Here is a 57,671-nt window from a genome sequence, read left to right as displayed (position 1 = left end):
GGTCAGTGAGGAGGAACCCACCTTGACGACGATCCTGCGGGCCTCGGTCACGGCCTGCCTTGCCCCTACCACGTGCGGATTCCCCTCGGGTGGGTTCGGGTGACCCCCGGCAATTTACGCGAACCGGGTTGGGGTGTGCACGTTGGTCCAGGTCGCGGACAGATGGGTTGAGTTTCGGGTGCGGGTCGGTGGGGGCTGGTCGCGCCCACGCGGCGGAGCCGCAAATCGACACAGCCCCGCGCCCCTTAAAAACGCAGGCCGGCCCGTGTCTTTTAGGGGCGCGGGGAACTGCGCGACCAGCCACGACGCACCTGCACCCGACGTACTTTCCGCGCCACCCTTCGCAAGAACACACCCGCTCCCCCCTCCCGATATCCCTCCACCGCACGCGCCTCACGAGGTTCGGCCATATAGAGGGAGTCAGGCAGCCCCGCCTCACCCGATCGGAAGTGGGGATAGGCCAGATACACCCGACGCCCCCGCTTCTCCACCACCGCCTCGGGGCGCTTCCTCGACTTGATGAACTCGGCCACGTCCAACAGGAGTTCGGGGCGTTCAGCAGCCACCAGGTGCAGCCGCAACCGCTCGTCGACCTTGAGTCGCAGCGCCACCTCGTCCGTCCAGTGCGCGGACATCAACGGCTTGGCCAGCTCGAACTTGTGGCGTCGGACCTGCTCACTGTCCCCCACGTACTTCGGACCGAACTGCGGGAGCAGGGTGACAAGGAACGGGCGAACCATCAACTTGTCCCGCTCCACCCCCGGCGGGACCATCTCGGCGATGAGGTTCATCAACGCGCGCGCGGAGTCGAAGCGCAGGGTGTAACTCCCGCTCTGCGTCACGTGTTTGCCGTCGTCGCGGCCCACGAGGTAGTAGCAGGTGTGGTCGGCGATGACGGAGACGCCGTCGGCCCGCAGATACGCCTCCATCGTGAACAGCGCGTCCTCGCCGGTGAACAGCGACTCGTCGAACCGCATGCCGTTCCGCTCCAACAGCGCCCGCCGGAACAGCTTCTGGGCGCTCAGGGTGAACTTGATGTTGGAGTGGAAGACGTCGGTGCGCTCCAGCGTCTCGACCCACGCGGCCTTGGGCGGGACGCGGTTGATGCCCTCGACCTTGCCGAGGACGACGTCCGTGCCGTTGCGGTCGGCCATCGCGACCATGCGCTCCAGGGCCTCGGGGGCGAGCCGGTCGTCGGCGTCGAGGAAGAAGACGTAGCGCCCGCTCGCCTTGCCGAGGCCGACGTTGCGCGGGGAGCTGGGGCCGCCGGAGTTCTCCTGACGGATCACCGTGACGTGGGTCGCGGCGCGGGCCGCGAACTCCTCCAGGTACTCCCCCGTGCCGTCCGTCGAGCCGTCGTCGACGGCGATGACCTCGATACGGGCCGGGTCCAGAGTCTGCGCCTCGACCGAGCGCAGGCACTCGACCAGGTAGGGCATCGCCTCGTACGCCCCGATGACCACGGTCACATCAGGCTGCGTCATGGGCACGCGCTCCCCTTTGTCCATTGGATCGCCATCTTCAAGACAGCCGACCGAGTGGATCGGTTGTCTTCCGTCAGCAGGGGATACGCAGAAGAGCCCGGTTTTCGAGGATCACTCCCCAAAAACCGGGCTCTTCTTGACCGAATACTGACGCGCGCAGGTCAGCCGACCGTGGGGTCGGCCGACAGGTGGGCCTCCGTCGGGCTCGCCGCGTCACCGGTCGCCGCCGCCCGCTCCTGGCCCACGTTGCGGGCCTCGGACTTCAGCGCCAGATCCTGCACGGCGGTGTTGAACTGCTCGATGGACGTGGGCTCGTCCGGGCCGAGCAGGTACTGCTTGAGTTCCTTGCGGTCCTCGGCCAGCGGGTCGGCGTCCGGGGCGTGGACCGCCGCCAGCAACTCGCCCAGTTCCACGGCCTTGTTGGACAGGATCACGGCGGCGCGCACCGCGGTGTTCTGGCGCTTGAACTCCTCGACGCCCAGCTTCGCGGAGTCCGTGACCGCGTACGGCTTGCCGCTCGCGATGAAGTCGGAGACCACGCTGGAGATGTCGGAGACCATCGCGTCGGACACGTTGAAGCAGTCGTACAGGCGCGGCTCGGCGCCCGCGATGACCCGGTGCTCGAAGGTGCCGAAGGACTTCCAGTACGCGTCGTTCCACTCGGCGCGCAGCCGAGCGATCTCCTCGTACTTGGCCAGGTCGACGACGCCGTCGCGGGTGAGCTCGGCCTCGTCGCCCTTGTCGGCGGGGCCGCCGGACAGTTCGGTGATCCGGGCCTCGATGCGGACCAGGTCGGCCTTGGCCTTGGTCTGGGCGGCCGCGTCGGCCTGGAAACGCGGGTCGGTGGCGCGCTCGGCGGCGGCCTTCTCAACCAGCGCGGTGACCTTGCGGTGCGCGGAGCCGGCCGCGGAACTGACGGTGCCGGTGAAGGGGTGCGGCTTGTACAGGACACGGACCGGCGGGTCGGCCTTGAGCAGCTTCTTCACGATGTTCTCGCCGGCCAGCAGGAGGGAGGTGTTGCCGGGGTCGTTGTCCCAGCCCTCCCAGGTCGGCGCGTAGAGCACGGTCGGGATACGGCCCTCGGGGACGCCCTGCCAGGTCTGGATGGGGGCGAGCTGCGGGCGGCCGACCTCGACGATGTCGTCGTCGCGGACACCGACGTCGGCGATGGCGTAGCGGTCGCGGCCCGCGCGGCCGGCGGTCCACACCTCGTCGTAGACCTTGCTGAACGGGTTGACGCTGGCCAGCTTGTCGCTGTCGCCGTGGCCGATGAAGACGTGCTTCATGGTGGGGACGCGCAGCAGGTGGATGTTCTTGCCGACGTTGGCCGCGTAGAGCGCGACGCGCACGGTCGACAGGTCCATGTTCATCAGGTGCACGCCGCCGGGCACGCAGATGACGGGTGCCTTGGTGGGGGCGAGGTTCTGCAGTATGACGCGCTCACGGAGCAGGACCAGGGGCCGGGTGTCCAGCTCCTCCATGGTCTCCAGCCACATGTTGACCTGGTACGCCGAGTCCTTGGAGCCGGAGAAGCAGAGCACCGTCTGCGGCTTGTACTCGCGCAGCCAGCCGTCGACGGCTTCGAGGATGACATCGGCGGTCGGCGGGATCTTCGTGCCCCGTATGTACGGCACGAGCGCGAGGACGTACAGGGCGCCCAGGAACAGGGTGACGCCGATGCCGATGAAGCCCGCGAGGCCCGCGTCCAGCTGCGCGGAGATCAGCAGGCCCACGACGGCGAACAGGTCGAGGTGGAGCATCTTCTCGGCGGAGCGCTCCAGCAGGCCGAACGGCGGGGCGTCCGGGATGTGGATGCGCGAGCCGAGGTCGACGTTGCGGGTGGCGACCGGCATCCGGCGGCGGTTGCGGATCAGCGTGACCACGGCGCCGTGCGGGGCCTGGAGGCCGTAGAAGGCGATGAAGCAGGCGATCGCGCCGTAGAAGATCAGGTTGTCGGAGAGGTTGAGGCGGGCCAGCAGCAGGATCAGCAGGAGCTGGCGGATCAGGAAGCGGATCGAGATGCCCGCCCTGACCTTGCTGAGGCGGTTGACCAGGTAGCTGGCCTGCCGGTGCAGATAGTGGTCCGCGACGTACGTCACGACGGCCGCGGCCGCGAAGGCGGGAACGCTCGGGATCAGCGCGGCCAGCATGAGGGCGGGGAATCCCAGCATCATGAGGACCGCCGCGGCCAGTTCGGCTGCGCTGCCCACCCGGGCGACGCGGATAGCGGTGGAAATCACTGATAAACCTGCTCTTGGGTTTTTTGAGTAATTTGCCGGGTCAAGGAGTCAGGTCCCTGCGAACGCCCTGAATGGGGCGAACACAGAGACCTGAATTCCCGCAAAAGCCTAATTACTGCCGATTATTACACGCCGTCCTGGACGTCCAGCACGGAGGCCAGGGCGGCCTCGAAACCGGACGCCTTGGCCGCACCGGCCGTCGGGTCCTGCTGGCGTACGTCGATGACATGGCCGGTCAGCTCGGACAGCAGCACGTCGAGGGAGGTGCGGGCCACGGCCTCGGAGGAGAGCAGGGTGCCCGACGGCTCCTGGCCGAACGCCTTGGTGCGCATCGGGGTCGCGGTGCGCTCCGGGTTGATGCAGTTCACGCGGATGCCGTCGCCGGCCCACTCGTCCGACAGGGCCTGTGTGAGGTTCACCATCGCGGCCTTGGTCGAGGAGTACAGGCTGTACTCGGCACGGCCGCGCGTGTAGCTGCTGGAGGTGTACAGCAGCAGCTGGCCCTTGGTCTCGGCGAGGTACTTGTACGCGGAACGGGCGATCTGCACCGGCGCCAGGTAGTTGACCTTCAGCGCTTCCTCGATGGTCGCGTTGTCCGTCTCGGCCAGCTTGCCGATGCGCAGCACGCCCGCGGTGTTGATGACGTAGTCGATGCGCCCGGTCTCGGCGTACGCCTTGGACAGCGCGTCGTCGACCTCCTCGGGGTTCTCGACGTGCGTGCCGGTGGTGGAGCGGCCCAGCGCGTACACCGTGGCGCCGTAGCCCTCGGCGACCTCGGCGATGTCCTTGCCGATGCCGTACGAGCCGCCGAAGACGACCAGCGTCCTGCCGGTGAGCAGCTCGCGGTAGGCGGCCTCGTCGACCTGCTCGGGGGCGGCCGTGGAGGCGAGCTGGAAGAGCTTGTCGGCGATGAAGACGTCGACGGGCTGGGTGACCTTCATGTTGTACTCGTCACCCGCGACGACGTGGATCGGCACGTCCGGCAGGTACTTGAGTACGACGCTGCAGTCGTCGGTGGCCTGGAAGTTGGGGTCCCCGGCGGCGACCTCGTAGGCGCGGCGGATCGTGGACAGCTTGAACGCCTGGGGCGTCTGGCCGCGGCGCAGCCGGGAGCGGTCCGGGATCTCGGTGATGAACTCGCCGTCGTCGCCGTGCGTGCGGGTCACGATGATGGTGTCCGCGGACGGGATGGCCACGTCGACGGCCTGGAAGCGCTCCAGCGCGACCACACAGTCGTCGATCACGCGCTGCGAGAGCAGGGGGCGCACGGCGTCGTGGAAGAGGACGTTGGCGTCCTCGCCCTCGGCCAGGCCCTCGCCGAGCGCGGCGATGGCGCGCTCGGTGGTCTCGTTGCGTGTGGAGCCGCCCTCGATGATCCGCGTGACCTTCTTGAAGCCGGCCTTGGCGACGATCTTCTCGACGTCCGGGACGTAACCGGGCGCCATCAGAACGATGATGTCGTCGATCGAGTCGGCGTTCTCGAAGGTGGTCAGGGTGTGCTCGATGACTGCCTTGCCGGCGATCTTCAGCAGCTGCTTGGGGATCGACAGACCCACCCGCTGGCCGGTACCGCCGGCCAGGATCACTGCGGTGGTGCGGGGCTTGGCTATGTGCGACACAGGTGACCTTGACCTACCTCGGGACAACGGGGGAACTCGCAAATGGTCCCACTCGCGGTTACCGCAGTGCAAGGCGAGTGACCTCCGCCGCATATGTGCGCGACACCTGTCATTCACCTTTCACTGCTGGTAACCGCGTGATGACACCTCTCAGCGGCGCCTGAGCTTCTTCAGACAGCGGTGGCCGAGAACGCGCACGAGTTCCTTCGACGACGTCTGGTGAACGGTCCGCGCCTTCGCCGGCGCGGTGTGCCTGACCGGCGCGGCGGCCACCGCCGCGAGCGCCCCGTACAGCGCCTGCGCGGCCACTTCGGGCGCGATCCGCGGCGCCCCGGACGCCTTCTCCGCGGTCTCCGGTACGGCCGAGAGCAGCGCCGTGTCCCCTACGACCCGTACGCCCGTGGCGGCGATCGTCCCGGCCATCTCGGCGCCGATCGCGCCCGCGGCCTCGATCGCCCACCGAGGCGTGGTGATCTTCACGTCCTGCGGGGTCGGGCTGCACGCATTCTTCATATGCATGACCGCGCCGTTGCGCACGAGCTTGGAATACAGCTCGTCGGGGAGCCCATTGCCGCGGAATTCCACATTGAGTTTGCGCAGCATTTCGGTCTCGGCGAGGGTCAGCGAACGGTTCGCCGCGTCCGGAACCGGCCGCAGGAGATTCGCGGGCAGTCCGAGCAGCGCCTCGAAGGTACGCAGCAGCCCGTCCCGGTCACTGTCGTCGACCACGACGACGGTCACGCGCTCGGGACCCACGGCCCGCGTCCACCGCTCCACCAGCCGGTCGTGCCGGTGGCGGCGCCAGAAGCTGGGGTTGGGCTGCTCGTAGGGCGCCTTGCGGAGCATGTGCTCCAGCCAGTTGTCGTAGCCCATGCGCAGGCCGTTCTGCACGTACTGCTGCCACTGCGAGGGCATGATCTTCGCCAGCGGGCGCAGGGTGACCAGGATGTGCACGCGCTCGCCGCCGAGCTGCTCCACGATCCGGGCGATCGTCTCGTCGTCCTCCGCGTCGGCGAAGAACTCGCTGCTGATCACCGAGGTGCGCTCGCCGGTGGAGTGCACGGCGTCGAGGAGGCGCGTCCAGTGCTTGTCGGTGGGCACGGTGTCGCCCATCATCGCGGGCCGGGCGCAGGCGGCGAGGGCCGCTTCCATCGGGTGTCTGCTGTGCGCGGGGAAGTCGACGCCGTGCGCGGGCATCGCGTCCTTCGCGGCGAACAGCGCGCCCTGGATGGCGGTGGTCCCGGTCTTGTGCGGGCCGATGTGCAACAGCCGGGTGCCGGAGGGCAGCGGTTCCTTAATACAGTCCGTCTCCATGGTTAACGGAAGGTAAGAGTTGTTCCTGAGTCAGACCTGAGAGGAGCCTGGGACACAGATGAGTCCCAGGCGCCCGTCACACAGGTTTCACAAACCTCTATACGACTTGTACGCCGGGGTCGCCCGCCTCCACCCGGAGCGAGGCGTAGGTGCTGGGCACGGCCGTCGGCTTCAACACGGTGTCCACGACCCTGACTTGGGCGTCGATGCCGTCCCGCCGGATGTCGAACAGGTGGTAGCCGCGGTGGGCGTCGATCACCTTCCAGTGCGGGTTGTCGGCCATCAGCGGGTCCCACTGGGCGTGGAAGGCGGCCTGGTCCTGGTCGCCGTTGCTGGAGATGGACGTACCGACGAACTCGGCGCCGACGACGGCGGAGTCCGGGTCGGCGAAGTCCTCTTTCAGGTCGCTGATCATCGTCAGGTGCCGGTCGCCGCTGAGCACCACGGGGTTGCGGACGCTCTTGAAGTCCTCCAGCAGGGCGTTGCGTTCGACCTGGTAGCCGTCCCAGGCGTCGTAGAACCACTGCTTGCCCGCGCCGAGCAGGATGTCCGTCTCGGCCATCATGATCTGCGAGGCGATGACGTTCCAGCGGGCGGGCGAGTGGCGCAGTCCGTGCAGCAGCCACTGCTTCTGCTCGGCGCCCATCATCGTCATCGCCGGGTCCTCGGCGCCGGCCTGCGTGGTCGCCTGGTCGCTGCGGAACTGCCGGGTGTCCAGCACGTTCAGGCGCATCAACCGGCCGAATTCCAGGCGCCGGTACATCTGGATGTGCGGCCCGTTCGGTACGGCGCTCGCGCGCACCGGCATGTGCTCGTAGTACGCCTGGAAGGCCGCCGTCAGCCGGGCGACGAACGCGTCGTGCGACTGCTTGTCGGGGTCCTGCGGGACCTCCCCCGCCCAGTCGTTGTCCACCTCGTGGTCGTCGAAGGTCACCACCCAGGGGGAGTTGGCGTGCATCGCCAGCAGGTCCGGGTCGGTGCGGTACTGCGCGTACCGGTTGCGGTACTGGACCAGGCTGTACGGCTCCCCGGTCCCCTCGTGCCGGCGCGGTCCCGCGTTCGACGGCGCCGACTCGTAGATGTAGTCGCCGACGAAGAGCACGAAGTCGGGGTCCTGGGACAGCATGTCGGCGTACGGCGTGAAGTAGCCGTTCTGCCAGTTCTGGCAGGAGGCGAGCGCGACGCGCAGCCGGCCGCCGGAGCTGTGCGGGTGGGGCGCGGTGCGGGTGCGGCCGGTGGCGGAGAGCTGGCCGCTGGTGCGGAAGCGGTACCAGTAGTCGCGGCCCGGGCGCAGTCCCCGTACATCCACATGAACGCTGTGCCCGTACTCGGGCCGGGCGGGCGCGATTCCGCGGCGCACGTGCTTTCTGAAGCGGGCGTCCTCGGCGATCTCCCACTCCACCGGGACCACCTCTTCCGGCATCCCGCCGCCGTGCAGCGGGTCCGGGGCGAGGCGCGTCCACAGCACGATGCCGTCGGGCAGCGGGTCGCCGGAGGCGATGCCGAGGCTGAACACCCCGTCGGGCAGCGGGGTTTCGGCAGCTCGGGCCGAAGTCGGCAGCCAGAGCTGGGCGGAGGCGGCGGCCCCGAGCACCGCCGCGCCGGCCGCGAGAAAACGTCGTCGATCGGGTGATACGGCTCCGGTCATCGTGAACTCCCTTGCGACGTTGGCCTCTTGGGTCACTTGGAAGCCTCACAGTGCGCGGAGTCCCGCCTGTTGAACAGTAAGTATCGCGTCCATGACAAATCGGCACACAGCAAGAGACCCGTTGCTTCGAGAGCAACGGGTCTCAGCCAGTTTGGGTTACGCCGGGCAAACGATCTTCACCCGTCCACTCAGAAGGGCTTGAACTCCTCGAATTCCTGCGTCGCCTCGTCCCGCTCGGCCTGCTTGTCCCGACGACGCTGCGTCGCGGGCCGCGGCTCGTCGAGCCGGTGGTCCTCACCACGCCGGCCCAGCATCTCGGCGCCGGCCATGACGGTCGGCTCCCAGTCGAAGACGACCGCGTTGTCCTCGGGGCCGATCGCGACGCCGTCGCCGGAGCGGGCGCCCGACTTCATCAACTCCGCCTCCACACCGAGGCGGTTGAGCCGGTCGGCGAGGTAGCCGACGGCCTCGTCGTTGCTGAAGTCGGTCTGGCGGACCCAGCGTTCGGGCTTCTCGCCGCGCACGCGGAAGAGGCCGTCCTCCTCCTGTACGACGGTGAAGCCGCTGTCGTCGACCGCCTTCGGGCGGATGACGATCCGGGTCGCCTCCTCCTTCGGCTTCGCGGCACGCGACGCGGCGACGAACTCCGCGATGGCGAAGGACAGTTCGCGAAGTCCCGTGTGGGCGACGGCCGACACCTCGAAGACGCGGTAGCCGCGCGCCTCCAGGTCGGGCCGCACCATCTCGGCCAGGTCCTTGCCGTCCGGTACGTCGATCTTGTTCAGGACGACCATCCGCGGGCGCCGGTCGAGGCCGCCGTACTGCTTCAGCTCCTCCTCGATCATGTCGAGGTCGGAGATCGGGTCGCGCTCGGACTCCAGCGTGGCGGTGTCCAGGATGTGCACGAGGACGCTGCACCGTTCGACGTGGCGCAGGAACTCCAGGCCGAGGCCCTTGCCCTGGCTGGCGCCGGGGATGAGACCGGGGACGTCGGCGATCGTGTAGACCGTTTCGCCGGCCGTCACGACGCCGAGGTTCGGGACCAGGGTGGTGAAGGGGTAGTCGGCGATCTTCGGCTTGGCCGCGCTCAGCACGGAGATCAGCGAGGACTTGCCGGCGCTCGGGTAGCCCACGAGCGCCACGTCGGCGACCGTCTTCAGTTCGAGGACGATGTCCTGGAGGTCACCGGGGACGCCGAGCAGCGCGAACCCGGGGGCCTTGCGGCGGGCCGAGGAGAGCGCCGCGTTGCCGAGGCCGCCCCGGCCGCCCTGTGCGGCGACGTACGAGGTGCCGTGGCCGACGAGGTCGGCGAGGACGTTGCCCGCGCCGTCCTGCACGACCGTGCCGTCCGGCACCGGCAGGATCAGGTCCGTGCCGTCCTTGCCGGAGCGGTTGCCGCCCTCGCCGGGCTTGCCGTTGGTGGCCTTGCGGTGCGGGGAGTGGTGGTAGTCCAGCAGCGTGGTCACGGACTGGTCGACGATGAGGATGACGTCACCGCCCCTTCCGCCGTTGCCGCCGTCCGGGCCGCCGAGCGGCTTGAACTTCTCACGGTGGACGGAGGCACAGCCGTGGCCTCCGTTACCCGCGGCGACATGCAGCTCGACGCGGTCCACGAAGGTGGTCATGGGATGTGCCTCCAGTTACGTACAGCTATGTCTCTTGGTCCAGCTATGTCTCTTGTTCAACACGCGAAAGGCGGACCCGCTTCCCGGAAGGGAAGTGAGGTCCGCCTCGCGAAAGCTTCCGATCAGCTGCCTGAATCAGTCGCCTGAATCAGTTACCTGATGCTTCAGGCGACCGGAACGATGTTCACGACCTTGCGGCCACGGTGGGTACCGAACTCCACCGCACCGGCGTTCAGCGCGAACAGCGTGTCGTCGCCGCCACGGCCGACGCCCGAACCGGGGTGGAAGTGGGTGCCACGCTGGCGGACCAGGATCTCACCCGCGTTGACGACCTGACCGCCGAAGCGCTTCACGCCGAGCCGCTGGGCATTGGAGTCGCGACCGTTCCGGGTGGACGATGCGCCCTTCTTGTGTGCCATCTCTCCTCAGTCCCTTACTTCGCAGCCGCGGGGATCTCAGTGACCTTGATCGCCGTGTACTGCTGGCGGTGGCCCTGACGACGGCGGTAACCGGTCTTGTTCTTGTACCGAAGGATGTCGATCTTGACGCCCTTGTGGTGGTCCACGACCTCGGCCTGGACCTTGATGCCGGCCAGGACCCACGGGTCGCTGGTCACAGCGTCGCCGTCGACAACGAGCAGCGTAGAGAGCTCTACGGTGTCGCCAACCTTGGCAGTGGAAATCTTGTCAACCTCAACGATGTCGCCGACAGCAACCTTGTGCTGGCGACCACCGCTGCGCACGATGGCGTACACGCGGATCTCACTCTCTTGCTCAGGGACGGCACCCCCGCAGTCCAGCCGCCCTGCAGAGCAGACGGCCTCTCCCGGCGGAACACGCCCGGGAGGAAGAGGTTTACGGGGATGTGGCGTGCCACCAGTGGACACGCCGACAGTCAAGGTTACGGGGCCGCAGCCGAACGGGTCAAACCGGGCCCCTGCGGGAGTGCGACCGATCACATGGACCGGCCGCACACCCTTGGGGTTCAGCCCTCGTCGGTGGAGGCGGTGACGGAGGACGGGTTCGTCTGCTCCGCCGCCGCGGTCTTCTTCGACGTGGTCTTGGCGGCCTTCTTGGCCGTCGTCTTCTTAGCGGCCGTCTTCTTGGCCGCGGTCTTGGTCGCCGTCGCCGTCGTCTTCTTGGCGGCGGCCTTCTTCGCCGTGGCCTTCTTGGCCGTCTTGCGCGCGGCCGCCTTCTTGGCCGGAGCCTCGACCTCAGCCTCAACCGCAGCAGCCGGCGCTTCCTCCACCACGGCCGACGGTACGACCGTGACGGCCGCCTCCTCGGACGCGGTCGGCGCGGTGGCCTTGCGCACGGCACGACGCCGCGGGCGGGCCGGAGCCGCGCTCTCGGCGGGCGCCTCGGGCTGCTCGACGGGCGCGGGTGCCTCGACGACGACCGGCGCGGCCGCCTCGGTGACCGTCACCACGGCGGCCTCCTCGGCCCCCGCAGGCGAACCGGCGGGCGCGGTCGCCTTACGGGTCGCACGGCGGCGCGTACGCCCCTTGGGCGCGGCGTCGTCGACAACAGGGGCCTCGTCGGCCACAGGCGCTTCGACAGCGACCGGAGCCTCGACCACCGGGTCCTCCACGGCGACGGGCGCGGCCTGCGCGACAGCGGCCGGCTCGGCCTCCTCACGCACCTCGTGCACCTCGCGCGGCTGCCGCGACTCACGGGACTCCGCCCTCGGCGCACCGGCCGGAGCCGACGCCCGCCGGCTCGTCCGGCGCCGCGAACGACCGCCACGGGTGGCCGCTGCCTCCGCCTCGGCGGCGCTGCTGTACAGGTCCTCGTCGGGCCGGAACTCGGTCTCGGCGAACGGCACCGGCATGGCGACCTCGGCCGCCACCTCCGCCTCGGTCTCGACCTCGTCGTCGTGCTCGTGGTCGTGCGTGTCGTGGCCGTCGTGCGTGTCGTGGACGTCCTGTCCACTCCCGTCGCCACCGCGCCCGCGCCGCTTGCGCTTGCCGCCGCCACCGACCGAGGTCGGCTGCTCCATGTGCACGATGACACCGCGGCCGTTGCAGTGGACGCAGGTCTCGGAGAAGGACTCCAACAGGCCCTGTCCGACGCGCTTACGGGTCATCTGGACCAGACCCAGCGAGGTGACCTCGGCGACCTGGTGCTTCGTACGGTCGCGTCCGAGGCATTCGAGCAGGCGCCTCAGGACCAGGTCCCGGTTGGACTCCAGGACCATGTCGATGAAGTCGATGACCACGATGCCGCCCAGGTCGCGCAGCCGCAGCTGGCGCACGATCTCCTCGGCCGCCTCCAGGTTGTTCCTGGTCACGGTCTCTTCGAGGTTGCCGCCCTGACCGGTGAACTTGCCGGTGTTGACGTCGATCACGATCATCGCTTCGGTCTTGTCGATGACCAGCGAACCGCCGCTGGGCAGCCAGACCTTGCGGTCCAGCGCCTTCATCAGCTGCTCGTCGATGCGGTACGTCGCGAAGACGTCGACCTCGGAGGTCCACCGGGAGAGCCGGTCGGCGAGGTCGGGGGCGACGTGCGAGACGTAGCCGTGGATGGTGTCCCACGCCTCGTCACCGCTGACGATGACCTTGGTGAAGTCCTCGTTGAAGATGTCGCGCACGACGCGGACGGTCATGTCCGGCTCGCCGTACAGCAGGGACGGGGCGTTCGAACCGCCGCCGCCCTTCGCCTTCTTCTGGATGTCCTCCCACTGCGCCTGCAGCCGCTCGACGTCACGGCTCAGCTCGTCCTCGCTCGCGCCCTCGGCTGCGGTGCGCACGATGACGCCCGCGTCCTCGGGGACGATCTTCTTGAGGATGGTCTTCAGCCGGGCCCGCTCGGTGTCGGGCAGCTTGCGACTGATGCCGGTCATCGAGCCCTCGGGGACGTACACGAGGTAACGCCCCGGCAGGGAGACCTGGCTGGTCAGACGCGCGCCCTTGTGCCCGATCGGGTCCTTGGTGACCTGCACGAGGACCGACTGACCGGACTTCAGGGCGGACTCGATGCGGCGCGGCCCGTTAGCCATGCCGAGCGCCTCGAAGTTGACCTCACCGGCGTACAGGACGGCGTTGCGTCCCTTGCCGATGTCGATGAACGCGGCCTCCATGGAGGGCAGCACGTTCTGGACCTTGCCCAGGTAGACGTTGCCGACGTACGAGGTCGACTGCTCCTTGTTGACGTAGTGCTCGACGAGCACGCCGTCCTCCAGGACGCCGATCTGCGTGCGCTCACCGCTCTGCCGGACGACCATCACGCGCTCGACGGCCTCGCGCCGGGCCAGGAACTCTGCCTCGGTGATGATCGGGACGCGGCGGCGGCCCTGCTCACGGCCTTCGCGGCGGCGCTGCTTCTTGGCCTCGAGACGCGTCGAGCCCTTGATGGACTGCACCTCGTCGCTCGGGTGCTCGTCCTTCTTGGCGCGCGGCTCGCGGACCTTGACGACGGTGCGCTCGGGGTCGTCGGCCGACGAGGGCGCCTCGACCTCGCCGGAGGAGTCACCGGCGCGACGACGCCGACGACGCCGGCGACGGCTGCTGCTCGACCCGGAACCGCCCTGGTCCTCGTCCGCCTCCTCGGCGTCCTCCTCGACCTGCTCGGCGGTGTCCTCGGAGTCCTGCGCGGCCTGCTCGGCGGCGTAGTCGTCGCCGTCCTCGCCCTCGTCCTCACCGGTGGCGGACTCGCCACGGCGACGACGCCGGCCACCGCGACGACGGCGGCGGCGCGAACCGGTCTCCTCGGCCTCGTCACCGTCGGCGGAGTCCTCGGCGGCCTCGTCGGCCTCCTCCGGCTCCTCCTCCACGACAACGGCCTCGACGACGACAGCGGCCTCGGGCTCCGCCTCGAAGGCGGCACCCCGGCGACGACGCCGACGACGCCCGCCGGTCTCCTCCTCGACTACCTCCACGGCCACGGGCTCGGCGACGACGATCTCTTCCTCGTCGTCGTCCTCCACGGCCTCGGCGGCAGCGGCGGCGGCCCGCTCGGGCGTCTGGAACATCGGCTCGGTGAACACGGGCGCCCGGAACACGGCCACAGCGGGCCGCGCGGGCCGACGCGGCCCGTCCTCGTCCTCGGCACCGTTCCCGTTCTTGGGCGCGGGCGCGGAGAACCCTCCGGCGGCGGTGCGCACGGCACGACGCCGACGACGCGGCCCGGAGTCCTCGACAGGCTCGGCGGCGGTGGTTGTCTCCGCGGTCTCCGCGGCGGTCTCGTCGTTCACAGGGGCCTCCTCGGCCACGGGCGTCCCGGCAGGCGCGGACACGCGGCGCGTGGCGCGACGACGGCTCCGGCGCGGAGCGGCATCCTCATCGGACCCGGCAGGCGCGGCACCTTCGGTCACTTCTTCACTCACATCGGCCGCCACGGCGCTCTCAGCAGCCTCGACGACCTCAGCGGCCTCGGCAGCCTGCGGCGCACCGGCAGGCGCGGAAGCACGACGGCTCGCACGACGCCGCGTACGCCCGGCGGGCACGGCCTCTTCCTCTACGACGGCCACGGCCTCGACGGCAGCGGGCGCCTCGGCCTCCTCCACCGGCTCGGCGGCGGGCGCGACGGTCTCGGGCGCGGTCACCCGGCGCGTGGCACGACGGCGACCGCGGCGTGGAGCGGCATCCTCGTCGGACCCGACGGGCGCGGCCTCCTCGACGGCGGCGGGCGCGGCGGCGGCAACGGCCGGCACCACGATCTCCGCGGCCTCGGGCGCCTCGCTCGCCTCCGGCGCACCGGCGGGCGCGGACACCCGCCGCGTCGCACGCCGACGCGTACGCCCGGCAGGCGCGGCCTCTTCTACGGCCTCTACGGCTTCTGCTTCTACTGCTTCTACGACAGCGGGCGCCTCGGCAGCCACTTCGGTCACCTCGGCCTCAAGGGGCTCGGCAACCGCACTGACCTCGGCGGTCTCGACGCTCTCGTCGGTCTCGCTCTTCTTGTCGGTGTCGTCGCTCACCTCGGCCGGTATGGCCGGAGCGCTGCTTTCGACCGCGCCCTCGGGGGCGGTCGGCGGTCCCGCTGGGCGAGACGCGGCGCGGCGCCTACGGCGCGGCGGCAGCGTGTCGCTCGGGGTGTTGAGTTCGGAACCCTCTGCGGGTTCGGTCGGTTCGAGCATGCGGGCGTTTCTCCCGTCAGGCTCCCGGGCGCCGCGCCTGGTCCGGCATGGATGCCGGTGACGTCCGCGGCTCGCGCGTTGCGCGGTGCCGCCGTCCGGGGCGCGGGCGCCGCACGGGAGCTCTCTGTGTCCTGTCTCGCCGGTTCCGTACGCCCAGATGCGGACGGCCTGGCGAAAGTCTTGTGGTCGGTGCGCTGCCCGACCCAGGTGGCTCCCGAGTCCGAGGGCGGCGCTACGACATCCGTCCCTACGCGGAACCTTCCCTACGCCGGCGCCTTCGCGGCGGCAGCTTCGGCGACCGTGATGTTCGCGGTCACTACTGCCTCGCGGTCGGGCGCGAGCGGGTCGGTCACCGTGCCGGTCTCTTCATCGAACAGCCCCTGCGCCAGCCTGGTCACCGCTACGGCGACCGGCGGCGCCAGGTCGGCCACGGCGCGAAGACCGGACAGGACGTCGTCGGGTCGAACGGCAGGCGTCACGTGCCGAACAACCAGCCGCAGTATCGCACAGGCCTGGTCGGTAGGCCTATCAGCCTGTGGACTGAGCGTCTCATAAGTGACTTCAAGGCTTGCTACGGCGGGGCGGGCGTCGAAGGTGCGCATGCCGTTCTTGGCCATGCGCTGGACCTCTACGCTCTCGGCCGCGTTGAACGCGGCCACCGCACGCTCCGCGTCCTCGGGCGCCACCCCGTCGAGCCGCAGCTCCCACACGGAAGCCGTGAGCCGGTCGGCGAGCCCGGAGGTCCGGGCCTCGACCGCGTCGATGATGTCGAGCCCGACGGGCATCGACTCGTCGAGCAGCTCGCGCAGCTTGTCGGGGTCACGCTCCGCGGTGAGCGCGATCTCCAGATATTCCGCCTCACTGCCCGTGCCGGTGGGTGCGGCATTGGCGTACGACACCTTCGGATGCGGCGTGAACCCCGCCGAGTACGCCATCGGCACCTCGGCACGGCGCAGCGCACGCTCGAAGGCGCGCTGGAAGTCTCGGTGGCTGGTGAACCGGAGGCGGCCGCGCTTGGTGTAGCGCAGTCGGATGCGCTGCACCGCGGGTGCGGGCGGCGGGCCTTCGGGCTGTCGCTTGCCCAGTGTCCTAGTCCTTCGTGAGAACGGTCGTACTCCTACCAAGAGTACGTGTCTCGTCGCCCATCGGTTCCCGTCGCTCCACCGGCTCCGGCTGCCGCGGCTCGCCGAAGACCATCCGCCGGAAGTCGGCACGCGCCTGCCGGGCGGACTCGCGCGCGGCGGCCAGCACCTGCCGGGTGACCCGCCCCACACCGCGCGCGGCCTCGGCGGCGGGCCGCAGCACCAGGTCCCGTACGACGTGTCCGACGGGGGTGAGAACGGTCCGGTACGCCCAGCTCACGGGCTCCACGAAGATCCACCGGAAGAGGGTCCCCAGCAACCGCCCCACGGCGAGCGAGATGTGCCCCGCGATCCGCCAGGCATGCCCGAGGGCGTCCCACACCTCCCGCCCGACGACGGCGAGCACCCGCCCGACCGGCGTGAGAACCCAGCGCCAGAGGGCGATCGCGGGCAGGACGAGCAGAATCCGGGCCGCCCAGTACAGAACGACACCGACCCCGGTACCGACCGCATTCACCAGCCACACCACCCCGCGCCCGCACCAGGCGACCGCGTGCCCGACAGGCGTGAGCACCCACGCGTACACCCACCCGGCGGGCACGACGAGCAGATACCGCCCGAGCCACGCCACGACGGCGGCCACCCCGTTGACGACCCACGCGCACGCGTGCCCGACGGGAGTGAGCACACGCGCGTACACCCACACCAGCCCGCTCCCGATTTGACGGGCAGCCCAGCCGACGGCGTGCCCGAGCGGGGTCAGCAGATACCGGTACGCCCAGACGAGGGGCACGAGGAGAAGGACGTTCGCGAGCCACCCGACCGCCTTGGCGACGGGTACGACGACGTACCGCCACAGCACGACCCACGGCCACACGAACACCGCGCGCCCCAACGGCCGCAGCACCGTGCGGTACAGGAACCGCCCACTCACCGCCAACGCGTCCCACACCAACCGCACCGGCACGACCAGCACGAGCACGACGATCCGTACGGGAACGCGGATCGCAACGGCGAGACACCCCTCGGGCGGCTGCGGCGCGGGCCGCGCGGATGGCTTCTCGAAGTTCACAGGGGCGTCCATATCTACCAAGACGCCTCAGCGCCCCGTTCGTATCCAGTACCGGGTGAACCCCTCCGGCTCGTGCCGGGTGTCGCCGTGCTCCAGCAGTTCACGCGTGAGGGTGTCGCCGAAGAGGCCGCCCTCGGCGTCAAGGGTAGAGGTCGGTACGGGTGACAGGGGCGTGGAGGAGGCGGGGCGAGGGGGCGAAGCCGCGGCGGGCGTAGGCCGGGATCGCGCGGGGCGAGGAGTGGACGGTGACGCGTTCGAGCCCGAGGTCCCGGGCGCGGGCCAGCACCGCCTCCACGAGCCGCCCGCCGACGCCGCCGTCCCGCTCGCCGGGGATCACGTAGACGCACTGCAGATCACCGCTCGCTCGCAGCAGGGCACGCGGACTCGGCACCCGCTGGACCACGGCCAGCCAGGCCATCCCGATGACTTCGCCGTCCCGCACGACGACCATGCACCGATGTGAACCGGTGTTCTCCGCCGCCCAGTCGACGAAGTGCCGTACGAACTCCTCACGGCCGGTGACGGGTTGGTGTCCGCTCTCCAGAATCCACCGCCACCGCAGCCCGGCGACGACGTCCAACTCGGTCGGTTCGGCGGGGCGGATCACGATGTCGTCCACCCGTGCATTGTGCGGGACTTCAGCGACCGTCGGCAGGGGGCGCCAGCAGCGCGTCGACGATCTCCCGCAGGGGCGCGGCCAGTTGACCGGCGGTCGCGTCACGCAACGGCTGCAGTCCTACGGCGGACCGTACGACGGCGACGCCGACGCCCAGCGCGACCAGGAGTTCCGCGCGCAGCAGCCGTTCGTCGTCCTCGACCGCCGGCCCCCCGCCGGACGCTTCGAGGATCTGGCGGGTGAACTCGGCCAGGGCCTTGCGGCGCAGGGTGTCCACGCGTTCGTCGCCGGAGTCGCGGAGCAGCATCAGTACGGGGTGTTCGCCGAACTCCGGCCAGGCACCGGCGGACAGTTGGTGACTGAGCGCCTCGGCGAGGCCGGCCCGGTCGTGCGGGAACTCCTCATTGCGGCCCAGAAAGCGCGGAGTTGAGGCAAGGGCCGCTTTGAACAGCCCTTCCTTCGAGTCGAAGTACCGCTTGATGAGCGCCAGGTTGACCCCGACGTCGGCGGCGACGTCCCGCAACGTCGTGCGGTCGTACCCGAGTCGGGTGAACCGGCTGCTCGCGGCCTCCAGGAGCGCCTGCCGGGTCGCGGCCGCGTCCCGCCGACGGGGTCCGTCACTCTCACTCGTCACCACCGGCAACCTCCCTCAACAGCCCAAGTAATCACTCGTTGACATGACTACAGGGCATGGTTACGTTAGGCAAGTAATCACCTGATGACTTAGCCCGCCCCTGCCCTTCCCTGCCGTCCACTCCCCTCCCCGTCCGAAAGGACAACGGTGTCCCAGCAAGCCCTCCTCGTCATGGACGTCCAGCGCCTCGTCGTCGACCGTTACCCCGACCCGGCGTATCTGCCCCGCCTGCGCAAGGCGATCGACACGGCCCGCGCGGACGGCGTCCCCGTGATCTACGTGACCGTCGGATTCCGCCCCGGCGCCCCGGAGATCAGCCCCCGCAACAAGATGTTCGGCAGGCTCGCGGGCTCCCCCGCGTCGGCCGCCCCCGCCCAGGCCAACGAGATCCACCCGGACGTGGCCCCGGAACCCGGCGACATCCTCGTCACCAAGCGCCGCGTCAGCGCGTTCGCCGGCAGCGACCTCGACATGGTCCTGCGGGCGAACGACATCGACCACCTGGTCCTGACGGGCATCGCGACCAGCGGCGTGGTCCTGTCGACTCTCCGCCAGGCGTCCGATCTGGACTTCACGGTCACCGTCCTGTCCGACGGCTGCCTCGACAACGACCCGGAGGTGCATCGGGTCCTCACGGAGAAGGTGTTCCCGATGCAGGCGGAGGTCACGCCGGTGGCGGACTGGGTCGCCGCGCACTGAACTCCCTATATTGATCCCCGTACTTGATGCCGGTGCTCAACGTGACCGGAGTCAACGTCGGTGCGATCCGGGGGGATTGAGCGCTCGTGCGACCAGGAAGAACACGCGGGGCGGCAGCGGTCGCCACACTCTGCGCCGTAGCCGTACTGCTTCTCGGCGGCTGCGGGACACAGGTCGCCGGCGGCACGGGCGAGGCGACGCCGACCGGGGTGATCCCCTGGACCACGATGCAACCCTCCGCGGTCACGGCGGTCCAACTCGCCGACGATCAGCGCACGTTGACCCTGACCGCACGGGTGCCCGACGGCAAGCACCCGTGTGTGCGGGCGCTCAAGGCCGTACTCAGCGCCTCCGAGCGGAACATCCTGTGGGTCCAGATCACCTACTCCTCCCCCTCGGGGGACAGGAGCTCCGGCTGCACCGGGGAACGCACGGCCTCGACGCGCCTCCCGCTGCCCAAGCCCTTGGGCAGCCAGAAACTGATCGTCGACAACTACACGCAATTCACCACCGACGGCGCCGAGTTGCCCGCGCTGCAACCCGCCGGCCACCGGCTGCACCAGCGCCTCCTACGATCAGGCACTGATCGCCGCCGACGCCCCCAAGCACACCTACCTCAACGCGGACCACTGCGACGGCAAGTGGCTGGTCCTCGACTTCTCCTGGCGTACGGGCCCGGTCTGCGGCGACACGACCGCGTCCCCGTCCGGCTGCGCGTCCCGGCTGGGCGACCGCTGGTTCTTCCGTGCGAAGCCCGCCGGTTGGGCACCGATCACGGCGAGCGCGGCCGGAGGCTGCAAGGCCGTCCAGCGCGCGGAGCCCGCCTTCCCGACGGCCTTGTGCGCCACGCTCGCCCCGCTCTCCTCTTCACTGCACCCGAGTTACCCCCCGCCGTCGGCATCGGCGACCGCACCTCGGTGATCAGCCGCGCCTTCAGCCCTGCGCAGTGGGCCTGACGACGATCTCGTTGACGTCGACATCGGCGGGTTGGTTGACGGCGTAGACGATCGCCTCGCCGATCGCCGTCGCGGGGATCGCGATGCCCATCATGTCCTCGGCGACCGCGCGCATGCCCAAGTCACTGATGCCGTCGGTCAGTTCACTGCGGGTGAAGCCGGGGCTGACCACGGTGACGCGCAGGTCGCGGCTCTCCTGCCGCAGTCCTTCGGAGATCGCGCGGACGGCGAACTTGGTGGCGCAGTAGACGGCCGCGGTGGGGTCGACCCGGTGCCCGGCGACGGAGGCGACGTTCACGATGTGCCCGGCACCCTGCTCGCGCATGACGGGCAGCACCGCGGCGATGCCGTGCAGCACCCCACGGATGTTCACGTCGATCATGCGGTTCCACTCGTCGACCTTGAGGGCCTCCAGCATCGCCAGCGGCATCACGCCCGCGTTGTTGACCAGCACGTCGACACGTCCGTACGACTCCTGCGCGGCCCCCACGAACGCCCGCACGCTCTCCAGGTCCGTCACGTCCAGCTCGCGGTGGTCGGCCGTACCCCCGTCCGCCCGGATCTCCTCGGCCACGGCGGCGAGGCGGTCGGCGCGCCGGGCGCCGAGCACCACCCGGTGCCCGGCCGCGGCCAGCAGCCGGGCCGTGGCCTCGCCGATACCGCTGCTCGCACCGGTGATCAGGACGACCTTGCCGGTACGGGAGACGGACGGGACGGAGGTGGCGGTCATGAGGAGCCCTTCGCAGAAACCGATCCGCGCGGCAGCGGTCCACCGCGCCTTCCGAGCATCGGCGGGATCGGCCCGATGAGGCAGGACGGGGCTTCCTGGGTGCGCGACTCCTAGGAAGCGAGGGGGCGCCGTAGGCTTTTGGGATGGACGGTACGGACGGTTACGCGCTCGGCGACTTCCTGCGTGCGCGGCGCTCCCGGCTGACGCCCGCGGAGGTGGGTTTTCCCAGCTCCGGGGCGCGCCGGGTCGCCGGGCTGCGGCGCGAGGAGGTCGCCGTGCTGGCCGGGGTCAGCGCCGACTACTACGCGCGGCTGGAGCAGGGCCGGGAGCGCAGCCCCTCCGGCCAGGTGGTCGACGCCATCGCCCGCGCCCTGCACCTCGACACGGACGCCCGCTGGCACGCGTACCGCCTGGCCGGCCTGGTCCCGAGGCCGGTCCCCGCCGAGCCGTCCGACGCGGTGGACCCGGCGCTGCTCCAGTTGATGCACGCGTTCCCCATGGCGGCGGCGTACATCATCAACCGGCGCCTGGAAGTCCTGGCGTCGAACGCACTGGCCGACGCACTCCTCGCGCCCCTGGGCGACCCCCGCCGTATGGTCCGCACGCTCTTCCTGGACCCGGTGGCCCGGGACCTCTTCGCCGACTGGTCACACGTCGCCCGCTGCTCGGCCGAGGCGCTGCGCCTCGCGACGGGACACGACCGGGACGACCGCGAGCTGAGCGCGCTGATCACCGAACTCCTCGACGGCAGCGAGGAGTTCGCGAGACTGTGGCAGGACCACAGCGTCAGTCGCCCCGGCCGCCAGTCCAAGACCTTCCACCACCCGGACGTGGGCCGCCTCACGCTCACGTACCAGACGTTCGACGTACAGAGCGCCCCCGGCCAGTGCCTGCTGGTAGGCACGGCCGAGCCGGACACGGAGGACGCGGAGTCCCTGGCCCGCCTGGGTTCCCTGCACACTGCGAGGCAGTGAACTCGCGTACGCCAGGCGGGAGTTGCCTGACAGGCTGGTTCAGGCGAGCCAGTCCACGTAGCGAGTGGCGGTGATGCGCGCGCCGTCCGGGGCGGTGAGCACGTCACCGGGAACGACGGCGAACATGCCCGCGGTGTCGTCGGTGACGACCGAGCCCGCGCCGCCCTTGGCGGTCAGGGTGAGCCGGCCGAGTTCGTCGAGGGGGTAGACGTCCGGGCCGCCGATGTTGAGGACGCCGTTCAGCGGACCGCCCGCGGCGACCTCGGCGACGACAGCGGCGACCTCGGCGGCGGCGATCGGCTGGATCGGCGTACGCGGCAGCCGGACGGTGTCGCCGTCGGTCGTCATGGCCAGCGTCGCGTCCATGAACTCCATGAACTGCGTGGCGCGGACGATGGAGTACGGCACCGGCCCGCTCGTGAGGAGGTTCTCCTGAAGGACCTTCGCCCGGTAGTAGTCCAGACCCGGCACCTGATCCACACCGACGATGGACAGGATGACGAAGTGCCCGACCCCGCCCTTCTCGCTCGCGGCGAGCAGGTTGTCCATCGAGGTCTGGAAGAACCCGATCGAGGCGTCGTCGAAGGTCGGTGAGTTGGTCAGATTGACGACGACGTCGGCGCCCGAGACGGCCTCCTCCAGCCCCTCACCGGTGATGATGTCCACGCCCGTGGACTGCGAGTGCGGGACGGCCTGATGCCCGGCCGCGTTGAGATTCCGCACGACCTGCGACCCGATCAGCCCGGTTCCGCCGATGACTGCGATCTTCATGGCCTACGCCTTCCGTAGATGACTGACGTCCGATATGTACCGCCGAGCGACTCGGACGGCACCCCGATCCCGAAACTCGGACACTTTCTATCCGAGATAATACCCGGACAACAAATATCCGAGTCAACAGGAGTCTGAGTAAAATAAGCGGGTGAAGATGTCCGGCGGAGTCGAGTGGGCCCTGCACTGCTGCGTTGTCCTGACCTCGACGGAGGCACCGGTACCGGCCGCACGCCTGGCCCAGTTCCACGACGTGTCGCCGACCTACCTCGCCAAGCAGCTCCAGGCGCTCTCCCGCGCCGGGCTGGTGCGCTCGGTACAGGGAAAGTCGGGCGGCTACGTCCTGACCCGCTCCCCCGCGTCCATCACGGTGCTCGACGTGGTCGAGGCGATCGACGGCCCCGACCCGGCCTTCGTCTGCACGGAGATCCGCCAGCGCGGCCCGATGGCCACCCCGCGCGAGGCGTGCACCGCCCCCTGCCCGATCTCCCGCACGATGGCCGCCGCCGAGTCGGCCCGCCGGAACGCCCTGCGCTCCGTCACGATCGCCGACCTGGCGGGTGACGTGGAGTCGGACTCCGGGGCGGGGACGCTGGCGGGCGTAGGCACATGGCTGACCTCATCGGAAACGCAGCGCGACTGACTCTCGACGCCGGCCGACCCTCTCTCCCTCGCCGGTACGCCGCCTACTTCTTCCGGCCCCTGGCCGCCTTGCCGGCACGGGAGGCCTTCGGCCTGCGCGCGGGGTTCGCCGGTCGGGGGAGGGCCGCGGCGACGTGCGGGGCCGCGAACTCCCGGTTGGTCAGGGTCTGGCGGCGGATGGACGCGGGCAGATCCGGCAGGGCCAGCAACCTGTCGCACGCTTCCACGGAGGCCGCGAACTCGCCCACCCAGTAGGCGGTGATCGAGAACTCGAAGAGGAGCCCCCATTGGTACACCCAGGGCTTGGTGAAGAGCAGATCACCCGGTTCCGCTCTGCCGATGACGTCGCCGAGCAGGGCGTGCGCGGTGCGGTACCGGCCCGCGATCCGCAGGCGGGACGCCAACTCGTAGCAGGCTTCGAGCCGTTGAGGGCGTCCGTCCCAGGCCCGCGAGAACGCGTCCATCGCCCCCGGCCAGTCGTCGGTCTTCTCCGCCCGCAGGGTCCCGGCCTCCAGGAGCGAGCAGTAGACCTCCTCGCCCCAGCCCCCCATCGCGGCGCGCCGCTCGTAGAGAGCGATCGCTTCCTCCACGTGCCCCAGGTCGCGTTCGGTGTTGGCCAGATAGAAGACCGTGCGCGGGTTGTCCGGGTCGCGCGCGAGCTCGCGCCGCAGCAGACGCGCGTCGCGCTCGAACTTGTCGCTACGGCACCCACCGTCGGCCTGGTCCTCGATGACGAGCGCGTCCAGGTTCTCCTGGGTGTCGGGCTCGTCGGTGCAGGGGTACTCGTGCGTCACACCCTCGTAGCGCCACAGCCAGTCGCCCCGCATCAGGTGCTTGAACCGGTGCTGGGTGCCAGGAGCGTCGTAGCGCAGCATGTACGAACCCGCTGTCAGCCGGGGCAGCGGGCCGTCCTGCCGCATGACGTGGTCGGCGTCGAGGGTGAGCAGGTAGTCGGCCTTGCCGCGGGCGTGCTGGATGTTCCGGGTGCGGTTGTGCCCGAAGTCGACCCAGGGGTCCTCGTGGAGTTCGCCGGGAACGCCGTCCAGCACCTTGCGGATCAGATCCTGCGTACCGTCCGTCGAGCCGGTGTCGGAGATCACCCAATAGTCCACGAGCGGCCGGACGGCCTCCAGGCAGCGCTCGATCACGAGCGACTCGTTCTTGACGATCATGCACAGACAGAGGGTCTGCTGCTTCACGGTCTCACCCGTCCCGGTCTGCTGACGTCCCGTCGGAAACACGCGCGCCACGGTGGCACGCGCCCGCCCCGCCGCCGTCCATCCACGCGGAAGACCGCGCCCTAGAGCCCCCGAACAGCGGCGACTTAGCCAGGACGGGTGATCACAGGTAAAAAATGCCCCATCAGAACGCACCGATTAGTCCGATATGGCGACAAGCGGGCGCGTTCCGAACCGGTACGCCGGTCACCCCGTCCGGCTCAGGTCAAGCTCGCACTCGGATTCGGGACATCACCCGAACCGGTCGAGCAAGGAGCATGTGGATGAACCCTGATTTCCGAACATCGCCACTCGGGCCGCTGGCCCGCGACAGGTTCAGGAAGGCGGGCATGGTGGCCTCGCTCGCGCTGGTCCTGGCGGCCGGCGTGGCCAGTCCGACCGCCGCGGCGGCGCGGAGCATGACCGCACACACCAAGGCGGCAGCCGGCAACGGCGGCGGCGACTGCAAGCCGAACCACCACCACAAGTCCGAGGCGACCGGGGCCGGCGGCAACGGCCACTGCAAGGGCCCGACCGGACCCACGGGTCCCACCGGACCCAAGGGCACGACCGGAGCCACCGGAGCGACCGGAGCGACCGGCCACACGGGACCGACCGGACCGACCGGACCCACGGGACCGACGGGCACCCAGGGCGTGACGGGTGCGACCGGAGCGACGGGCCCCACCGGCCCCACAGGACCGACCGGACCCACGGGACCGACCGGCGCCCAGGGCGTGACAGGTGCGACCGGAGCGACCGGCCCCACCGGACCCACGGGCGCGACCGGAGCCACCGGTGCGACCGGGCCGTGCTCCGACATCGACGCCCAGCAGGACTCGAACAACTTCGAGCTGCGGGTCGCACTGACCGGCGGACTCACGTACGCGGGCATCCACGACCTCAGGAGCAACACCCCCCGTCCCTTCCTCTGGACCGACCTCAGCACCCACCCCGGCTACCCGGCGGGAGGCGTGGACTCCAGCGGACGCAACGTCGGCTTCGTCTGCGGAGTCGCCGTCAACGGGCACAGCAACAACGCGGGAGAGCCCATCAAGTTCGACGTCATGACGACCACGGGTCAGGTCTGGCAGACCACGTGCGTCGAGGTCAACAGCACCGACCCCGCCACCCTGAACTGCAACAACATCACCACGGGAGCCCCCAACCCCTGGACCAAGGTGACACGGCAACCGTCCCCGGGAGCCATCAACGGCGGGACGACCTGACCGACCCCGCACCGCACGAGAACCGCACGTGAGAAGGGGCGCCCGGAGTTCCGCCACAGACCTCCGGACGCCCCTCACACCGACCGTTGCGACAAGGTCAGCCTGCGTCGGTCCCGGTCGATCTCCAGGACGCTCACCGAGATCTCGTCACCCACCCGTACGACGTCCTCCGGCTCCGGAACGACCCCGGGCGCCACAGCAGGCTCACGCAGTCGGATGAAGCCCTCGATCCCCTTCGCGACCTGGACGAAGAAGCCGAACGGGATCACCTTGGTCACCCGCCCGGACAGTGTCCGGCCCACCGTGATGCCCTCGGCGAACACCTGAAAGGGATCCGGCCGTGTCGCCCGGAGGGACAGCCGGGCTTCCCCGTTCCACGTGTCGAACTGCAGGAACTCGCACGACACGCGCTGCCCGACCGCTACGACATCGGTGACCGCGTCGAAACGCGTCCAGGAGAGTTCGGGGTACGTGATGAGCCCGACGCCGGGATGGATCGGATGGTCGGGTCCCTCGTCCAGCGCCACGAACACGCCGAACCGCTCGATCGCAGCCACCGTGCCGGTCAGGATCACACCGAGACGAAGCTGCTTGAGGAACGCCCAGAGTTCCGGGTTCTCGGTGGCAGCCATCGACATCCGCACCTGCCCCTCGTCCAGATCGACGGCGACCACCTCAGCGCTGATCCTCCGCCCGACCGCGGCAACGTCGGCGAAGCTCCGAACCCAGGACCCGTCCAACGGCCCCACCACCCCGAGCGGTTGACCGGCGAAGCCATCCAGGATCACCGACGCCTCAGACCGAGAAACCGCCGCGACTGTCCCATGGCAGAGGTCACCGACTTGGATCGAGGCCAGAAACCTCGTGACGGCCTGATCGCCGGACGCTTCCCCCATGCCGCCCAGGCTCTCACGCCGAGACGCAGGCCCACTTCGACTCCGACCGATGAGTTCCGCGACCCGGCGAGGTCTACCTCCGTACCAGGCACAGCCACGCCCACAAGCCCTGTGAGGAACCATGACCGCCGACGCACTGCCACCCGTCGTGGACGCCAAGACGTGGGAGCACCGACTCGAAACCCTCCGCGCCCGCGAGAAGGCCGCCACGCGGGAGCTCGACGCGATCGCCGCCGAGCGTCGTCGTCTGCCGATGGTCGAGATGCCCGACTACACCCTCGACGGCGAGGACGGCCCCGTTCGGCTCGCGGACGTCTTCGAAGGCAAGCGGCAACTGATCGTCTACAACCACATGTGGTTCGCCGACAAGGAATGGCAGTGCCCGGGCTGCACCGGGTTCACCTCGCAGTACACGCGCCTCGAGTTCCTGGAGAACTACGACGCGCGATTCGTCATCGTCACCCAGGGCCCGATCGACGAGGCGCTCGCCTACAAGCAGCGGGTCGGCAACCGGATGCCGTGGTACTCGACCGCGAACAGCCCCTTCGGCACCGACGTCGGCGCACCGCCCGACGGAGGATTCGCGGTCAACGTGTTCCTGCGCGACGGCGACACCGTCTACCGCACCTGGCACACCGACGGCCGGGGCACCGAGCAGATCAGCCACAGCTTCGCCCTGATCGACCTCCTGCCGTACGGCCGCCAGGAGGAGTGGCAGGACTCACCGGAGAACTGGCCCCAGTCGCCCACCTTCAGCGGGTGGGCGACATCGAAGGACATCGCCGCGCTCTACGGCCCGGCCCCCGCCGGCTGAACGACGACCGCTCAGTGCGAGTGCCCGTTCCCCGCGGGCTGCTTCACCGTCAGCGGCAGCAACTTCTTGCCCGTAGGCCCGATTTGAATGGACGTGTCCATCTGCGGACACACCCCACAGTCGAAGCAAGGCGTCCACCGGCAGTCCTCGACCTCCGTCTCGTCGAGGGCGTCCTGCCAGTCCTCCCAGAGCCAGTCCTTGTCGAGGCCGGAGTCGAGGTGGTCCCAGGGGAGGACCTCCTCGTACGTCTTCTCGCGGGTGGTGTACCAGTCGACGTCCACGCCGAACGCGGGCAGCGTCTTCTCGGCGCAGCGCATCCAGCGGTCGTAGGAGAAGTGCTCGCGCCAGCCGTCGAAGCGGCCGCCGTCCTCGTACACGGCGCGGATCACCGCGCCCACGCGCCTGTCACCTCGCGACAGCAGGCCCTCGACGATGCCGGGCTTGCCGTCGTGGTAGCGGAAGCCGATCGAGCGGCCGTACTTCTTGTCGCCGCGGATCTTGTCCCGGAGTTTGCCGAGACGGGCGTCCGTCTCCTCCGCCGAGAGCTGCGGGGCCCACTGGAACGGGGTGTGGGGCTTGGGGACGAAGCCGCCGATCGAGACCGTGCAGCGGATGTCGTTCTGGCCGGAGACCTTGCGGCCCTCGGCGATCACCTTCATCGCCATGTCGGCGATCTGGAGGACGTCCTCGTCGGTCTCGGTCGGCAGGCCGCACATGAAGTACAGCTTGACCTGGCGCCAGCCGTTGCCGTACGCCGTGGAGACCGTGCGGATCAGGTCCTCTTCCGAGACCATCTTGTTGATGACCTTGCGGAGGCGCTCGGAGCCGCCCTCCGGGGCGAAGGTGAGGCCCGAGCGGCGGCCGTTCCTCGTCAGCTCGTTCGCCAGGTCGACGTTGAACGCGTCCACGCGGGTCGACGGGAGGGACAGGCCGACCTTGTCCTCCGTGTAACGGTCCGCCAGGCCCTTCGCGATCTCGGCGATCTCCGAGTGGTCGGCCGACGACAACGACAGCAGGCCCACCTCCTCGAAGCCCGTCGCCTTCAGGCCCTTCTCGACCATCTCGCCGATGCCCGTGATCGAGCGCTCCCGCACCGGGCGCGTGATCATGCCCGCCTGGCAGAAACGGCAGCCGCGCGTGCAGCCGCGGAAGATCTCGACCGACATCCGCTCATGGACCGTCTCGGCCAGGGGCACCAACGGCTGCTTGGGGTACGGCCATTCGTCGAGGTCCATGACCGTGTGCTTCGACACCCGCCACGGGACACCCGACTTGTTGGGGACCACGCGCGCGATACGGGCGTCCGGCAGGTACTCCACGTCGTAGAACGCGGGGATGTAGACCGAACCCGTCTTCGCCAGGCGGAAGAGGACCTCCTCGCGGCCGCCGGGGCGGCCCTCCGCCTTCCAGCCTCGGATGATCTTCGTCATGTCGAGGACGGCCTGTTCGCCGTCGCCGATGATCACCGCGTCGATGAAGTCCGCGATCGGCTCGGGGTTGAAGGCCGCGTGGCCGCCCGCCAGCACGATCGGGTCGTCCAGCGTCCGGTCCTTCGACTCCAGCGGGATGCCCGCCAGGTCCAGCGCCGTGAGCATGTTCGTGTAGCCGAGTTCGGTGGAGAACGACAGGCCGAACACGTCGAAGGCGCCTACCGGGCGGTGGCTGTCCACCGTGAACTGCGGGACGCGGTGCTCCCGCATCAGCGCCTCCAGGTCCGGCCACACGCTGTACGTGCGCTCGGCGAGGACGCCCTCCTGCTCGTTCAGGACCTCGTAGAGGATCATGACGCCCTGGTTGGGCAGGCCGACCTCGTACGCGTCCGGGTACATCAGCGCCCAGCGGACGTCGCACGACTCCCACGGCTTGACGGTGGAGTTGAGCTCGCCGCCGACGTACTGGATCGGCTTCTGCACATGCGGGAGCAGGGCTTCGAGCTGCGGAAACACGGACTCTGCGGCCGCAGCGACTTCGGCAGGCATCTCGCGAACCTTCGTGAGCGGTACTGAACGGACGGGTGACCATCCAGACTAACGCGATCCCGGACGTCCCCCGTACGGCTCAGACGGACCCTTCGGCCACGATCTCCTCCCACGCCCCCGGCAACGCCGCCTCCACCCCTGCCGCCCGCTGCTCCTCCCGCCCGTACAGCACCCCGTACGTGAACGAGCTCTCCCCCGCGGCGTGCGCCACCTCGGACAGCTCGCGCAGGGTCTCGCGGACCATGACGCTGTCCTGGTGCTCGCCGAGCAGGCTGGTCAGGGACTTCATGGACTTGGCCAGCGCGCGGGCCGGAGTGCCGAGAGCCGGAGTGGCCGCCTCCGCCGCGTACCGGGTGCGCTTGGCCTTCTTGCGGGCCTCGTGCAGGGCGAGGTCGCGGTCCGCGCCGGGCGGAGCCCCGATCGCCTCCTCCACGAGCGCGGAGACCTTTTCGAAGTCCTTGCGTACGGCCTTGCCGATCACCTTGTCCGGTGCACCGGCGGCGTCCTTCAGCAGGGGCGGTTCGGCGATCACCGCGTCCAGGGTGTCGAGGAGGGCGAGGTAGCGCTTGGAGTCCAGGACGCCGATCAGCCGGCTGCGTGATCCGCCGCGCCTGGCTCCCGCCCAGGTGTCCAGGCGGGTGCGGATCGGGCCGGAGATCAGGGTGCCGGGCAGTTCGTCGAGGACCGTCGTCAGGCGTTCGGTCATCACCTCACGGTCGCGGTCCACCCCCAACTCGCCCGCCAGCCACTTCAGTTCCTCGCCGATGGGGTCGGTGACCGTGCGGTCGAGGACCTTGCCGTAGGAGCGGAACGTGCTGCGCAGGCGGCGGGTGGCGACGCGCATGCGGTGCACGGAGTCGTACGTGTCCTGCCGTACGGCGGGGTCGAGTTCGAGGATCGCGTCGCGCTGGGCGCGGACGTAGACGAGGACGTGGTCGCCGGCGGTGACCGGATCGGCGGGCTCCTCGCGCTTCGCGTTCGCCTTACGCCGTTTCTTGGGTGCCGTCTCGGCCAGCGCCCGTGCCAGCTTCGACGCGGACGACGACGGCCGTACGCCCGCCTTGCCCAATCGTTTCTCCACCTTGTCGAGGAAGACCGGGTCGCCGTCGTCGGCGAGTTCGACCTCGATCTCGGTCCACTGGACGGTGCCGCCGCCCTCGGTGAGCCGCTCCGCGTGTACGGCGTCCACGCTGACCTCGGCGAGCAGCGCGCCGTCCGCGTCCACGAGGTGCCGCAGGTCGCGGTCGGAGCGCAGGCGGACAACGGGCAGCAGCTCGGCGTCGCGCACGCGGGAGCGGACCAGCGCGGCCAGGCTGTCCGGCACGGTGTCGGAGAGCGGTTCCCGGATCTCGTCGCGGACGCCGGGCGCGACCGGCACCTTCAGGTGCCAGCCCGCGTCGGAGCCGCCGGTGCGGCGGCGCAGGGTCGTCGAGGCCGCGGCAAGGCGCTCGTCGGCCGTGTCGTAGTACACGGCGTCCAGACTCACGACGCCCTTGTCGATGACCGCCTTGACGCCGGCGACGCCGGTCAGGTCGGGCAGGCCGCTCTCGTCGGACTCGTACTTACGCTCGATCTCGCGCTTTGTGTCCGCCATGAACCGAATCTAGTTGCTGACGGGCCGGGATGGCAGAGGGCGACCCAAATGAACCCCCGGGAAACTCGGGTAAATGGGGAGGTAGCGACCCGGTGAAAATTGTGACTATGCGGACATGGGTCGCTGCACCCGGATCGACTGCAACAGCCCCACCGCCACCCACACCGCGAACATCGACGTGCCTCCGTACGACACGAACGGCAGGGGTAGGCCGGTGACCGGCATGATGCCGAGGGTCATGCCGACGTTCTCGAAGGCCTGGAAGGCGAACCAGGCGACGATTCCGGCGGCGACGATCGTGCCGTAGAGCTCGGTCGAGTCGCGGGCGATGCGGCAGGCGCGCCACAGCACCACGCCCAGGAGGACGAGGATCAGGCCCGCGCCCACGAAGCCCAGCTCCTCGCCCGCGACCGTGAAGACGAAGTCTGTTTGTTGTTCGGGGACGAACTGGCCGGTTGTCTGCGAGCCGTGGAAGAGGCCCTCGCCGGTGAGGCCGCCGGAGCCGATCGCGATGCGGGCCTGGTTGGTGTTGTAGCCGACGCCGGCCGGGTCGAGGCTCGGGTTGGCGAAGGCGGCGAAGCGGGCGATCTGGTACTCGTCCAGGATGTGCAGCTGCCAGACCGCGATCGCGCCCAGGGTGCCCGCGCCGAGCAGGCCGAAGATCCAGCGGTTGGAGGCGCCGGAGGCCAGCAGGACGCCGAGCACGATGATGACCATGACCATGACCGAGCCGAGGTCGGGCATCAGCATGACGATCATCATCGGGACGGAGGCCAGGCCCAGGGCCTGGAGGACCGTGCGGTGGTCGGGGTAGGGCTTGTCGCCCGCGTCGACCCGGGCGGCGAGGATCATCGCCATCCCCAGGATGATCGTGATCTTCACGAACTCCGAGGGCTGGAGCGAGAAGCCGCCGCCGAGCACGATCCAGGAGTGCGCGCCGTTGACCGTGGAGCCGAGCGGGGTGAGCACCAGCAGGATGCCGAACACCGAGGCGCCGTACAGGAAGGGGACGATGACGCGCAGGGTGCGGTGGCCGACCCAGACGACGGCGATCATCAGGGCGATGCCGATGCCGGTGTTCATCAGGTGCCGGATCAGGAAGTAGTACTGGTCGCCCTGGTTGATCTCGGTGCGGTTGCGGGTCGCCGAGAAGACCAGGAGCGAGCCGATCAGCGACAGGCCGATCGCCGACAGCAGTATCGGCCAGTCGAGCCGGCGGGCCAGCGAGTCACGGGCGAAGACCCGCGTCCAGCCGGCCCGGTCGGGGCCGTATCCGGAGACGGAGAAGCTGTTGCCGGTCATGTGAGCATCCTCCGGCTTCCCCTTCTGCGCGGGCGCCTACGGGTGTTGCTGTTGGTGGTGGACGGTGAGGGCGAGGTGGCCGGCTGCTGGGTGTCGTCCGCGGCCGTGACGCCCTCCTCGGTCGCCTTCTGCTGCTTCTCCAGCTCCTTGGCCGGGTCGGCGGTGATCTTCGGGGAGGCGATCGTGCCGTCGGTGCGGACCTTCGGGAGGCTCGTCTGCGGGGTGGGCAGCATCGCCTTCTTCTTGTCGATGGAGCCGTCGGCCTGGACGCCGTACATGGCGTTGTAGATGTTGCGCACGGCCTCACCGGAGGCGCCGGAACCCGTACCGGCCTGCGCGATCGTCATGACGACCGTGTAGTCCTTGGTGTACGTCGCGAACCACGAGGTCGTCTGCTTGCCGTAGACCTCGGCGGTACCCGTCTTGGCGTGCAGCTCGATCTTGTCCTGCGGCCAGCCCTGGAACTTCCAGGCGGCGGTACCGCTGGTGACCACGCCCGCGAGGGCCTTGTCGATGCCCTTGTGCGTGGCCGCGCTGATCGGCAGCTTGGCCTTCACCTTCGGCTTGATCTCCGTGACGGTCTTGCCGTCGGCGCTGACGATCGCCTTGCCGATGGTCGGGACGTACTCGGTGCCGCCGTTGGCGAGGGCGCCGTAGATCATGGCCTCCTGGATCGGCGTGACGAGGGTGTCGCCCTGGCCGATGGAGTAGTTGATCGAGTCGCCCTCGCGCATCTTGTTGCCTTCGAGGCAGTTCTCGTACGCGATCTGCTGGACGTACGTGCCGCCCTTCTTGCCGGTCTTGCACCAGTAGGCCTTGTTGGCCTGCCAGGTCTCCTGCTTCCACTTGCGGTCCGGGATCCGGCCCGTGACCTCGTTGGGGAGGTCGACGCCGGTGGTCTTGCCGAGGCCGAACTGGTGGGCCGCCTTGTAGAAGTAGTCCTTGGGCTCACCCTTCTTCGGGTTGATGCCGCCGTCCTTCTTCCACTGGGCGTCGGCGAGACCGTAGAAGACGGTGTCGCAGGAGACCTCCAGCGCGCGGCCCAGCGAGATGGGGCCGAAGTTCTCGCCCTCGAAGTTCTTGAAGACCTGGCCGCCCACCGAGTACGAGCTCGTGCAGGGGTAGCCGCCGTCCCACGCGTAGCCGGCCTCGACCGCGGCGGCCGTGGAGACCACCTTGAACGTCGAACCGGGCGCCGACTGACCCTGTATGGCCCGGTTCAGCAGCGGGTAGTCGGAGTTCTTGCCGGTGAGCTGCTTGTAGTCCTTGGCGGAGATGCCGCCGACCCAGACGTTCGGGTCGTACGTCGGCGCGGACGCCATCGCGACGATACGGCCGGTCTTGGCCTCCATCACGACCACGGCACCGGAGTCGGCCTTGTAGTTCTCCTGGGTGATCTTGTCGTACTGCTCGCGGGCGGTCTTCATCGCCTTGTCGAGCTGGTACTCGGCGACCCGCTGCACGCGCGCGTCAATGCTGGTGACGAGGTTCGAACCGGGCTCCGGAGCATCGGACTTGGCCTTGCCGATGACGCGGCCGAGGTTGTCGACCTCGTAGCGGGTGACGCCGGCCTTGCCGCGCAGTTCCTTGTCGTACTCGCGCTCCAGGCCGGACCGGCCGACCTGGTCGGAACGCAGATACGGCGAGTCGGAGTCCTTGGCCTGCGTGATCTCGTCGTCGGTGACCGGCGAGAGATAGCCGAGGACCTGGGCCGCGTTGGCGTCGCCGGGGGCCGCGTAACGCCGTACGGCCTCGGGCTCGGCGGTGATGCCGGGGAAGTCCTCGGCGCGCTCGCGGATCTGCAGGGCCTGCTTGGCGGTGGCCTCGTCGGTGATCGGGATGGGCTGGTAGGGCGAGCCGTTCCAGCACGGCTGCGGGGTCTTCGCGTCGCACAGCCGGACCTTCTGGATGACGTCCTCGGGCTTCAGGCCCAGGACGCCGGCCAGCTTGGTGAGGACGGCCTTGCCGTCGTCGGCCTGCTTCAGCAGGTCGGTGCGGGAGGCGGAGACCACGAGCCGGGTCTCGTTGTCGGCGAGGGGCACACCGCGCGCGTCCAGTATCGAACCGCGCACCGCGGGCTCGACGACCTGCTGGACGTGGTTGCCGGACGCTTCCTTCTGGTACGCGGCGCCCTCACGGATCTGGAGGTACCAGAGGCGCCCGCCGAGGGTGCCGAGGAGGGAGAGAACGAGGACCTGGATGACGACGAGCCTGATCTGGACCCGTGGGGTCCGACCGGTCTCCGGGATGTTGGTCATTGGTGCTGCCTCCCCCTCTCGATGTGTGTATGAGTCATATACGACCTACCTGTGTGGCCGTACGCCGACTCCCCTGCCGCCAACTCCCGCGCCCTCAAAGCCGCTTGACCCCCTTGATGCGCCCGGCACGGGCCACGCGCGCGCGTGCCGTCTTCATCTTCAGCCCGCCGCGCTGGCCGCCGATCTTGAGGCCGGTGCCCGAGGAGAGCCAACCCGAGGAGATGTCGGCCGACTTGGCGGCGTTGGTCTCGGCGAGGGGGTCGTTGTCGGCGCGGCGGGCCAGCGCCATGACGCCGGGGACGACGAACGGGGCGAGCAGCAGGTCGTACAGGGCGGCTGTGAACAGCAGGCTGCCGAGGCCCACATGGCGGGCGGCGGTGTCGCCGACGAGGGCGCCGACACCGGCGTAGAGGAGGGTGGCGCCGATCGCGGCGGCGACCACGACGGCCATCGGGCCCGTCGCCGACTTGAGGCGGCCGTTCTCGGGTTTCGCGAGGCCCGCGAAATAGCCAATGACGCACAGGACGAGGGCGTAGCGCCCGGCCGCGTGGTCGGCGGGCGGGGCGAGGTCGGCGAGGAGGCCCGCGCCGAAGCCGATGAGGGCGCCCGTGACATGGCCGTAGACCATGGCCAGGCCGAGGACCGTGAGGAGCAGCAGGTCGGGGACGGCGCCCGGGAGGTGGAGGCGGGCGAGGACGCTCACCTGGATCACGAGGGCGACGACGACCAGCGGCACGGAGAGCAGGATCCGGTTGACACGCATGGGGAGGGGCTCCTACTGCTGTTGCTGGCCGTCGACCGGCGCGTTCGCGGACGGGGTGACCGTGACGGTCACCGTCGGGATCGGGGTCGGCTTGGGCTTCGCCGGCAGGACCGTGTCACGCGGGTCCTTCTTCGGGGCCTCCACGACCACGCCGACGATGTCGAGCTTGGTGAAGTTCACGTACGGCGTGACGTACAGCGTGCGGGTCAGACCGCCGCCGGAGGGGTCGACGCGGGAGACGACACCGACCGGGACACCGGGCACGAACGGCTTGTCGGCCTGCGAGCCGAAGGTGACCAGGCGGTCGCCCTTCTGCACCTCCGCCTTGCCGTTGAGGAGTTCGACGCGCAGCGGGCCGTCGCCCTCACCGGAGGCGAAGCCGAGTTCGTCGCTGCCCTCCATCCGGGTGCCGACGGTGAAGTCGGGGTCGTTGGCGAGGAGGACGGTGGAGGCGTCGGGCCCGACGGTCGTGACGCGGCCGACCAGCCCGTCGCCGTTGAGGACGGTCATGTCGCGCTTGATGCCGTCGTTGGAGCCGACGTCGATGGTGATCGTCCAGGAGAAGCTCTGCGCGGCTCCTATCCCGATGACCTGGGCGCCCTTGATGCCGTACTGGCCCTCGCCGGCCACCTTCAGCATCTTGTCCAGCTGGTTCAGGCGGCTGCGGTTGCGGTCGTCGCTGCCGAGCTTCGCCTTGAGAGCCGCGTTCTCCTTCTCCAGGAGCGCGAGCCGGTCGTGCCGCTCACCGGAGTCGCGGACCGCCGAGACCGCGTCACCGACCGGGTTGACGGCGGACGACACGCCGTTCTCGATCGGGCCGAACACGGTGGCCGCGGCCCGGCGGGCACCCTCGACCGGCGAGTCCTGCCCTCCCCGGATGTCCACCGTGATCAACGCGAACGCGACGGCGATCAGCAGCACCAGGAGCAGCCGGCTCTCTCGTGTGTCCCTCACGTGCGGCGGCCGTGCCTTCCTCATAGAAATGTGCAGAGGTTCAGGTATGCAGGTGTGTGGTTCAGGTATGCAGGTGTATATGGAGGCCCGTCAGGTGTGAATGGGGGCCTATGTCGGAGCCTATGCCTCCGTATCAACGATCCGCCGCACGAGAGGAGATCATCCCGTACGGCGGAATCGAAGCGTTACGTCATCTGCGCGGCTGGGCGTCCAGAACCTGCTGGAGCGCCTCGAACTCCTCGACGCACTTGCCGGAGCCGAGCGCCACGCTGTCCAGCGGGTCCTCGGCGATGTGGATCGGCATTCCGGTCTCCCGGCGCAGCCGCTCGTCGAGACCCTGCAGCAGGGCTCCGCCGCCGGTCAGAACGATTCCGCGGTCCATGATGTCGCCGGACAGCTCCGGCGGGCACTTGTCGAGGGTCGTCTTCACCGCGTCGACGATCGCGTTGACGGGCTCTTCGATCGCCTTGCGTACTTCGGCGGCCGAGATGACGACTGTTTTCGGAAGGCCGGAGACCAGGTCCCGGCCGCGGATTTCGGTGTGCTGGTCGTCGTCGAGGTCGTACGCGGAACCGATCGTGATCTTGATCTGCTCAGCCGTCCGCTCACCCAGAAGGAGCGAGTACTCCTTCTTGATGTGCTGGATGATCGCGTTGTCCAACTCGTCGCCCGCGACGCGGATGGACTGGGCGGTGACGATGCCACCGAGCGAGATGACCGCGACCTCCGTGGTGCCGCCGCCGATGTCCACCACCATGTTGCCCGTGGCCTCGTGGACCGGCAGGCCGGAACCGATGGCCGCGGCCATGGGCTCCTCGATGATGTGCACCTGGCGGGCGCCGGCCTGGGACGACGCCTCGATGACGGCACGGCGCTCGACGCCCGTGATGCCCGAGGGCACACAGACGACGACACGGGGGCGGGCCAGATAGCGCCGCTTGTGGATCTTCAGGATGAAGTAGCGGAGCATGCGCTCGGTGATCTCGAAGTCGGCGATGACACCGTCCTTCAGCGGACGTACGGCAACGATGTTGCCGGGCGTGCGCCCGATCATCTTCTTGGCTTCGGAGCCGACCGCCAGAATGCCACCGGTGTTGGTGTTGATCGCGACGACGGACGGCTCGTTGAGTACGATCCCGCGACCCCTGACGTACACCAGCGTGTTGGCGGTCCCGAGGTCGACAGCCATGTCACGGCCGATGAACGACATTGAGTTCCCCATCAGGATTCGTCTGGCCTTCCTGGGAGCTTTTGAGGGCTTTTCAGGTCGGCGAAGTGGGTGCAGTGACGTGAAGGCTTCCATCGTAGACGCGCCATCACGAACACTGCGCGAGGGTCTTCGCCATTGTCAGCATGTGAGGCACTGCCTCGCTTGTGGAGACGGCCCAACGGGGGCACTCGTTCCCCCGATCGGCACGCATATGCCAAGAGACGGCCGGAAAATCGCGGCCGTCCCTGGTCAGGCATGTGGGTTACTGATGGAGATTCAGGAACGCCCCGGGAAGAAGATCTTCACCTCGCGTTCGGCGGACTCCTCCGAGTCCGAGGCGTGGATCAGGTTCTCCCGGACGATGACTCCGAAGTCCCCGCGGATCGAGCCCGGCGCGGCGGCGATCGGGTCGGTGGGACCGGCCAACTGACGTACGCCCTCGATGACCCGCTCGCCCTCGACGATCAGGGCGAGCACCGGGCCGGAGGCCATGAACTCCACCAGCGGCTCGTAGAAGGGCTTGCCCTTGTGCTCGCCGTAGTGCTGCTCCAGGGTGTCCTGGTCCAGGGTGCGCAGCTCCAGCGCGGTGATCCGCCAGTCGGCCTTGCGCTCGATCCGGCTGATGATCTCGCCGGTCAGGCCACGACGTACGGCGTCGGGCTTGAGCAGGACGAGGGTGCGCTGGGTCACGACGGGGCTCCTTCTGATCATGATGGTGCGGGTCGACTCACGACAAGCCCGAGGTTACAGGGCGTGTCCATGCGCCCATTACGCAACGTCAGGTGTAATGGAGTCCGCCTGCGCGGCCTGCGCCGCGAACCGCGCCTTCGCCTCGTCGATCTTCCGGCCGTAGTGCACCGACGCCCACCACAGGGCCGCGAAGATCGCCCCGAGGAAGAACATCGACGGCACCACGAAGCCCGACGCGATCAGCGCGATCTGCAGCGCCCAGCCGAGGACGACGCCGGCCGGCCGGGTCACCACTCCGCACAGAGCGACGGACAGGAACATCGCGATTCCGCTGACCGTCCACACGGTGGAGGTGGCCAGGTCCGGGTCCTTCATGGCGACCAGACCGGCGAACCCGATGACGAAGAACTCGCCGATCAGCGTCGAAGAACAGAGCGTACGCACGGAAACTCAGCCCCTCCCCAGGAGCAGTCGGGCCTCACCGACGGTGATGACGGAACCGGTGACGAGTACCCCGCCGCCGGCGAACTCGCCGTCCTCCTCGGCCAGCGTGATCGCGGCCTCCAGGGCGTCCGGCAACCGCGGCTCGACCTGCACGCGCTCGTCGCCGAACACCTCGACGGCGATCCCGGCCAGCTCGTCCACGTCCATCGCGCGGTGACTGGAGTTCTGCGTGACGACGACCTCGGCGAACATCGGCTCGAAGGCTTCGAGCAGCCCGCGGACGTTCTTGTCGCCGCTGGCCCCGACGACTCCGATCAGCCGACTGAAGTCGAAGGCCTCGGCGACGGCTTCGGCGGTTGCACGGGCGCCCGCGGGGTTGTGCGCCGCGTCCAGCACAACGGTCGGAGACCGTCTCACAACCTCCAACCGCCCCGGCGAGGTCACGGACGCGAACGCCTTGCGGACCGTGTCGATCGCGAGCGGATCGGGCCGCTGGGCACCGACACCGAAGAACGCCTCCACGGCGGCGAGCGCCACGGCCGCGTTGTGCGCCTGGTAGGGCCCGTGCAGCGGAAGGTAGATCTCCTCGTACTCCCCGCCGAGCCCGCGCAGATTGATGAGCTGCCCGCCGACGGCGACGTGCCGCGACACGACCCCGAACTCCAGCCCTTCCCGGGCCACGGTCGCGTCCACTTCGACAGCCTTCTTGAGCAGCACCTGCGCCGCGTCCACCGGCTGCTGCGCCAGGATCACGGTCGCGTCCTGCTTGATGATCCCGGCCTTCTCCGTGGCGATCTCACCGGTCGTCTCACCGAGCCGGTCGGTGTGGTCGAGATCGATGGGGGTGACTACGGCGACGTCGGCGTCGATGACGTTGGTGGCGTCCCAGGAGCCGCCCATCCCGACTTCCACTACGGCCACGTCGACGGGCGCGTCCGCAAAGGCGGCGTACGTCATGCCGGTCAGGACTTCGAAGAAGGAGAGCCGGAACTCCTGCTGGGCGTCGACCATCTCGACGTAGGGCTTGATGTCGTTGTACGTCTCGATGAACCGCTCGGCGGAGATCGGGGCGCCGTCGAGGCTGATGCGCTCGGTGATCGACTGGACGTGGGGGGAGGTGTAGCGGCCGGTGCGCAGTTCGAAGGCGCCGAGCAGTGCCTCGATCATGCGGGCCGTGGATGTCTTGCCGTTCGTGCCGGTGATGTGGATCGAGGGGTACGAGCGCTGGGGGTCTCCCAGGACGTCCATCAGGGCGGCGATACGGCTGACCGACGGCTCGAGCTTCGTTTCGCCCCAGCGGGTGGCCAGGTCTGCCTCGACCTCGCGCAGGGCCTTGTCCAGTGCGGGGTCTTCAGGGCGCCCGGGGACGTCGGCCTGCGGCCCGCCGGTGCCCTGGGTGCGGAGGGTTCGGCTGCCGGCCTCGATGACCGCGAGGTCGGGGTCGCGGTCTGTCTCGGCCTCGATGATCTCGTCGAACGGGTCGCTGTCAGTCACGTGGGTCAGTCTACGGAGGTTGGGGTTGTGTTTCGTCTGCGGGCCCGGTGGGGGCTGGTCGCGCAGTTCCCCGCGCCCCTAGGAAAGCGAGGGCACCCGGAGCTACAAAGCTTCAGATGCCCTCGCTGACGTACAGACCCTTACGCCTCCGGCAAGCCGTCCAGCTGGGTCTTGATTCGCGCAATGTCCTCGTCGGCCTTCGTCAGGCGGCCGCGGATCTTGTCGACCACGTTGTCCGGGGCCTTGGCCAGGAACGCCTCGTTGCCGAGCTTGGCTGTTGCCTGGGCCTTCTCCTTCTCCGCCGCCGCCAGATCCTTCGCGAGGCGCTTCCGCTCCGCCGCGATGTCGATCGTGCCGGAGAGGTCGAGGGCGACCGTGGCGCCGCCGACCGGGAGGGTCGCCGTCGCCGCGAAGGCTTCGCCCTCCGGCTGGAGGCGGAGGAGCTGGCGGATGGCGGCCTCGTGAGGGGCGAGGGCCGTGCCGGTCAGGGTGAGGCGGGCCGGGACGCGCTGGCCGGGCTGGAGGCCCTGGTCGGCGCGGAAACGGCGGACCTCGGTGATGACCTGCTGGAGGGTCTCGATCTCCTTCTCGGCGGCGGTGTCCCGGAAGCCCGAGTCCTTCGGCCAGTCCGCGATGACGATCGACTCGCCGCCCGTGAGTGTCGTCCAGAGCGTCTCCGTGACGAACGGGACGATCGGGTGCAGCAACTTCAGGGTGACGTCCAGGACTTCGCCGAGGACGCGCTTGGAGACCTCGGCCGGCTCGCCGCCCGCCAGGAAGGTCGTCTTGGACAACTCGACGTACCAGTCGAAGACTTCGTCCCACGCGAAGTGGAACAGCGCGTCGGAGAGCTTCGCGAACTGGTAGTCCTCGTAGAGCGCGTCGACTTCGGCGACGGTGGAGTTGAGGCGGGACAGGATCCAGCGGTCCGTCGCCGACATCTCCGACGCGTCGGGCAGGTCGCCCTCGATCGTCGCGCCGTTCATGAGGGCGAAACGGGTCGCGTTCCAGAGCTTGTTGGCGAAGTTGCGGGAGCCCTGGACCCAGTCCTCGCCGATCGGGACGTCGACGCCCGGGTTGGCGCCGCGCGCGAGGGTGAAACGCAGCGCGTCGGAGCCGTACTTGTCCATCCAGTCGAGCGGATTGACCGCGTTCCCGAAGGACTTGGACATCTTCTTGCCGAACTGGTCGCGGACCATGCCGTGCAGGGCGATGGTGTGGAACGGCGGGGTGCCGTCCATCGCGTACAGGCCGAACATCATCATCCGGGCGACCCAGAAAAAGAGGATGTCGTAGCCGGTGACCAGGACGGAGTTCGGGTAGAACTTCGCGAGCGACTCGGTCTGTTCGGGCCAGCCGAGGGTGGAGAAGGGCCACAGGCCGGAGGAGAACCAGGTGTCGAGGACGTCGGTGTCCTGGTGCCAGCCCTCGCCCGTCGGAGCCTCGTCGTCGGGGCCGACGCAGACGACCTCGCCGTTCGGGCCGTACCAGACCGGGATGCGGTGGCCCCACCACAACTGCCGTGAGATGCACCAGTCGTGGAGGTTGTCGACCCAGTCGAAGTAGCGCTTCTCCATCTCCTGGGGGTGGATCTTGACGCGGCCGTCACGGACCGCGTCGCCGGCCGCCTTCGCGAGCGGGCCGACCTTGACCCACCACTGCATGGACAGCCGCGGCTCGATGGTCGTCTTGCAGCGCGAGCAGTGGCCGACGGAGTGGACGTAGGGCCGCTTCTCGGCGACGATCCGGCCCTCGGCGCGCAGCGCGGCGACGATCGCCGAGCGGGCTTCGAGGCGGTCCTGGCCCTGGAAGGGGCCGGGGACGGTGATGACGGCGTGCTCGTCCATGACCGTGATGGCCGGGAGGTCGTGCCGCTGGCCGATCTCGAAGTCGTTCGGGTCGTGGGCCGGGGTGACCTTGACGGCACCCGTGCCGAACTCGGGGTCGACGTGCTCGTCCGCGACGACCGGGATGGAACGGTCGGTCAGCGGCAGCCTGATGAGCTTGCCGACGAGGTGCTTGTAGCGCTCGTCGTCGGGGTGAACGGCGACGGCCGTGTCACCGAGCATGGTCTCGGCGCGAGTTGTGGCGACGACGATGGTCTCGTCACCCTCGCCGTACTTCATGGAGACGAGCTCGCCGTCGTCGTCCTGGTACTCGACCTCGATGTCGGAGATCGCGGTGAGGCAGCGGGGGCACCAGTTGATGATGCGCTCGGCGCGGTAGATCAACTCGTCGTCGTAGAGCCGCTTGAAGATGGTCTGGACGGACTGGGAGAGTCCCTCGTCCATGGTGAAGCGCTCGCGCGACCACGCGACACCGTCGCCGAGGCGGCGCATCTGCCCGGAGATCTGCCCGCCGGACTCGCCCTTCCACTGCCAGACCCGCTCGACGAAGGCCTCGCGGCCCAGGTCGTGGCGGGACTTGCCCTCCTTGCCCAGCTCGCGCTCGACGACGTTCTGCGTGGCGATACCGGCGTGGTCCATGCCGGGCTGCCACAGCGTCTCGTAGCCCTGCATGCGCTTGCGGCGCGTGAGGGCGTCGATGAGCGTGTGCTCGAAGGCGTGCCCCAGGTGGAGCGAGCCCGTGACGTTCGGCGGCGGGATGACGATCGTGTACGGCGGCTTCTCGCTCTTCGCGTCCGCCTCGAAGTAACCCCGCTCCACCCAGCGCTCGTACAGCGGCCCCTCTACATCGGCCGGCGCGTACTGGGTCGGCAGTTCGGAGTCGGGCGCTGGTGGCTGCTGCTGAGCGTTCTCGGTCACGGGGTTCAGTTTAGGGGTGTCGCGGGGGTGTCCCGAAACGCCTTTGTTCTGTAACGGTGCGCCCCCCGATGCCATGCGTTCCCTGTGGCTCCGCCAGGATGTCAGGAACACATAAGCATCTGGAGGGGAACCCAGAATGAGCTACAACCAGCCGGGCCCGTACGGCGGGCAGCCTCAGCAGCCCGGACCGTACGGTCAGCCGGGTCCCTACGGCCAGCCTCCGCAGCAGGCGCCGCAGGGCGCCCCTCAGCCCGGCTACGGCTACCCCCAGCAGGCTCCGCCCGCCCAGCCCGGTTACGGCTACCCGCAGCAGCCTCCGCAACAGCCGAACCCCTACGGCCAGCAGCCGCAGCCGCCGTACGGTCAGCAGCCGCCCTACGGCCAGCCCCCGTACGGCGTTCCGCAGCCCCCGGCGCCCGGTGGCGGCAAGAAGAAGACGGGGCTCGTCATCGGCGCGGTGGCGGTCGTGGCCGCCGTCGCGGTCGGGGCGTACTTCGTGATCGGTGGCGGCGGCAGCAACGGTGTCGCCGACGACGGGGCGCACAAGCTGACGGCTCCGGCGACGGTCATCGACGGGACGTACAAGAAGTCCGGTGACGCCGGCTCCGAGGACTCGCTGACCAAGGACGACAAGGCCGACTTCGAGAAGTGGGGCGTGAAGAACCCCGTGGAGGTCAGCGCCGGTTACGAGAACGGCTCGGGCCTGTCCCAGAAGAGCCTTTCCTTCGACGGCGTGTACGGCTCGATCGACGACCCCGAGGCCGTCGTGGACGCCATGTTCGCCAAGGTGAAGTCGGAGTCCGAGAAGGACAAGACCACCGAGGGCAAGATGATCGGCAGCCCGGAGAAGGTCACTCCCGCGGGCTTCTCCAACGGGATCATGAAGTGCCAGGTCGCCGAGATCGAGAACACCGACACGTCGAGCACCGGCGCCGGTGCCGCGAAGACCATCAAGATGCCGATGTGCATCTGGGGCGACCACAGCACCGTCGCCGTCGTCAGCGCGTTCGGGATCGCCGAACTCGCCGCGGGCAACGGCGGCACCGTCGAGAGCACGGCGTCCCTCGCCGCGAAGCTCCGCGACGACGTCCGCGTGAAGGCCTGACACACGGCCCAACCACGAAGGGGCCCCGGTCGGTTGACCGGGGCCCCTTCGTCGTTCGTGCGACGGCGTTACGCCGTCTTCTGCTCGCCCGGGCCTCGCCCGTTGCGCGCGTCCCGGGGGATCAGCGTCGGGTTGACGTTCGAGAGGACCACGTCCGCCGTGATGACGACGCGGGCCACGTCCTTGCGGGACGGGACCTCGTACATGACGCCCTGGAGGACTTCCTCCATGATGGCGCGCAGGCCGCGGGCGCCGGTCTGGCGGAGGATGGCCTGGTCGGCGATGGCTTCGAGGGCCTCGCGCTCGAAGTCCAGCTCCACGCCGTCGAGTTCGAAGAGGCGCTGGTACTGCTTGACCAGCGCGTTGCGCGGCTCGATGAGGATCTGGAGCAGGGCCTCGCGGTCCAGGTTGTGGACCGAGGTGATGACGGGCAGGCGGCCGATGAACTCGGGGATCATGCCGAACTTGACCAGGTCCTCGGGCATGACGTCCTCGAACTGGTCCTTGGCCTGCAGCTCCCGCTTCGAGCGGATCGTCGCGCCGAAGCCGATGCCCTTCGCGCCGGCCCTGGACTCGATGAGCTTCTCCAGGCCCGAGAAGGCGCCGCCCACGATGAACAGGACGTTCGTCGTGTCGATCTGGATGAACTCCTGGTGGGGGTGCTTCCGTCCGCCCTGCGGCGGGACCGAGGCCGTCGTGCCCTCCAGGATCTTCAACAGGGCCTGCTGGACGCCCTCGCCGGACACGTCACGCGTGATCGACGGGTTCTCGCTCTTGCGGGCCACCTTGTCGATCTCGTCGATGTAGATGATCCCGGTCTCGGCCTTCTTGACGTCGTAGTCCGCCGCCTGGATCAGCTTCAGCAGGATGTTCTCGACGTCCTCGCCGACGTAGCCCGCCTCCGTGAGCGCGGTCGCGTCGGCGATCGCGAACGGGACGTTCAGCATGCGGGCCAGGGTCTGTGCGAGGAGGGTCTTGCCCGAGCCCGTGGGGCCGAGCAGCAGGATGTTGGACTTCGCCAACTCGATGGCGTCCTCGCGACTTTGGCCGCCGCCGTTCTCACCGGCCTGGACGCGCTTGTAGTGGTTGTACACCGCGACGGAGAGCGCCTTCTTGGCGGACTCCTGCCCGACCACATAACCCTCGAGGAACTCGTAGATCTCGCGGGGCTTGGGGAGTTCCTCCCAGCGCACCTCGCTCGTCTCCGCGAGTTCTTCCTCGATGATCTCGTTGCAGAGGTCGATGCACTCGTCGCAGATGTACACACCGGGCCCTGCGATGAGCTTCTTGACCTGCTTCTGGCTCTTGCCGCAGAACGAGCACTTGAGCAGATCGCCGCCGTCACCGATGCGTGCCACGGTGTGCTTCCCCTTCGCCTGGGAGACGCCTAGGTCCAGCGGCTCCTGGTGCTGCCTTATGTCCGACGGTACCTTGCCGGGCCCCCCGTTCGGGCCCCCCTTGGCACGGTTCACTTCCACGTGGACCGTGCCAAGGGGTGTTGGACGATACAGAGTCCGGGTCAGCGGACGTCGGCGTTGTTCATCTTCCGGGTGGAGATGATCTGGTCGATCAGGCCGTACGACAGGGCGTCCTCGGCCGTGAGGATCTTGTCGCGCTCGATGTCCTCGCGGATCTTGTCGAGAGGCGTGGTCGAGTGCTTGGCCAGCATGTCCTCCAGCTGGGCACGCATGCGGAGGATCTCGTTGGCCGCGATCTCGAGGTCGGAGACCTGGCCCCGGCCCGTCTCGCTGTACGGCTGGTGGATCAGCACACGGGCGTTCGGAAGTGCCATGCGCTTGCCGGGGGTGCCGGCGGCCAGCAGGACGGCGGCGGCGGAGGCCGCCTGGCCCATGCAGACCGTCTGGACGTCCGGCTTCACGAACTGCATCGTGTCGTAGATCGCAGTCAGCGCCGTGAAGGAGCCGCCGGGGCTGTTGATGTAGATCGAGATGTCGCGGTCGGGGTCCATCGACTCCAGGCACAGCAGCTGCGCCATGACGTCGTTGGCCGACGCGTCGTCGATCTGGACTCCGAGGAAGATCACGCGCTCCTCGAAGAGCTTCGCGTACGGGTCGTACTCGCGCACGCCCTGCGAGGTGCGCTCCACGAAGCGCGGGATCACGTACCGGGACTCGGCGGCCGGGGCCGTGTATTCGGCTCGTGCGTGGTCGTACAGGCCGTTGCCGGGGAAGTCGTTCACTGTCTCTCTCCTAGGGGCTGTGGCGGTCGGCTGGGGGCTGCGCTGGGGCCTCAGGCCCCGGTGCCGCCGCCGCCCGGCATACCGGCGGCCGTGGGAATCACGTCGTCGATCAAGCCGTACTCCTTGGCCTCGTCGGCGTCGAACCAACGGTCCCGGTCGGAGTCGCGAGTGATCTGCTCAATGGTCTGGCCGGTGTGGAAGGACGTCAGCTCGGCCATGCGCTTCTTGGTGTGCAGCAGCCGCTCCGCGTGGATCTTGATGTCGGAGGCCGAACCGGCCAGGCCGGCGGAGGGCTGGTGGATCAGGATCTCGGCGTTCGGGAGGGCGAAGCGCTTGCCCGGGGTGCCCGCGCTGAGAAGGAACTGGCCCATGGAGGCGGCGAGGCCCATGGCGATGGTCACCACGTCGTTCTTGATGAACTGCATGGTGTCGTAGATCGCCATGCCGGCCGTGATCGAGCCGCCGGGGCTGTTGATGTAGAGGTAGATGTCCTTGTCGGGGTCGGCGGCAAGGAGGAGGAGCTGTGCGGTGATCTTGTTCGCGATGTCGTCGTCGACCGCCTGGCCGAGGAAGATGATCCGCTCACCGAGCAGTCGGTTGTAGACCTGGTCGCCGAGGCCACCGAAAGAGGGCTCGCCGGCGGCTGTAGGCATCAGATTCGTCACGTATCCACCTGCTCGTCTTTACGACGGCGCCGGGCCGTCTCACGTGTACTGCCGGGGGCAACGGGGACTCCCCTGCCCTCGTATTCATGGACCCTAACGCGCGGGTCCCTTCGGAGAATCCCGCAAAGGGAACTGTTCGCTGTCAGCACACAGCGCTGCGCTGGCCTGAGCGGAATCCCTCGCGGTGGGGTGGGTGCGGTCTGTGGCGGGGCTGCGGGTGAGTGGGGGCTGAGCGCGCCGTTCCCCGCGCCCCTTCAGGGCGCGTCCAGCGAACGTAGACAAAAGGGCCCCGGGGCTTGTCGCATCCCCGGGGCCCCTCGTCCTGCTGCTTACGCCTCGGTGGGCTCCTCGACGGCGGCCTCGACGGTTTCCGCCGTCTCGTCCTCGTCGTCCAGGTCAACGATCTCGCCGTTGGTGTCCTTGACCGTGGCGGCCTCTACGACGACGGCCAGGGCCTTACCGCGGGCGACCTCGCCGACCAGGAGGGGGACCTGGCCGCCTTCTACGACGGCCTGGGCGAACTGGTCGGGGGACATGCCGGAGGAGGCCGCGCGGCGCATGAGGTGCTCGGTGAGCTCCTCCTGGTTGACGTTCAGCTTCTCCTTGTTGACGAGCTCGTCGAGGACGAACTGCGTCTTGATGCCCTTGACCGCGGCTTCCTTGGTCTCGGCGTCGAACTCCTCGGCCGTCTTGCCCTGGATCTCGAGGTACTTCTCGAGGTCGAGGCCCATCTGGCCGAGCTGGTGGTGCTCCAGGTTGTGCTTGCGGGTGTTGATCTCGTCCTCGAGCAGCTTCTCGGGGACGGGCACCTCGACGAGCTCGAGCAGCTTGTCCAGGACGCGCTCCTGGGCCTGCGTGGCCTGGTCGTACTGCTTCATGTTCTCGAGGCGCTTGCGGCTGTCGGCGCGCAGCTCCTCCAGGGTGTCGAACTCGGAGGCGAGCTGAGCGAACTCGTCGTCCAGCGCGGGCAGTTCGCGGGCGGCGACCTGGGTGACCTTGACGGTGACCTGGGCCTCCTGGCCGGCCGCGGAGCCGCCCTTGAGCTCGGAGGCGAAGGTGGCCTCGCCACCGGCCTCCAGGCCCGTCACGGCCTCGTCGATGCCTTCGAGCAGCTCGCCGGAACCGATGGTGTACGAGACGCCCTCGGCGACGCCGTCCTCGAGGATCTCGCCGTCGACCTTGGCCTCCAGGTCGAGGGTGACGACGTCACCGTCGACGGCGGCGCGCTCGACCGGGGAGGTCGCGGCGAAGCGCTCACGAAGCTGCTCGACCGACTTGTCGATGTCCTCTTCGCTGACCTCTACGGCGTCGACCTCGACCTCGATGCCCGAGTAGTCCGGGATCTCGATGGTCGGGCGGATGTCGACCTCGGCGGTGAAGTTCAGCGTCTCGCCGTCCTTCAGCTCCGTGATGTCGACCTCGGGCTGGCCGAGCGGGTTGAGCTCCGCCTCGTTGACCGCCTCGGTGTAGAACTTCGGAAGCGCGTCGTTGACCGCCTCCTCCAGGACCGCACCGCGGCCGAACCGCTGGTCGATGACGCGAGCCGGGATCTTGCCCTTCCGGAAGCCCTTCACCGTGACCTGCTGGTTGATCTTCTTGTACGCCGCGTCGAGGCTGTCCTTGAGCTCCTCGAAGGGCACCTCGATGCTGAGCCGAACCCGGGTCGGGTTCAGGGTCTCCACGGCGCTCTTCACGGTTCGGTCTCCTTGGGGGCTGACTTCTTGGGTTGCGGACCCAGACAGGTCCGGCGGTTTCTGGTCGCCCGGAGGACTTCAAAGTGTGAGAGACACACGGGCGCGCAGCTTGCATAGTAGCCGCAGCGGCTGGACGCCCCAAAAGGCGATCTCACGAGGTACTCGTGTGGTACCGGTCCTGCTGCCGGTCCCGAAGGTCCAACAGGTCCGACAGGTCCGGTAGGTGGTCGGGGTGGCGGGATTTGAACCCACGGCCTTCCGCTCCCAAAGCGGACGCGCTACCAAGCTGCGCCACACCCCGTCTGGTGCGACACGTAGGGTACATGCCCGCAGGCAGTGGGGCCGCCGCATTTCACGAGCGCCGGGGGTGCGGGGAAAGGGGGTGTGCGCCGAGGGTGCCCGACCCGCTACGATGCTCTCTGTGCCGCGGTCTTCTGACCTGCGGCGCGTCATGCGCGGGCGTAGCTCAATGGTAGAGCACTAGTCTTCCAAACTAGCTACGCGGGTTCGATTCCCGTCGCCCGCTCCACACATCTCAGGGCCAGGCCAGAGGATCGTTCCTCGACCTGGCCCTGAGTCGTTCCCGGGGGCTTTCCCGGTCCCGACCCGGACCCGGACCCGGTCCCGACTCAGAAGCTGATCGAGTTGATCGTCTCGGCTATCGAGTTCAGGAACCGGTTGATGGACGGTGCCATGCCGGTCGAGGCGAGGAAGAAGCCGAAGAGGATGGCGACTATGGCTGGGCCCGCCTTGATCGATCCCCCTCGGATCAACACCACCAGGATGATCGCCAACAGCAGCACCACAGACAGTGAAATGGCCACAACTGATCACACCCTCGGTCGGTCCGCTCTCCCGGCCCGGGGGCGCCACCGCGCGCACCCCCGCCAGAACCATCGTGCCACCAACGCGGCCCACGTATGCGGCGGGTGACGCATCGTTGGTCCCAAAGGTTCGAAAGAGATGCGTTCGCAATCGGTTCGAATTGTTGGCACGAGCATACGAACGGGCGTTCCCGGCATGGCGTTTTGCGCCTTTTGATCGGGATGAATCATGACATCGTGCGCATATTTCGGACGCGCGCTCGATGGTTTCACCGATTCCCACAGGCAACGCTAGGGTGCCTCAAATGTTCCACGCTGCCACGCCCTCGGGCCAGAACGAACAGAGCAAACAGAACGAACACACCAAACCGCGCGACGCGTTCTTCGACAACGCGAAGTACCTGGCGATCCTGCTGGTCGCCATCGGGCACTCCTGGGAGCCCCTCAAGGGCGACAGCAGAGTGCTGCAGGGCCTGTATCTGGTCGTGTACAGCTTCCACATGCCGGCCTTCATCATCATCTCCGGCTACTTCTCCCGGAGTTTCGACCTCGGCCCGGCCCGACTGAAGCGGCTCCTCACCGGCGTCCTGGTGCCGTACATCGTCTTCGAGATCGCGTACTCGCTCTTCAGCCGCTACGGCAACGACGACCCGCACCAGCGGATCACCCTCCTCGACCCGCTATATCTCACCTGGTTCCTCTGCGCGTTGTTCCTCTGGCGGCTGACCACCCCGATCTGGAAACTGGTCCGGCACCCGCTGCCGATCGCCCTCGGGCTCGCCATGCTCGCGTCCTGCACCCCGGACATGACCGACGACTTCGATCTGCAGCGGCTGGCGCAGTTCCTGCCGTACTTCGTGCTCGGTCTGGTCCTGAAGCCCGAGCACTTCCAGTGGGTGCGGCGGCGTGAGGTGCGTGTGCTGTCGGTGCCGTTGTTCGCGGGGGCCGCGGTGTTCGGCTGGTGGGCGGTGCCGCGGATGAACGCGAGTTGGGTCTACCACCACGACTCCGCGCAGGAGTTCGGCGCTCCCTGGTGGGCCGGGCCGGTGATGACGCTCCTGATGTTCGCCTGCTCGCTGCTGCTGACCGCCGGCTTCTACTCCTGGGTGCCGAGCCGGAGGACCTGGTTCACGGCGCTCGGCGCGGGCACCCTGTACGGCTATCTGCTGCACGGTTTCCTGGTCAAGGGCGCCGGTTACGCGGGCCTGTTCCACCACGCCTGGCTGCACCGGCCGTACGGCGTGCTCCTGGTGACCGGCCTCGCGGCCACCGCCGTCACGCTGCTGTGCACCCCGCCCGTACGACGGGTGTTCCGCTTCGCGATCGAACCGGACATGGAGTGGGCGTTCAGGCGCGACGCGGCCGAACTGGCCCGCGACCGCGGGCAGTTCGAGCAACACGTCGTACGGGAGAAGGTCAGCGCCTAGACCTGACGAAGCACTACTAGTCAGGGCCGGCCGTGAGGCCGAGAAGTGTGCGCATCCGTGCGTACTTCTCGGTCAGTCGGGTGCGGGTCGGTTCGTCGAGGACCGCGAGGCGGGCCGGGTCCGCGTTGTGCGCCAGGTCCGCCTCCTTCACGAGGAGCGCGCCGGGGGTCGCGAGAATGCGCCCGGCGTACGCCTCCGGGGGTTCCCCGGCCCGCTTGGTGACCGCGAGCACGATGTCCTTCGTACGACGGCTCAGCGCGGCCTCGCTCAGTCGGCGCTCGGTGAGTGCGTCGTCCTCCACGGAGTCGTGCAGCCAGGCCGCCGCGATCTGCTCGGCGTCCCCGCCCCGGGCGCGAACCCCCTCCGCTACGGCCTGGAGGTGCTCGGCGTAGGGGCGGCCCGCCTTGTCGGTCTGGCCGTCGTGGGCGGCACGGGCGAGGGTCTCGACCTCGGTGAGCGTGAGGAGCGTGGTCATCGCGCCGACGCCTGTGCCGCCGCCGTGGGTCCTTCCCGGCAGACCAGCAGCAGAGCCCGGTCGTCGTTGACGTCCTTGGCGACTGCCTCGATGAGGTGCCAGGCGGCGCCGTGGAAGCCGCCGGCGACATAGCGGTCGGCCTCGCCGGTGAGGCGGTCGATGCCCTCGACGATGTCGCGGTCGGAGGTCTCCACCAGGCCGTCTGTGAACAGCATCAACACGTCTCCGGGCCGGAGCGATCCCTTCACAGGGTCGAACTGGGCGCCGTCGTACACACCCAGCAGTGGCCCTTCCGCCGCCTTCTCCTCCCAGCGGCCGCTGCCCGCGCTGAGCTGGAGGCCCGGCGGGTGGCCTGCGGAGAAGAGTTCGTAGTCGCCGGAGTCGAGGTCCAGGACGAGGTGGATGGAGGTCGCGAAGCCCTCGTCCCAGTCCTGGCGGAGGAGATAGCCGTTGGCTGCGGGGAGGAAGGCGTGCGGGGGCAGGGAGCCCAGCAGGCCGCCGAAGGCGCCGGACAGGAGCAGGGCGCGGGAGCCCGCGTCCATGCCCTTGCCGGAGACGTCCGTGAGGACCACCTCCATGGTCCGACCACCGTTCGTCCGGGCCGCGACGACGAAGTCGCCGGAGAACGACTGGCCGCCGGCCGGCCGCAGCGCCATCTCCCGGTGCCAGCCCTGGGGCAGCTGCGGGAGCTTGCTCTGTACCCGGATGCGCTCGCGCAGGTCGAACAGCATGGTGCCGCCGCGCCGCCAGGGCACGCCCACCCGGCTGCGGAACTGCGCGATCAGCAGCCCGAAGAAACCGCACGCGGCCACCACGAGCACGACACCCGGGGTCACCCGCGACGGGCCCTCGGTGTACGGGCCGAGCTTCACCGACTCGACGATCAGGCCGGTGGCCGCCGCCGCGTACAGGCCGAGCAGGCTCGCGGGCCGCAGCAGCAGGCCGCCCGCGACGATCGGCAGGACCAGCGCGGACGGTGAGAACCACACCGCGTTGGCCAGGGTCATCGCCACGATCACCGGGATCGTGATCAGCAGCCCGGCCAGCGCGACCCAGTCCGAGCCGTCGCCGCGGAAGTAGTCGACGGCACTTCTGCGCAGGCCGGTGCGGACCCGGTGAACCAGCTTCTTCAACCGGGCCGTGAACGTGTCGGCCTCCGCGCGCCGCTCTCGTCCTGCTGCCATTAGTTCGGGACCCTATCCATCCGACCAGCCGCTTGGCACGGGAGGTCCCACTTGTCCCCCCTGCGAGGTTCAACTTCACAGTGAACTTCACCGGAGGCCGCTGTGCGGGCGCCGAGCGGAAATTCCCTGGCCCGTCCCGCAATGCGCTGGTAGGCATGGTCCATGGGGACAGATGCGAGCAACACGCGTGCGGAGCGGACCGAGCTGCGGGTACTGCGCCAGGACGAGTGGAACACCTGGTACGACAACCTGGTCACGGCCTTCGGTGGACTCCACGAGCCGCCCGAGGAGCGTGAGCTGTGGTCCCGGCTCACCGAGTTCGACCGCTCCCTCGGCGTCTGGGACGGCGACGCGTGCGTGGGGACCGCGGGCGCGTTCAGCTTCCGGCTCACCGTGCCCGGCGGCGCCTCCGTGCCCACCGCGGGCGTCACCATGGTCAGTGTGGCCGCCACCCACCGGCGGCGGGGCATCCTCACGTCGATGATGCGGCGGCAGTTGGACGACGTACGGTCCTGGGGCGAGCCGCTCGCCGTGCTGACGGCCTCCGAGCCGGTGATCTACGGCCGGTTCGGGTACGGCATCGCGACGATGAAGACGATGGCCGAGATCGACACCACCCGGGTACGGCTCTCGGTGCCGCCGGGCACGGACGACGTACGGCTGCGCTTCGTCGAACCCGGCGCCGTGCGCGACCAGTGCGAGGCGGTGTACGCGCGGCTGGTGGCCGGGCGGCCGGGCATGCTGGCGCGGCGGCCCGGGTGGGAGGATCTGCCGCTGCTGGACCCGGAGAGCGAGCGCAAGGGCTCGTCGCCGCTGCAGTGCGTGGTCGCGGAGCGGGACGGTGAAGTCGTCGGCTACACGCGGTACTTCGTCAAGCCCGAGTGGGACGGCCAGGGCCCCAAGGGGACCGTACGGCTGCGTGATCTGGAGGCGTTGGACCCGGCGTCGTACGCGGCGCTGTGGCGGTACCTCTGTGACATCGACCTGACGGGGAAGGTGGCGCTGCACAGCCGGCCCGTCGACGACGCCTGGCAGCATCTCGTCTCCGACATCCGCCGGTGCGCCGTCCGGCAGCACGACTCGCTGCACGTACGGCTGGTGGACCTGGGTGCCGCGCTGGAGGCACGGACCTACCAGACGCCCGTGGACGTCGTGTTCGAGGTCGAGGACGTCTTCTGCCCCTGGAACGAGGGGCGTTGGCGGCTCACCGGCGACGCGAAGGGCGCGTCCTGCAAGCGGACCGAGGAACCGGCCGATCTCGCGCTGTCCGTACGGGAGTTGGGGGCCGCGTATCTCGGCGGGGTGTCCCTCGCGTCGCTCGCGGGTGCCGGGCGGGTGCGGGAGCTGCGGGCGGGGGCGCTGGCGGAGGTCTCGCCGGCGTTCGGTTCGACGGTCGCGCCGTGGCTGCCGCACGGGTTCTAGAACATCCGTAACAGCCCTACCGCTTCTGGCAGTTGGGGCACCAGAACAGGTTGCGGGCGGCGAGGTCGGCGGTGCGGATCTCGCCGCCACAGATGTGGCAGGGCCGGTTCGCCCGGCGGTAGACGTAGACCTCGCCGCCGTGGTCGTCGACGCGCGGCGGGCGGCCCATCACCTCGGGGGTGTGTTCGGGGCGGACGGTGTCGATGCGGTTGTTGCGGACGCCCTCGCGCATCAGCTCGACGAGGTCGGCCCAGATCGCGTCCCACTCCGCGAGGGTGATGTCCTTGCCCGCGCGGTACGGGTCGATGCCGTGCCGGAAGAGGACCTCGGCGCGGTAGACGTTGCCGACGCCCGCGATGACCTTCTGGTCCATGAGGAGTGCGGCGATCGTCGTACGGCTGCGGGAGATACGGCGGTACGCGGCGCCCGGGTCCGTGTCCTGCGGCGGGCGCAGCGGGTCGGGGCCGAGGCGGTCGTGTATCGCCTGCTTCTCGGTGTCCGTGATCAGGGCGCAGGTCGTGGGGCCGCGGAGATCGACGTACGACGTGTCGTTCGCGAGGCGCAGGCGGACGGTGTCCGTGGGCGGGGGTGCGGGGGCTCCGCCGAAGTTCACCTTGCCGAAGAGGCCGAGGTGGATGTGGATCCAGTCGGCATCCCGGAAACCGAGGAACAGGTGCTTGCCGTGGGCTTCGGTGCGGGTGAGTTCCGTACCGTGCAGTAGTGCGGCGGCGTCGCTGAACTTGCCCTGGGGACTCGTGACTTGTACGGCTCGGTCGGCGAAGTGACTGCCGTAGTCCAGTGCAAGTCGGTGAATCGTGTGCCCTTCTGGCACCTGACGAACTTCCTTTCCCACCCGCCCACCCGTCGAGGTCAGTTGACGGGTGGGCGCTCCAAAGACCTCGGGGCTCCGCCCCGGACCCCGCTACTGCTGCGGGTGATGCGCCGGGATCTCCGGCAGGTCGCCCGTCGTCTCGTACTCCGTCAGCATGTCGATGCGACGGATGTGCCGCGGGTCCTCGGAGAACGGCGTCGCCAGAAACGTCTCGACGAACTTCGTCGCCTCGTCCTGCGTGTGCATCCGCGCCCCGACCGCGACGACGTTCGCGTTGTTGTGCTGCCGGCCGAGCGACGCGGTCTCCTCGCTCCAGGCGAGGGCCGCCCGTACGCCCTTGACCTTGTTCGCCGCGATCTGCTCGCCGTTGCCGGAGCCGCCGATGACGATGCCGAGGGCCTCGGGGTCGGCGGCCGTGCGCTCGGCGGCGCGGAGGCAGAAGGGCGGGTAGTCGTCCTGGGCGTCGAAGATGTGGGGCCCGCAGTCGACGGGCTCATGGCCCGCCTCCTTGAGCCACTCGACGAGGTGGTTCTTGAGTTCGAAGCCCGCATGGTCGGAGCCGAGATACACGCGCATGCGTCGAGTGTGACACGGCTGTTTCCGGGAGGCAGCTCCGGGTCCCGACCTCGTTAAATACAGGCAACGCCTCCGAACCTCAAGGAAACCTCAAGTAACGATCTGGATTCAGAGGTTCAGGAATTCCTTTACCTCCGATTCACTGGACCGACCCGTACGCCGCTCGTACGGGCACCCCCCACCGGCATCCCAACCGGCGTAAAGGAATTCCCCCCATGACTGCCCCCATGACTGATGGCTCCGGCATGACTGAAGGCTCCGGCCTCCAGGCAGGACTCAAGAACCGACATCTGTCGATGATCGCGATCGGCGGCGTCATCGGCGCCGGCCTGTTCGTCGGTTCCAGCTCCGGTATCGCGACCGCGGGACCCGGCATCCTGCTCTCCTACGCGCTCGTCGGCACGCTCGTGGTGCTGGTGATGCGCATGCTTGGCGAGATGTCGGCCGCGAACCCCACGTCCGGCTCGTTCTCCGCGCACGCCGACCGCGCGCTCGGCCGCTGGGCCGGTTTCTCGATCGGCTGGCTGTACTGGTTCTTCTGGGTCGTCGTGCTCGCCGTCGAGGCGACCGCCGGCGCCAAGATCCTCGAAGGGTGGATCCCCGCCGTACCGCAGTGGGGCTGGGCCCTGATCGTGATGGTGGTGCTGACCGCCACGAACCTCGTATCGGTCGGTTCCTACGGCGAGTTCGAGTTCTGGTTCGCCGGGATCAAGGTCGTGGCGATCGGCGCGTTCATCGTCGTCGGCGCGCTTGCGGTCTTCGGCGTGCTGCCCGGCGCCCACACCGACAAGGCCGGGCTCGGCAACCTCACCGACCACGGCGGTTTCCTGCCGAACGGCCCCGGCGCGATCCTCACCGGCGTCCTGCTGGTCGTCTTCTCCTTCATGGGCAGCGAGATCGCGACCCTGGCCGCCGGCGAGTCCGAGGACCCGCAGCGCGCGGTCACCAAGTCGACCAACAGCATCATCTGGCGCATCGGCGTCTTCTACCTCGGCTCGATCCTCGTCGTCGTCTGCCTGCTCCCCTGGAACGACCCGTCGATCAAGGAACAGGGCTCCTACGTGGCCGCCCTCGACTCCCTCGGCATCGCGCACGCCGGGCAGATCATGAACTTCATCGTGCTGACCTCGGTGCTGTCCTGCCTCAACTCCGGCCTCTACACGGCCTCCCGCATGGCCTTCTCGCTCGGCGGACGCGGTGACGCGCCGAAGGCGTTCGCCCGGACGACCTCCCGTGGCGTACCGATGGCGGCGATCATCGCGTCGGTCGTCTTCGGGTTCGTAGCGGTCTTCTTCAACTACGCCTTCCCTGACACCGTCTTCCTCTTCCTCGTCAACTCCTCAGGTGCGGTGGCCCTGTTCGTGTGGCTGGTGATCTGCGCGTCGCAGCTGCGCATGCGGCGGATCATCGAGCGCGAGTCGCCCGAGAAGCTTGTCGTGAAGATGTGGCTGTACCCGTATCTGACCTGGGCGACGATCGCCCTGATCGTGTTCGTCCTCGGCTACATGCTCACGGACACCGAGGGCGAGAGCAGCGGCCGTACGACCGTTCTGCTGTCGTTGGCGGTCGCGGCGGGCGTGCTGGCGGTCGCCGTGGTCAAGGAGCGGGTGCGGGGCGGGAAGGCGGTCGCGACCGCGGTCGCCGACACGGACACGGACACGGACAAGGTGTCTGTGGGCTAAGGGTGTTCACAGCACCACGAAGCTGTTCTTGACCTTGTCGTAGGTCTTCAGGGCCCGGGTCTCCACGTCCGGCTGGTACCAGGTGTTGATCTGGTACGACTTCCCGTCCTCGTCGAAGCCGAGCAGCCGGGCGTGCCAGGGAACGCCCTTGAGCGTGAACGTGTACTCCCAGACCACCGCCGGGTAGCCGCGGAACGTCGTCCTGTCGAGCCGGATCTTCCGGTAGTCCTGCCCCTTCCGCGCGCCCCGCTCCGAGGCCTCCCAGGTCTCCATCAGGTCGCCCCGGGCGAGCGACGACTTGCCGACCAGTTCCTGCGTGCCGTCCGAGGACGTGTAGTGCACCTCGGCCCCCGTCTTCAGATCCCGCCGCCAGCCGGCCGGCGTCGCCCACGCGAACCCACCCGCCTCCTGATGCGTGCCCGGGGGCAGGCTCCGGGGGCGGGAGGTGCCCTCGACTGTGGGGGACGGGGAGGAGGGGGAGAGGGACGAGGACGGGGACGGGGAAGAGGTGGAAGGGCTCGACGGTTCGGTGTGAGTCGCCGATGCGGTGGTGGACGCCGATGGGCTGCTGGATGCCTTCGACGCCGAGCCCGTGGCCGTGTCGTTGGACGAGCGGTTCCCGTTCACGAGGATCGTCCCGACGATCGCGCCTACGACCACTACGGCCGTGGCGGCGATCAGTCCGATACGGCGGCGGTGGTCGCGTTGGGTGCGGCGTGAGGTGAACGGCTGGGCGGGGCCCGGGAGTTCGGCGCCGGGCGACGGGGCGGCGGGGCGGGGCAGGCGGGCGG

48 protein-coding genes, 2 tRNA genes and 1 pseudogene (1 of these 51 running past the window's edge) are annotated in these 57,671 nt (G+C 69.1%); 11 read left to right on the top strand and 40 right to left on the bottom strand.

Translation table 11 applies throughout. The features are described 5' to 3' along the window. From proB to OO70_RS26250, 14 genes are all read right to left on the bottom strand, one after another. Positions 1-51, bottom strand: partial view of a glutamate 5-kinase gene (gene proB / locus OO70_RS26315; RefSeq protein WP_043676420.1) — the beginning only. It extends 1,056 nt beyond the left edge of the window; the window shows 51 of its 1,107 coding nt (coding positions 1-51); its start codon is at positions 49-51; its stop codon lies beyond the left edge, outside the window. 221 nt (positions 52-272) lie between these two features. Beyond that, positions 273-1,490, bottom strand: coding sequence for a glycosyltransferase family 2 protein (locus tag OO70_RS26310; RefSeq protein WP_043676738.1), 1,218 nt, complete (start codon positions 1,488-1,490; stop codon positions 273-275). Between the two features lie 155 nt (positions 1,491-1,645). Next, positions 1,646-3,724, bottom strand: a complete 2,079-nt coding sequence (locus OO70_RS26305; protein ID WP_043676418.1) for a hypothetical protein — start codon at positions 3,722-3,724, stop codon at positions 1,646-1,648. 125 nt (positions 3,725-3,849) lie between these two features. After that, on the bottom strand, positions 3,850-5,343 hold the full coding sequence (locus OO70_RS26300; RefSeq protein ID WP_043676415.1) for a bifunctional cytidylyltransferase/SDR family oxidoreductase: 1,494 nt from the start codon (positions 5,341-5,343) through the stop codon (positions 3,850-3,852). A 150-nt stretch (positions 5,344-5,493) separates the two neighbouring features. Continuing rightward, a complete protein-coding gene (locus tag OO70_RS26295) occupies positions 5,494-6,657 on the bottom strand; it encodes a hypothetical protein (protein WP_043676413.1) in 1,164 nt (387 codons plus the stop codon). Positions 6,658-6,754: 97 nt separating this feature from the next. Further along, the gene (locus tag OO70_RS26290) at positions 6,755-8,305 is read right to left on the bottom strand and encodes an alkaline phosphatase D family protein (protein WP_043676412.1); all 1,551 of its coding nucleotides are present in this window, start codon (positions 8,303-8,305) and stop codon (positions 6,755-6,757) included. Between the two features lie 188 nt (positions 8,306-8,493). Then, positions 8,494-9,930 carry a GTPase ObgE gene (gene obgE, locus OO70_RS26285; RefSeq protein ID WP_043676409.1) on the bottom strand — a complete coding sequence of 479 codons (1,437 nt, stop codon included), beginning with the start codon at positions 9,928-9,930 and terminating at the stop codon, positions 8,494-8,496. 164 nt (positions 9,931-10,094) lie between these two features. Then, positions 10,095-10,349, bottom strand: coding sequence for a 50S ribosomal protein L27 (rpmA, locus tag OO70_RS26280; RefSeq protein WP_019063244.1), 255 nt, complete (start codon positions 10,347-10,349; stop codon positions 10,095-10,097). Between the two features lie 14 nt (positions 10,350-10,363). Then, positions 10,364-10,684, bottom strand: coding sequence for a 50S ribosomal protein L21 (rplU, locus tag OO70_RS26275; protein WP_007381993.1), 321 nt, complete (start codon positions 10,682-10,684; stop codon positions 10,364-10,366). Between the two features lie 230 nt (positions 10,685-10,914). Continuing rightward, positions 10,915-15,009, bottom strand: a complete 4,095-nt coding sequence (locus tag OO70_RS26270; protein ID WP_043676406.1) for an Rne/Rng family ribonuclease — start codon at positions 15,007-15,009, stop codon at positions 10,915-10,917. A 263-nt stretch (positions 15,010-15,272) separates the two neighbouring features. Then, positions 15,273-16,052: a TIGR03936 family radical SAM-associated protein gene (locus tag OO70_RS26265; protein ID WP_043676403.1), complete on the bottom strand. Its 780-nt coding sequence runs from the start codon at positions 16,050-16,052 to the stop codon at positions 15,273-15,275. Positions 16,053-16,098: 46 nt separating this feature from the next. Further along, positions 16,099-17,163: a hypothetical protein gene (locus OO70_RS26260; protein WP_043676401.1), complete on the bottom strand. Its 1,065-nt coding sequence runs from the start codon at positions 17,161-17,163 to the stop codon at positions 16,099-16,101. Positions 17,164-17,302: 139 nt separating this feature from the next. Next, positions 17,303-17,782 carry a GNAT family N-acetyltransferase gene (locus OO70_RS26255; RefSeq protein WP_043676398.1) on the bottom strand — a complete coding sequence of 160 codons (480 nt, stop codon included), beginning with the start codon at positions 17,780-17,782 and terminating at the stop codon, positions 17,303-17,305. A gap of 19 nt (positions 17,783-17,801) precedes the next feature. After that, positions 17,802-18,413 carry a TetR/AcrR family transcriptional regulator gene (locus tag OO70_RS26250; RefSeq protein ID WP_063749740.1) on the bottom strand — a complete coding sequence of 204 codons (612 nt, stop codon included), beginning with the start codon at positions 18,411-18,413 and terminating at the stop codon, positions 17,802-17,804. Between the two features lie 147 nt (positions 18,414-18,560). On the opposite strand from OO70_RS26250, the gene OO70_RS26245 reads away from it, so the two are divergent. Next, positions 18,561-19,112, top strand: coding sequence for a cysteine hydrolase family protein (locus OO70_RS26245; RefSeq protein ID WP_043676393.1), 552 nt, complete (start codon positions 18,561-18,563; stop codon positions 19,110-19,112). A gap of 86 nt (positions 19,113-19,198) precedes the next feature. Further along, positions 19,199-20,068, top strand: coding sequence for a hypothetical protein (locus tag OO70_RS52710; RefSeq protein ID WP_324604874.1), 870 nt, complete (start codon positions 19,199-19,201; stop codon positions 20,066-20,068). On the opposite strand, the gene OO70_RS26235 is transcribed toward OO70_RS52710, so the two are convergent. Further along, positions 20,046-20,798, bottom strand: a complete 753-nt coding sequence (locus OO70_RS26235; RefSeq protein ID WP_043676388.1) for an SDR family oxidoreductase — start codon at positions 20,796-20,798, stop codon at positions 20,046-20,048. The two genes, OO70_RS52710 and OO70_RS26235, sit on opposite strands and share 23 nt — an antisense overlap. A gap of 143 nt (positions 20,799-20,941) precedes the next feature. Here OO70_RS26235 and OO70_RS26230 point away from each other — a divergent pair, with 143 nt between their 5' ends. After that, positions 20,942-21,772 carry a helix-turn-helix domain-containing protein gene (locus OO70_RS26230; protein ID WP_043676386.1) on the top strand — a complete coding sequence of 277 codons (831 nt, stop codon included), beginning with the start codon at positions 20,942-20,944 and terminating at the stop codon, positions 21,770-21,772. Between the two features lie 39 nt (positions 21,773-21,811). On the opposite strand, the gene OO70_RS26225 is transcribed toward OO70_RS26230, so the two are convergent. Further along, positions 21,812-22,543 (bottom strand): SDR family oxidoreductase, encoded by a 732-nt coding sequence (locus tag OO70_RS26225; protein ID WP_043676383.1) that lies wholly within the window; start codon positions 22,541-22,543, stop codon positions 21,812-21,814. Positions 22,544-22,700: 157 nt separating this feature from the next. Between OO70_RS26225 and OO70_RS26220 the strand changes: the two genes are divergently transcribed. Beyond that, the gene (locus tag OO70_RS26220; RefSeq protein ID WP_043676736.1) at positions 22,701-23,186 is read left to right on the top strand and encodes an RrF2 family transcriptional regulator; all 486 of its coding nucleotides are present in this window, start codon (positions 22,701-22,703) and stop codon (positions 23,184-23,186) included. A 43-nt stretch (positions 23,187-23,229) separates the two neighbouring features. Here the strand turns inward: OO70_RS26220 and OO70_RS26215 are convergent, their stop codons facing one another. Further along, positions 23,230-24,384 carry a glycosyltransferase gene (locus OO70_RS26215; RefSeq protein ID WP_234336925.1) on the bottom strand — a complete coding sequence of 385 codons (1,155 nt, stop codon included), beginning with the start codon at positions 24,382-24,384 and terminating at the stop codon, positions 23,230-23,232. 302 nt (positions 24,385-24,686) lie between these two features. Here OO70_RS26215 and OO70_RS56670 point away from each other — a divergent pair, with 302 nt between their 5' ends. Beyond that, on the top strand, positions 24,687-25,631 hold the full coding sequence (locus OO70_RS56670; protein ID WP_043676379.1) for a hypothetical protein: 945 nt from the start codon (positions 24,687-24,689) through the stop codon (positions 25,629-25,631). Between the two features lie 74 nt (positions 25,632-25,705). Here the strand turns inward: OO70_RS56670 and OO70_RS26205 are convergent, their stop codons facing one another. Further along, complete coding sequence (locus tag OO70_RS26205; RefSeq protein WP_324604873.1) at positions 25,706-26,305, bottom strand: S1 RNA-binding domain-containing protein; 600 nt, start codon at positions 26,303-26,305, stop codon at positions 25,706-25,708. 343 nt (positions 26,306-26,648) lie between these two features. Here OO70_RS26205 and OO70_RS26200 point away from each other — a divergent pair, with 343 nt between their 5' ends. Beyond that, the gene (locus OO70_RS26200) at positions 26,649-27,341 is read left to right on the top strand and encodes a DUF899 domain-containing protein (protein ID WP_043676375.1); all 693 of its coding nucleotides are present in this window, start codon (positions 26,649-26,651) and stop codon (positions 27,339-27,341) included. An 11-nt stretch (positions 27,342-27,352) separates the two neighbouring features. On the opposite strand, the gene OO70_RS26195 is transcribed toward OO70_RS26200, so the two are convergent. The 11 genes from OO70_RS26195 to OO70_RS26145 all read right to left on the bottom strand — a co-directional run bounded on the left by OO70_RS26195 (position 27,353) and on the right by OO70_RS26145 (position 42,794). After that, a complete protein-coding gene (locus tag OO70_RS26195) occupies positions 27,353-29,320 on the bottom strand; it encodes a TIGR03960 family B12-binding radical SAM protein (protein WP_043676372.1) in 1,968 nt (655 codons plus the stop codon). A gap of 79 nt (positions 29,321-29,399) precedes the next feature. Then, on the bottom strand, positions 29,400-30,914 hold the full coding sequence (locus OO70_RS26190; protein ID WP_043676370.1) for a CYTH and CHAD domain-containing protein: 1,515 nt from the start codon (positions 30,912-30,914) through the stop codon (positions 29,400-29,402). A gap of 105 nt (positions 30,915-31,019) precedes the next feature. Beyond that, a complete protein-coding gene (rodA, locus tag OO70_RS26185; RefSeq protein WP_043676367.1) occupies positions 31,020-32,216 on the bottom strand; it encodes a rod shape-determining protein RodA in 1,197 nt (398 codons plus the stop codon). Then, positions 32,213-34,474 (bottom strand): penicillin-binding protein 2, encoded by a 2,262-nt coding sequence (mrdA, locus tag OO70_RS26180; RefSeq protein ID WP_043676365.1) that lies wholly within the window; start codon positions 34,472-34,474, stop codon positions 32,213-32,215. The genes rodA and mrdA overlap by 4 nt, the downstream gene beginning before the upstream one ends. 94 nt (positions 34,475-34,568) lie before the next feature. Next, positions 34,569-35,237 carry a rod shape-determining protein MreD gene (gene mreD / locus OO70_RS26175; protein WP_043676363.1) on the bottom strand — a complete coding sequence of 223 codons (669 nt, stop codon included), beginning with the start codon at positions 35,235-35,237 and terminating at the stop codon, positions 34,569-34,571. A 12-nt stretch (positions 35,238-35,249) separates the two neighbouring features. Continuing rightward, the gene (mreC, locus tag OO70_RS26170) at positions 35,250-36,191 is read right to left on the bottom strand and encodes a rod shape-determining protein MreC (RefSeq protein ID WP_043676361.1); all 942 of its coding nucleotides are present in this window, start codon (positions 36,189-36,191) and stop codon (positions 35,250-35,252) included. Between the two features lie 190 nt (positions 36,192-36,381). Then, a complete protein-coding gene (locus OO70_RS26165; protein ID WP_019063224.1) occupies positions 36,382-37,401 on the bottom strand; it encodes a rod shape-determining protein in 1,020 nt (339 codons plus the stop codon). 276 nt (positions 37,402-37,677) lie between these two features. Beyond that, positions 37,678-38,091, bottom strand: coding sequence for a nucleoside-diphosphate kinase (gene ndk, locus OO70_RS26160; protein WP_043676359.1), 414 nt, complete (start codon positions 38,089-38,091; stop codon positions 37,678-37,680). A 78-nt stretch (positions 38,092-38,169) separates the two neighbouring features. Further along, positions 38,170-38,535, bottom strand: coding sequence for a DUF4233 domain-containing protein (locus OO70_RS26155; protein WP_043676356.1), 366 nt, complete (start codon positions 38,533-38,535; stop codon positions 38,170-38,172). Positions 38,536-38,541: 6 nt separating this feature from the next. After that, entirely contained in the window at positions 38,542-40,029 is a 1,488-nt protein-coding gene (gene folC, locus OO70_RS26150; RefSeq protein WP_043676354.1) for a bifunctional tetrahydrofolate synthase/dihydrofolate synthase, read from the bottom strand. 140 nt (positions 40,030-40,169) lie between these two features. Next, positions 40,170-42,794, bottom strand: a complete 2,625-nt coding sequence (locus OO70_RS26145) for a valine--tRNA ligase (RefSeq protein WP_043676352.1) — start codon at positions 42,792-42,794, stop codon at positions 40,170-40,172. Between the two features lie 136 nt (positions 42,795-42,930). Between OO70_RS26145 and OO70_RS26140 the strand changes: the two genes are divergently transcribed. Then, complete coding sequence (locus OO70_RS26140) at positions 42,931-43,899, top strand: membrane protein (RefSeq protein WP_043676350.1); 969 nt, start codon at positions 42,931-42,933, stop codon at positions 43,897-43,899. A gap of 68 nt (positions 43,900-43,967) precedes the next feature. Here OO70_RS26140 and clpX read toward each other — a convergent pair whose 3' ends face one another. The 5 genes from clpX to OO70_RS26115 form a co-directional block, all read right to left on the bottom strand. Further along, positions 43,968-45,257, bottom strand: a complete 1,290-nt coding sequence (clpX, locus tag OO70_RS26135) for an ATP-dependent Clp protease ATP-binding subunit ClpX (protein WP_043676733.1) — start codon at positions 45,255-45,257, stop codon at positions 43,968-43,970. Positions 45,258-45,418: 161 nt separating this feature from the next. Then, positions 45,419-46,099 carry an ATP-dependent Clp protease proteolytic subunit gene (locus OO70_RS26130; protein WP_043676348.1) on the bottom strand — a complete coding sequence of 227 codons (681 nt, stop codon included), beginning with the start codon at positions 46,097-46,099 and terminating at the stop codon, positions 45,419-45,421. 50 nt (positions 46,100-46,149) lie between these two features. Then, entirely contained in the window at positions 46,150-46,752 is a 603-nt protein-coding gene (locus OO70_RS26125; RefSeq protein ID WP_043676731.1) for an ATP-dependent Clp protease proteolytic subunit, read from the bottom strand. Positions 46,753-47,093: 341 nt separating this feature from the next. Next, on the bottom strand, positions 47,094-48,458 hold the full coding sequence (tig, locus tag OO70_RS26120; RefSeq protein WP_043676345.1) for a trigger factor: 1,365 nt from the start codon (positions 48,456-48,458) through the stop codon (positions 47,094-47,096). A 224-nt stretch (positions 48,459-48,682) separates the two neighbouring features. Next, positions 48,683-48,759: transfer RNA gene (locus OO70_RS26115), tRNA-Pro, on the bottom strand. A gap of 154 nt (positions 48,760-48,913) precedes the next feature. Here OO70_RS26115 and OO70_RS26110 point away from each other — a divergent pair. After that, positions 48,914-48,987, top strand: a tRNA-Gly gene (locus tag OO70_RS26110). A gap of 100 nt (positions 48,988-49,087) precedes the next feature. Here the strand turns inward: OO70_RS26110 and OO70_RS26105 are convergent. Beyond that, positions 49,088-49,282 (bottom strand): hypothetical protein, encoded by a 195-nt coding sequence (locus OO70_RS26105; protein WP_026178055.1) that lies wholly within the window; start codon positions 49,280-49,282, stop codon positions 49,088-49,090. 305 nt (positions 49,283-49,587) lie between these two features. Between OO70_RS26105 and OO70_RS26100 the strand changes: the two genes are divergently transcribed. After that, positions 49,588-50,709, top strand: a complete 1,122-nt coding sequence (locus OO70_RS26100) for an acyltransferase family protein (protein WP_043676343.1) — start codon at positions 49,588-49,590, stop codon at positions 50,707-50,709. Between the two features lie 16 nt (positions 50,710-50,725). Here OO70_RS26100 and OO70_RS26095 read toward each other — a convergent pair whose 3' ends face one another. Beyond that, the gene (locus OO70_RS26095; protein WP_043676341.1) at positions 50,726-51,184 is read right to left on the bottom strand and encodes an HD domain-containing protein; all 459 of its coding nucleotides are present in this window, start codon (positions 51,182-51,184) and stop codon (positions 50,726-50,728) included. After that, positions 51,181-52,368, bottom strand: coding sequence for a PP2C family protein-serine/threonine phosphatase (locus OO70_RS26090; RefSeq protein WP_043676339.1), 1,188 nt, complete (start codon positions 52,366-52,368; stop codon positions 51,181-51,183). Before OO70_RS26090 ends, OO70_RS26095 begins: the two co-directional genes overlap by 4 nt. A 162-nt stretch (positions 52,369-52,530) precedes the next feature. Between OO70_RS26090 and OO70_RS26085 the strand changes: the two genes are divergently transcribed. Continuing rightward, on the top strand, positions 52,531-53,790 hold the full coding sequence (locus tag OO70_RS26085) for a GNAT family N-acetyltransferase (RefSeq protein WP_043676337.1): 1,260 nt from the start codon (positions 52,531-52,533) through the stop codon (positions 53,788-53,790). Between the two features lie 16 nt (positions 53,791-53,806). Here the strand turns inward: OO70_RS26085 and OO70_RS26080 are convergent, their stop codons facing one another. Further along, entirely contained in the window at positions 53,807-54,622 is an 816-nt protein-coding gene (locus OO70_RS26080) for an Fpg/Nei family DNA glycosylase (protein ID WP_043676336.1), read from the bottom strand. Positions 54,623-54,712: 90 nt separating this feature from the next. After that, complete coding sequence (locus OO70_RS26075; RefSeq protein ID WP_043676333.1) at positions 54,713-55,198, bottom strand: ribose-5-phosphate isomerase; 486 nt, start codon at positions 55,196-55,198, stop codon at positions 54,713-54,715. A gap of 245 nt (positions 55,199-55,443) precedes the next feature. Between OO70_RS26075 and OO70_RS26070 the strand changes: the two genes are divergently transcribed. Further along, positions 55,444-56,880, top strand: coding sequence for an amino acid permease (locus OO70_RS26070; RefSeq protein WP_043676729.1), 1,437 nt, complete (start codon positions 55,444-55,446; stop codon positions 56,878-56,880). Positions 56,881-56,886: 6 nt separating this feature from the next. On the opposite strand, the pseudogene OO70_RS26065 reads toward OO70_RS26070, so the two are convergent. Next, positions 56,887-57,671, bottom strand: a pseudogene (locus OO70_RS26065) (serine/threonine protein kinase); the annotation flags it as partial.

The sequence above is a fragment of the Streptomyces xylophagus genome (genome assembly GCF_000716435.1).
Lineage (GTDB): Bacteria > Actinomycetota > Actinomycetes > Streptomycetales > Streptomycetaceae > Streptomyces > Streptomyces xylophagus.
Note: the sequence above shows the minus strand (reverse complement) of the source record. Positions and strands in the feature narration are given on the sequence as shown.

What these genes read in the sequence shown, in the direction of transcription:
- OO70_RS26225 (WP_043676383.1), bottom strand. Translation starts at nt 22,543, where the DNA reads ATGAAGATCGCAGTCATCGGCGGAACCGGGCTGATCGGGTCGCAGGTC.
- OO70_RS26125 (WP_043676731.1), bottom strand. Translation starts at nt 46,752, where the DNA reads ATGCCTACAGCCGCCGGCGAGCCCTCTTTCGGTGGCCTCGGCGACCAG.
- OO70_RS26165 (WP_019063224.1), bottom strand. Translation starts at nt 37,401, where the DNA reads ATGTCGTTCATCGGCCGTGACATGGCTGTCGACCTCGGGACCGCCAAC.
- OO70_RS26090 (WP_043676339.1), bottom strand. Translation starts at nt 52,368, where the DNA reads ATGGCAGCAGGACGAGAGCGGCGCGCGGAGGCCGACACGTTCACGGCC.
- obgE (WP_043676409.1), bottom strand. Translation starts at nt 9,930, where the DNA reads ATGACCACCTTCGTGGACCGCGTCGAGCTGCATGTCGCCGCGGGTAAC.
- mreD (WP_043676363.1), bottom strand. Translation starts at nt 35,237, where the DNA reads ATGCGTGTCAACCGGATCCTGCTCTCCGTGCCGCTGGTCGTCGTCGCC.
- OO70_RS26235 (WP_043676388.1), bottom strand. Translation starts at nt 20,798, where the DNA reads ATGACCGCCACCTCCGTCCCGTCCGTCTCCCGTACCGGCAAGGTCGTC.
- OO70_RS26085 (WP_043676337.1), top strand. Translation starts at nt 52,531, where the DNA reads ATGGGGACAGATGCGAGCAACACGCGTGCGGAGCGGACCGAGCTGCGG.
- OO70_RS26290 (WP_043676412.1), bottom strand. Translation starts at nt 8,305, where the DNA reads ATGACCGGAGCCGTATCACCCGATCGACGACGTTTTCTCGCGGCCGGC.
- OO70_RS26100 (WP_043676343.1), top strand. Translation starts at nt 49,588, where the DNA reads ATGTTCCACGCTGCCACGCCCTCGGGCCAGAACGAACAGAGCAAACAG.
- OO70_RS56670 (WP_043676379.1), top strand. Translation starts at nt 24,687, where the DNA reads ATGAACCCTGATTTCCGAACATCGCCACTCGGGCCGCTGGCCCGCGAC.
- OO70_RS26095 (WP_043676341.1), bottom strand. Translation starts at nt 51,184, where the DNA reads ATGACCACGCTCCTCACGCTCACCGAGGTCGAGACCCTCGCCCGTGCC.
- OO70_RS26220 (WP_043676736.1), top strand. Translation starts at nt 22,701, where the DNA reads ATGTCCGGCGGAGTCGAGTGGGCCCTGCACTGCTGCGTTGTCCTGACC.
- OO70_RS26070 (WP_043676729.1), top strand. Translation starts at nt 55,444, where the DNA reads ATGACTGAAGGCTCCGGCCTCCAGGCAGGACTCAAGAACCGACATCTG.
- OO70_RS26295 (WP_043676413.1), bottom strand. Translation starts at nt 6,657, where the DNA reads ATGGAGACGGACTGTATTAAGGAACCGCTGCCCTCCGGCACCCGGCTG.
- mrdA (WP_043676365.1), bottom strand. Translation starts at nt 34,474, where the DNA reads ATGACCAACATCCCGGAGACCGGTCGGACCCCACGGGTCCAGATCAGG.
- OO70_RS26200 (WP_043676375.1), top strand. Translation starts at nt 26,649, where the DNA reads ATGACCGCCGACGCACTGCCACCCGTCGTGGACGCCAAGACGTGGGAG.
- OO70_RS26270 (WP_043676406.1), bottom strand. Translation starts at nt 15,009, where the DNA reads ATGCTCGAACCGACCGAACCCGCAGAGGGTTCCGAACTCAACACCCCG.
- OO70_RS26190 (WP_043676370.1), bottom strand. Translation starts at nt 30,914, where the DNA reads ATGGCGGACACAAAGCGCGAGATCGAGCGTAAGTACGAGTCCGACGAG.
- rpmA (WP_019063244.1), bottom strand. Translation starts at nt 10,349, where the DNA reads ATGGCACACAAGAAGGGCGCATCGTCCACCCGGAACGGTCGCGACTCC.
- OO70_RS26230 (WP_043676386.1), top strand. Translation starts at nt 20,942, where the DNA reads ATGGACGGTACGGACGGTTACGCGCTCGGCGACTTCCTGCGTGCGCGG.
- rodA (WP_043676367.1), bottom strand. Translation starts at nt 32,216, where the DNA reads ATGACCGGCAACAGCTTCTCCGTCTCCGGATACGGCCCCGACCGGGCC.
- OO70_RS26195 (WP_043676372.1), bottom strand. Translation starts at nt 29,320, where the DNA reads ATGCCTGCCGAAGTCGCTGCGGCCGCAGAGTCCGTGTTTCCGCAGCTC.
- OO70_RS26140 (WP_043676350.1), top strand. Translation starts at nt 42,931, where the DNA reads ATGAGCTACAACCAGCCGGGCCCGTACGGCGGGCAGCCTCAGCAGCCC.
- OO70_RS26075 (WP_043676333.1), bottom strand. Translation starts at nt 55,198, where the DNA reads ATGCGCGTGTATCTCGGCTCCGACCATGCGGGCTTCGAACTCAAGAAC.